We start from the raw sequence: 57,671 nt of genomic DNA, 5'->3' as shown, positions 1-57,671 counted from the left end.
CGCCAGCTCTGAGTTGAGGGCGAATATAGTCCAGAAGCTCTCCAGCCACTTTGGGAAAGTCTAATTGTGGAACTGGAGCTGGTGTGGCAGCTACCGGCGCAGTTGGCAGTGTCTGGGCTAGAGGCTGAAAATGCTGACTGCCAGCCTGATCAAGCAGGTTGTTGAGCACCGGTATGTATTGATCGTGATTGGCAACATCCAGATTTAACTCAAATTCTATTTTTTGCCTGAGTTGTATCAGAATCTGATGGGCCTGGGCAGGTTGCGTCTGAAGATACGCTGAAAGTTCCTGATGCCATTCCTTCTGAGTTTCTGGCGCCAGGGCAGGAGAAAGAGCCTTAGACAGTTTTTGGTAGAAACCGGATACAAACTGTTCAGTGGCTTTTTTATCCTCTTCTGTCACTGCCTGGGCAGTGGCCGCAGTAGCTTTAGGTGTGGTGGCCTTCTCAAACCTGGCTTTCAGAGCCTGATCACAAACCTGTTGAAAGTCCCTCTGGAGGCTTGCAAAGTTGTCCCGGTGACCATATTGGTCTTCCAGTTGAAAGCCAACAACCGCTTTTGTAAGCTCAAGAGCACCGACTCTTTCTGTTTCTGGCAGAGTCGTCAGATATTGGTGCAGCATGCCATGCCATTGTTGCCCGCTATCCTGGTATTGAGTGTCAACAGCATTCAGGTCTTCAGACATTTTCTGATAGAGGCGCACGGCAAAGTCTGTAGGATCTTCCAAAGGTTTTTGAGGAACGACTGGAGGCGTGTATTGAACCGATGCTGCTGACAAACCAGGTGCAGTTGAGAGTTGAAGTTTGGGGTTGATTCCCTGCTTGAGTACATCCAGAACCAGCTTTCTTTGATCTTCAGAAACACCAGCACGACTTATGGCCATTTCTTTTTCGATATGACTGACGATTGTGTCGAGCGCTGCCTGCTGTTGATCAGCCGGTATAGTCTTCAGATATTGGTGAATAGACTGGTACCAGACAGTTTGTTCTGTCTGACCTGTCTTGTTAGCAGTAAGGTCACCACCGATCTGAGCATAAAGCTCCCTGCTGAATGCTGCATGCTCAAGTCTTGGCAGAGCAGTAAGGGATTTTGTAACGTCTTCCAGGCTAGGTAACTCTTCAGTGACAGCAGCAGGGCGTATTTTTTCTGCCTGAAAATCTTGCTGATCAAGGCGGGCAAGGAGTGTCAGAACTGGACCTGCGTAGTCCTGATACTGAGGCTGACCTCCTATTTTCTGGCGAATATCCTCCAGAACCTTATCCTTTGCCCTCTTCAGGGTGCCGGGTGAAGCACCTTTAAGAGCCCCCTGGAAATTGGTATGCCATTGTTGCTGTGATGCGGCGCCCAGGTTGGCAGTATCCATATCGTGGCGTATCTGGTTCCACAGTGGTTTAGCAATCCAGTCATAATTCTCAGGCTCAAGGGGTCTTAAGGGTGTAACTTCTTTCGGCTTCTGACCTTCTTGAGCTCGGGTTTTAGATCGTTTGGGAGGCAGAGCGGGTGGTGGAGTGGCTTCTTCCAGAGCTTGAGCGTGTTGTACCTCTTCTTCCTTTTCCTGTCTGGCCTTCTGTGTCCAGCGGTTTTTAAGGCCGGCAAGCTCCTGTACCAGTGGGTCAAAGTCACGGGTTATCCCGAATTTCTGAATACGTTTGAACTCTTCACCAAACTCAGTGTGAAGGGACTGAACCATTTGAAGCTTTACTGCCGTTGGAGCGGCACATTCCTGAAGAGCAGTGACCACGTTTTTCCTGGCTTCCTCAGCCATGGACGCCAATAATGGCCCACGCAAGGCCACTTTTTTATCACTGTAGTTATGAATCAGAATGGAGAGGGATTGTCTGGCAAACGTCAAACTCTGTTCTGGTGTTGTAGTCCCCGTTTTTCTTGGCAAAGGAATAGGGTCCGTTGCCGCATCTCCCAAGCTGTTTAATAAGCGGTTAGAGACGGTTACTGATAATGGGTTTCTGGGCTTACCTTCAAGAGTCGTTTGGCTGGCTAACTTACCCAGATCACAGTCGTTAGAAAGCTCTTTTAATGCTCTCCTGAAGGCGGGTCTGTCTTTAGCGGCTCCTGCATGACCCTGTACAGAACGCTGAATTTTAAGGCGGATACGCTCCTGGTAGTGCATGTTATCGAGGTAGTCACGATAAGCTGACCATGTTTTATATTCAGGTGATGCCTTGTTGGCGATAGTCGCTAACTTCTGATCGACTCTCTGGGTCTCAGCTTCGTATGTCTGCTTATTTTCCAGACCTCGGGTAACGGCCCCATCGGGAAGAGTAAAGCTGCCAAGCTCATCAAATTGTCTCAGCCCCGACATAAACTGAGAAACATCTCTCTTGACCTGCTGAAGCCTGCCCCAGTCACTGTCCATCAGCTTTTTGATTTCATCCATAATCGATATGGCTGACATCTTGCGTCCGGTAATAACGGTAACCGGGACTCTGGATTGTTCGTTGGCTACTCGGGCACATTGTTGCAGTAATGGCATGACCAGGGCTGCAGCATCATCAAAGGTTTTTACACTTCGGGTGTCCCAGTATCCTCCGGTCGCCCAGCTTGTGTAAGACTGAGGTTCTGCTTCGAAGGATCCTTCATCAACAGGTTTATGATTGGCATCCAGCCCGATAGCTTCATGCCCTTTTTTTGAAGTGATCTTGCTTTGAACAATATGAGCAAGCTGTTGTAGCTGGCTGAACGGGTCCTGGCCTGAAGGTAACATCTAAAGATCCCTCTTATATTAATGTGCAGTTATAGACAAACCCTAGTTGATGGATTTAAGAGACCTTGTGAGTGTGGGACAAATGGCCGACAATGGCTGCTGATCTGGATTACCTCAATGCATTAGCGACTCTATGAAAATTGCCATGATTGCCGCTGTCGCGGAAAACCATGCCATTGGCATCAATAACAAAATGCCCTGGTATCTGCCTGGAGATCTGCGTTACTTCAAGGCTGTCACCATGGGTAAGCCCATCATTATGGGGCGGAAGACGTTTGACTCTCTGCGTAAACCTTTACCGGGTCGGACGAATATCGTCATTACCCGTGACGAAAAGTGGTACCATGACGGGGTAAAGGTTGTTCACAGTCTGGAAGATGCCATTTCTTTGGCGGAAGACGTGGCGATGATCAATGGTAATGAAGAAATTATGGTGATTGGCGGTGAGCAGATTTATCGTCAGGCTCTGGACAGGGCTGACCGTCTTTATTTGACCAAAGTCTTCAAGTCTTTTGATGGCGATGCTTTCTTTCCTGAAATCAATGACAGTGACTGGGAGGTTACTGCCCGTGAAGATCAGGTGTCTGAAGACGAGCAGGCTCTGGAATTCAGTTACCAGGTTCTGGATAGAAAGCGTTCTTGATCGTTGTCTCTATAGGGTTATGACAACCGTAATGTGATACTTCCAAGCCAGCTTGTTCAAGCTGGCTTTACATATTCTGAAGAAGTTCTTTTCTTTCTTTCAATTCGATAGCTATTGGGCAGCTATATTTTAAATATTGTTGCTTTCGTATTTTTTTATTCGAATCAAATATTTAATTAATATTTTTAATCTCTTTATCGAATAAAAATGAACGCCTTGGACCAACACCTTTTTTATCTCAGGGATTGAGAGACATGCCACCAGAGGTTCGGAACCGAAGAGGTTCTTCTCTCTCAACTGTAGGGCAACAGAAAGCCTCTGCAGCTTCAGAAGATTCCAGGCTGGGTCAGATTGATTATGGTCGGTGGCAGGGCCGTATTGTCTCAGTTTTCAGCGGAATAGGCTCTTTCTTCAAGCGAATCTTTGGTAGAAATCTTTCCGCAGCGAAGGCTCTCAGGGTTTATGATGCTTTCCGACATGAGGTTCATGTTGAGCATTCCTCTCCCATTCAGCGAAGTCTCCATGATTATCACATAGCCTGTGCCATGGCCTACCACCGTGTTTGTGTTTTGAATGAGGAGAAGCAAGGACATCAAATGAAGCTGGTACTGTCAGGAGGCAGTGAAAAAATCAGTAATCGACTGCTTTCAGAAGTCAGAAAAACAGTATCCTGCTCAACCGTTGAATTGACTTACATGTATCTGTCTGAAGATCGTGATCTTCCAGTGGGTTTCTTAAGACGGGCACTCGTTCCTGATCTGATACAGGGCGTTATGCGAGACTATCGCGTTAATGCTGATATTGCAGTAACAGCTATCAATGAACTGGCTGGAAAAGTTGGGTTATCTAAAGACTCTGATATCACTTTTGAACGTATTCTGGAGATCAAGAACGAACTGCGCTGGCGATTCACCCCTGAAGCAAGCTCACCAGACCAGCCTGATGTAGGCAGCAGTAGACCTGTTGACCCTGCAAATCCAGCGGCAACACCTCCAGGGCTCGAAAAGCCTGGTGCTACTCGCTACGTTTTGGATGAGGTAGATAAAGCTCATATCCAGAATGTGGTAGACAAAGGCGGCGGTATAAAGCTTAAAAATACAGATACTCGAAATCGAATCAAACGATATTTCCTGAGAAACAAAAGGGATTTTACGTTGAACACCTTTGCCATGGTGGTCAGTGCAGTACTGACAGGATTGGTAACCGGAGGTATTGGCGCTGCAATCAGTCTGTTCAGTTACATTGCCTGGTGTGGTATCTGGAGTGGTGGTACAGAGATGATACGTATGACCCGCGCGGTCAGGGCGCTACAGAGAGCGGAGTGCTCGGCAGATTATAAGCTGGATGTGAATGATCTGGGTGTCCTTTCAGAAATAGATGACGAGAAGTTCAGAACTTTCCTTAAGAGCCTGAGGTACATCTGCAGTCATGAAACGCTGACAAGAATTTTTAATGCTTATTCTGAGCTGGAAAAGGATGCCCTGACACGACTTGAAATGAGAGAAGACGAAACACACCTTGAGGCTGTGATTCGTCTGGAAGAAGGTAAAGCGCGATATCTTTACCGAAGAGGGAACCTGAAAGAAGCTTTTAAACTCTACAAGCGCTTTTATACCGCCTCAGTCAGTGATGTCGAGAGAATGGATAAAGAGTGGGAACCCGTTCTCAATGAACTATGGAACTGTAAATTCAAAAATATGGATCCTGATGAAAGAGAACGCTTATTTAATGATGCTGCCAATGATCCAAGAGTGATTGGTAAGTCATACCATTTTAAAACCAGACAAACGGGGTGGTTGCAAAAAGTATTTCCACAAATGACTTCGGATTTTAAAGGGGAAGATTCAACCTCTTCTTCAGAAGCTGTTGAAGAACTGGAAAAAGCGCTGGAAGAAGAGATGCCTGATATTGAATTGACTGAAGAGGAAAGGTCTCGCTTCAATACCCACGCAAATAGAGTAGCCAGCGCGTTGATTCTGGCCAAGAACGGTGTAAGGAGTTATATCAAAGGTTGGTTGAAAGGTGCTGCCAAATCAACAATGGTGCATGGCTTTAAAGTTGGGTGGCATGCTGTAGAAGGTGTACCCAAGATTGAAATTTCACCCTATCTACCAAGGCCTTCAGTAGATGGATTGATTATTTTTGGTTTTTTCTTCCTGGCTGACCTGTTTGTAAATCGTTACAACCAGAGGATAAATAAGGAACGGTTTGAGCATATAGCAGGCAGGAAAGCCGGAAAAAACTTAACCTGGGACTGGTACGGACAAAGAGAAAGAACCGGTCGTGAAGAAATGAATACCATGAGAAGATTGGCAAAGGATGACTTGGAAGACTTTGTTGATCGTATTTTAAAGCTGCATGATTCTCATAAGGATATTATGGAAGAGGTCAGACTTAAGGATACATTACGAGAAATTGACCCTACATCACCTGCTTTTGCTCGTTTGGATAATAAAGAAGCCGCTGTCTTGATTCTAAGACGACAATATCATCATCAAATTATTTCTGAAATGATGATGGGTGCTATTGGTAAATACTATGATAGTGTTATCACTAAAACGGGACTCTGGGATCAGGAAATGGGAAAGATCATTCCACCACAAAGCGCTCTTTAATTAATAAAGTATTTAGAGTTTGTAGTATTTAAATAAATGTAAGTTCATCTTGAAAGCCTTTTCTATCAGTTTTTCTCTATTGGTCTATGCTTCTTTTTTCGAATCACTCATTTGCATTGGGTGATGCAGTTTGCCATTGAAAACCTTTTTAACAGAATGCAAATAATAATTCTCTTTGTCCGGCTTAATCGTCAGATTCTAAATCGTGGGCTGATCCTTTTTTTAAGCTGTTTTTTGACACAGGTCTCTTCTGCTGGACCAGGGGAAGAGGTACAGCTCTATAAGCCGGACTATAAAAATCTTGTACTTATGGATGCCGGGAGCTCTGGTAGCAGGGTTATGTCTTATCAATTCAGGCGCATGGATGGTTTAAACCAGTATGAGTTGTTAAGACAAACCCCGCTTGTAGAAAGTCAGACACCTCTGGCCCTTAAAAAATTATTTCCAAGGGCATTGCTGGAAGAAATGAAGCGTTTGTACAATCTAACAGTGGACGGTAATTTTGCCAGTACAGAGGTCTTTGTAGGCGGGACAGCGGGCCTCAGAGCTCAGGCAGATATTATAGATATCAGTGGACGTCCGACTCTTACAGCTGATCTGATTCTGATGAAGCTGGCGATTGAATTGTATAACCATGGTCTCAATGGTAACTATCCGGAGAATATCCGTTTACTGACAGGGTTGGAAGAAGCTGCTTTTACCTGGCTGGGGGTCAATGCACTGAAAGGACTACTGGATTCCGAGTCCCCACAGTATGGCATTATCGAGCTGGGTGGTGGCTCGGTACAAATGGCTTTCAAGGTGCGTAAAGGGGCCGATGCAGCCCTGTTTGTCAGGGAGGGGAAAGCTACCCCAAAGTCTGCGGTGAACATCAAAAGCTTCTGGCGGTATCCTCAACCTGGCATAGAAGTTTATGGTGAATCTCACTTGGGGTTTGGTTTAAATCAGGCCTATGACTCTATGATCAGGCTGGAAGGGCAATCACTCTCAACGATTTGTGAGAACTACGAGAAGTGCAAGAAAGTAGTCGATAAGCTGTTTGAGCGGCCAGGAGCACTTCGGAAATATCGAAACCGGCAGAGCTATCATGGCTATATGCCAAAGACCTTTTATTTGAATGGCTATTTCTACGATCGTACCGTTGCCCTGGGCTTACCGAATATGCAGACGCCAAAAATGATTAAGGCGGCGGCTCGGCATGTTTGTGATCTTTCTCCTGGACAGTTATCGACAAAGCTTCGTCAGCACTATCAAAGTGGTGTCGACTTTTTTACTCAGTTCATGTTGTCCCATAATTTATTAGCGCCTGTAACTGAAGACTTTGCCAGTAGTGGTGAGCCAAGAAAGGTTCATGCTGAAAGGTTGTGTGCTGAGCTGATTTATATGTCAGAGTTGCTTAACCGCCTTGGACTAGCTCTGGATACACGACTATTGGTGAGTAAGTCAGTGAAGTACAAGGGGCAGGACTTTGGCTTGAGCTGGCCCCTTGGTTATAGCATTGCCTGGGCAAATGAGTGGTTAAGTCAAAAAGAGTAATCAGCCCCGGTTACTCGGGGCTGAACAAGACTCTTATAGTTGCTTGACCAAAACCTTTGACTGTCTTTCTGAGTTATAGTGGCTGCGTTTTTCCTGTGGCAGAGACTTTTGCGTTGACTCAGAAAAGCCACGCTCTACAAACCAATGACTGGTTTGTGTTGTCAAAACGAAAAGAGTATCCATACCTTGCTGGGCAGCTTGCTCTTCTATGGCGCTGAGAAGCAGGTCCCCCCGATTCTTCTCCCGATAATCCGGGTGCACAACCAGGCAGGCCAGTTCAGCGGTTTTTTCACCGGCAAACAGGTGAATAGCTGCACAACCGATAATCATTCCGTCCAGGGAGATAACACGGAACAAGCGGATTTCACGTTCAAGTTCTTTTCTTGAACGTCTTCTGAGAATGCCTTCTTGCTCAAGGGGCCTGATCAGTTCCAGGATACCTCCAACATCTTCTATGCTGGCAGCTCGAATTTCTTCGTATCGATCTCGAGAAATGAGTGTACCTGAGCCGTCCCGGGTAAACAGTTCCAGCAGTAATGAGCCATCTTGTTCGTAGCTGATGAGCTGAGCTCGATCGACTCCGCCATTGCAGGCCGCAATAGCAGATGACAGCAGTCTTTTACTTTCACCCTGCAGGCTGTTAATGACTTTACCGGCTTCCTGGGGAGACAGGCGGTTAATTGGATGTCCCTGCTGATCTTGAATGCCCTGCTGCTTTGAATACAGAATCAGCTTTTCAGCTTCAAGACAGATGGCCGTGTGAGTAGCCACTTCCTCAACTTCCATGTTGAACAACTCTCCGGTAGGAGAGTGGCCTAGACACGACAGGAGAACTATATACCCGCTATCGAGCAGCTGTTGAATCGCTTCCTTGTCAATTCTGCGGATGGCTCCGGTATGGAGAAAATCCTGACCGTCAATGACTCCAAGTGGCTTGGCTGTCACAAAATTACCACTGATCACCCTGATGCTGGCACCGTGCATAGGGGAGTTGACCAGACCCAGTGATAATTTCGACTCAATGCGAGCACGAAGGTTACCCACTGCATCCATCACAGATTCCAGACACTGACGATCAGTGACTCTTTTCTCATGATGGAAGTGAGATTTCAGGCCCCGGGCTTTCAGTCGTTCTTCAATCTGTGGGCGAGCGCCATGCACCAGAACCAGCCTGACTCCAAGACTGCTTAACAGGGCAACGTCATTAATGATGTTATTCAGGTTTTCGCTCGCCAGAGCTTCACCACCCAGTGTAATGACAAACGTTTTCCCATGGTGGGCATGGATGTAAGGGGAACTCTGCCTGAAAAACTTTACGTACTTATTTAAGTTCATGACTGTTTTAGGTTCATGACTGTCTTTATTTGAGCTCATGGCTGCTGATGTGTCTCGTTCATTCTGCTGTTGTGAGAACGCCGGTTTACAGCGTTCAACTTTTTCAGGGATGGTCTACAGGCAGAATCGTCGAATCAGAGACTTCAACAGATCAATGGTTGGGTTCATTCTATCCATAGAGAGGTACTCATCGGGTTGGTGGGCCTGATCAATATCGCCAGGTCCAAGAACAACAGTATCCATGCCCATTCGGCTAAAGAAAGGGGCTTCAGTGGTAAAGGCTACCGACTTCGCAGAATAGCCGGTTAATTCTTCACAGGTTTTGACCAGAGGAGAGTCAGCTGAGCCGTCGAAAGGGTCAATGCTGTCGTTTATGGCCTCCAGTGACAGATGGACATTATCTGCCCTGGCAATCGGTATCAGACGGTTTCTCAGGTTTTCTCTGAGCTCCAGACTGTCCATGCCGGGAAGCAGCCGTACGTCAAAATCGAGGTCACAGTGGCCACAGATTCTATTGGGATTGTCGCCACCGTGGATACAGCCCAGGTTAATGGTTGGAGTGGGCACTGCAAATCCAGGGTTGTTATATTGTTGGGCCAGTTCTTCCCGGAAAGTCATAATTTCTGTAATGACTTTGTGAGCTGTCTCCATGGCATTTTTGCCCAATGCAGGATTACTGGAATGGCCAGACTGCCCCAAAATCCTGATACGCTCCATCATGATGCCTTTGTGCATATAAACGGGCTGCATGCCTGTGGGTTCTCCAACAACGGCATAGCGGCCTTTGGGCTTGCCAGCAGCAGCCAGAGCCCGTGCACCATTCATGGAGGATTCTTCATCCGCAGTGGCAAGGATGATAATGGGCGCTTTTAAAGGCGCTTTCAGATAGTCTTTGACGGCTTCCATAACCAGGCCAAAAAAACCTTTCATATCGCATATACCGAGACCGTAAAAGCGGCCATCCGACTCACTCAGTTTGAAAGGGTCGAATTGCCAGAGGCTTTCATTGAACGGCACAGTATCTGTATGACCTGCCAGCACCAGCCCACCGGGGCCTGAACCCAGAGTAGCGATCAGGTTTGCTTTCAGAGGCTCTTCAGGAATGGGCATGATCTCGCAGCAAAAGCCCATAGTTTCCAGCCATCCTGCCAGCTCATGAATGACGGGCATGTTACCCATATCCAGCTTGGGCTGGGTGGAACTGACAGAGGGAATCTCTATCAACCGGGACAGGACTGCTTTCAGATCAGGTTGCTGGATTCCAGACATTATCAGGTCCTTGGTTCTAATCGTTTCATTTGGACAGAAATAATAAACAAAAGTGCCAGACTTTTTATCGTTGATGGCAGTCTGACCATCAGGTAATGGCAACTGAAATATTCAGCCTTTTCTGCATCATAACAGCCCTTCTCCGGGATAGGTACGTCAGGAGCTTCAGGTGGGAAGTAATTGTCAGAAGGGAAGGGCCCTGAGAAGGGCCTCTCATTATCCGAAAATAAGCTTCAGGATATGGAAGAAAACGATAGCCAGAAATGCACCCGCAGGGAGGGTGATCAACCAGGACATGAAGATGGTGCCGATGACTCTAAGGTTAAGGGCTCCAATACCACGGGCAAGCCCAACGCCCAATACAGCCCCTACCAGAGTGTGAGTAGTGGAGATGGGTAACCCTGTTCCTGATGCCAGAACCACGGTTGTTGCTGCCGCCAGCTCTGCTGCAAAGCCTCTGCTGGGGGTCAGCTCAGTAATATGTGTGCCTATGGTGGCCATGACCCGGTAGCCATAAGTTGCCAAGCCAACAACGATACCTGCAGCGCCCAGCAAAAGAACCCAGCTTGGCATGGAGGCCTTACCCGCTATTTCACCACCGCTGGCAACAATACTGGCGACCGCAGCCAGTGGGCCTACTGCGTTGGCAACATCGTTGGAACCATGAGCAAATGCCATGGAGCAGGCAGTGAAAATCATCATCACACCAAACACTTTCTCAACACTGGAGAAGTGAAAAGCTTTATCGGCCTGGGCATCTTCCTTTATTTTGGAAAGCGCTATTTTGCCAGCCATCATAACCAGCAAACCAATCAAAAGAGAAAGCAGAATACTGTCTCTGAAGTCCAGAGGCATACCTATATGCTTGAGTCCTTTAATCAGGGTCACCATGGCCATCATGAACCCTACCAGAAACATATAGACAGGGACGTAGCGCTTGGCATTTCTAAAAGGGTTGTCAGTATCCAGAATCAGTTTCTGAACACTCATGAAAATCATGAAAGCAATGCAGCCGGACATGATGGGCGAAATGACCCAGCTGGCCACTATTGAGCTGACTTTGCCCCAATTAACAGCATCTACCGAAATGCTGACAGCGGCAAATCCGACGATAGCGCCAACAATGGAATGAGTGGTGGAAACTGGCCAGCCATAATGTGTAGCCACTAATAACCAGGTGCCTGCGGCCAGAAGGGCTGCCATCATGCCGTAAACCAGCAATTGAGGGTTTTCCAGCAATTCAGGCATATTGGGATCAATAATGCCTTTTCGTATCGTGTCAGTTACTGATCCACCGGCCAGGTAAGCTCCCAGAAACTCCAGACATACAGCGATGATAATGGCTTGCTTGATCGTCAGAGCTTTTGAGCCAACGGAAGTCCCCATTGCATTGGCTACGTCATTGGCTCCCACGCCCCAGGCCATAAAAAAGCCGAAGAGACAGGCCAGAATCAGCAGTATCGTTCCATACTCAGCGATAATGCTCATGGATGTTATTCCAGATAATAGAGTTAACGGGCAAGCAGCAACTGAAGGTAGCTGCCAACTCTTGAAGCGCGATCAGCCAGATCACCGACCCAATCAATAATTTTATAGAGGAACATGACGTCCACCGGAGGAAGGTCTTTTTCTAGTTTGAATAGAATTTTTCTGACTTCAATCTGGTGTTTGTCTGTGTCACTTTCAATTTGATCAAGTTCTTCTATCAGTTCTTCGACCAGATCCACTTCCCTGCCTCTGAAGCCTGTTTCAACCAGCTCATCCAGTTCGTCCATGGCTCTGACCGCCTGAGCGGAGGTAGCAATAGAACGTCTCAGGTAATCCAGAAAGGCTTCTCTCATCTCCCGGGGAATCATCATTTGCCGGCCTAGCACAATACCTGCGATATCCTTGGCACGGTTGGCTACCTTGTCTTGAACCGTAACGATCTCCAGTAGATCATTTCTGGGGACAGGCAGGAACAGACTTTTGGGCAGGGAGAGCCGAACATTCTTTTTGATGACATCGGCTTCGTGCTCAAGCTCAACAATGGTTTGCTGGATGTTTTCAACTTCCTGCCAGTCCCCATCAAAGGCAGCCTTGAAGAAAGGCTCCAGCTGTATGGCGCATTCGTGAGCCTTAGCTATGTGTTTCTGTATCGGGCCGATTGGAGAGCGGCCAAATACACTCGATAATAGGTTGCTGGTTGGCATAGTCGCAGACCTGTCGGGTTGAACGAAAAATTATAGGAGCTGACTGAAATTTGTGCACTGAAATTCCACTTACTTCAATAATGACAGAGAATTTCAGGGCTGCATTGGCCATAACAAAGCACCAGAGTTAAAGGTAAAATGGCGCTTTTAACCGTCGGTCAGCTACCCCATGAGTACTGAAACAGAGTTAAAGTTGTCTCTGCCACAAAAGCAGATACAAGCCCTTAAGACCCTCTCTTTCTGGAAAAAGTTCGCCAATTCGTCACCAGAAACCTTTCATTTGGGAAATACTTATTTTGATACCGCTTCGCGGAAGCTGAATCAGGCCAGAGTAGCGCTGAGAATCAGGGAGAAAAATGGTCAGTATTACCAGACCCTGAAAACCAAGGGGGAGAGTATTAATGGTTTAACTCGCCGTGGTGAATGGGAGTGGGAAATCAAGCGTGCAGAGTTGGATGTAGAAGGTTTGCAAAAGGTCTGGCCAGAGTCACTGGGCCCCCTCCCATCAGAAGAACTGGTGCCACTGTTTTCTACAGACTTTGATCGCACGTGCTGGTTAGTTGAATGGGATGAACCCTCGGCCAAAGTAGAAGTAGCCCTGGATTACGGTCATGTTCGCTCAGGAGAGGCCAGTTCGATTATTTGTGAGCTGGAGCTGGAGCTGGTGGAGGGTGATGAAAAAGCTCTCCAGAGTATTGCTGATCACTTATCTGTGGATATTGATTTACAGCCTGCGGACAAGAGCAAGGCTGAAAGAGGCTTTGAGCTGCTTCAGAAAGCCTGATCTGTTAAATAACTAAAAGTCTGGCGAGCAAAAGGACGGCTCCCAGACCTGTCAGAGCCTGAATCAGGGTGGCTATGGTAAACGATTTAAAGCCGGCCGCTGGACTGATTCCTGAGAACTGAGTAACGACCCAGAAATAGCTGTCATTGGCATGAGTGACCATCATTGAGCCGGTGCCTGCAGACAGTATTGCCAGTAGGCGTCCATTCTGGGAGTCGAGACCCAGACCAGGCAGCAGAGGTTCTATCATGGAGGCGGCACTGATCAGCGCCACAGTGGTAGAGCCTTGAGCAACTTTAAACGTTGCGGCAATCATAAAGGGAAGCAGCAGCCCGAGGCTGCCAGGCAGGCTTTCCGCAATCTTTGCTATATGGCCGGTTTGGGCAAGCATGCCAGCAAGAGCACCCCCGGCTGTGATAATCAAAATGATCATGGCGCAAGAGCGTATGCTTTCAGACAGCATTTGGGCGAGCCCGTTTTCGCACTTCATGATTAATGGCAAACTGGCCAGCAAGCCAAGAAAAAGTGCATTGGCAGGTTGTGAAAGAAACAGAGCCCAGGCGGGTTGCTCTCCAGCTGTTTGAAAGTTAGCGGTGGACATCAGTATCAATGGTAAAAGAATCGGGATAATGGAGTACCAGACATTCGTCTGATTGGCTGAAGGTACTGTCGATTGATTCTTAACGGGGATAGCTTGTTCATCCAGCCATCGGGTGACCCACTTGCCCCAAACAATGGCTGCGAGAGTCGACAGCAGAGCTATTACCATGGCCCACGGGATAATAAGGCTGGGAGAAATGCCCAGGATCAGGGCCGCCGCCGCGGGACCAGGAGTAGGGGGGACCAGGGCATGAGTAGCAAATAAGCCGCCACCCAGAGCAACACTCAAAGAGATCGGACTGCATGAGACTCTTTGGGCAATGGATTGTCTGATGCTGTTCAGAAGAATAAAGCCGGAGTCGCAGTACACCGGGATAGAAATGATATAACCTGCCATTCCCATGGCCAGCGCGGGATATCTTTCTCCAATCGTGAGTGTCAGCTTTTCTGCCAGCAGTACGGCGCCTCCTGACTTTTCCAGAATATGTCCCAGCAGAACGCCGAAAAGAATCAATAAGGCGACTTCACCGAATACTGACCCCATGTCCTGGGATATTCGGGGTGTGATTTCAGTGGCTGGCAAGCCTGAGATGAGACCTATGGCATAGGCACACAGCAGTAAAACCGCAAACGGTGGCCACTTGAAGCGACCAATCAACACCAGAATGGCTGCTATCAGGGAAAGAATAATCAATGAGCTTTGAAGTATTGGATGATCCACAGCAGAGTATTTTGACGGACTATTTATTAAAGAAGGGAGTATAGAGGGGGAATGACCACCCCGTAGCAGAGGTGGCTGTCCATTAAGATCTATTCACTGTCTCGAGTTGAGCGAGGCTCGTCGGAAGAGTTACCTGTTTGAGGCGTGACATTGTTCTGGGGAGTCACTGACCGAATCTTATTCTGGGCCATCCTCTCTTTTATGGACATCTTCCCAGCAGAAGGGCCACCAGTGGTCTGTTTTGTATATTCAGGTTTATTGAGGCTTTCCTGAGATTTTTCTTCGGTATCGTCCACAGGAATAGCTGGCTGGGTACCTGAACCCGGAGGTATCGGAGTGGTAGACATAAGGCCTCCTTGCCTTACTGGCGATATACTTAATTGAACTATAGCTGAAAGCCTGCATTTTCTTATAGGCATAAGCTGATGGTTTAGGGGAGAATAGCGAGAATTAGAATAAGCAGTTAATCGCCATGAGCCTGCCGATAAAGGTAGGTTGAAGGCAGAAAAAGGAATCGATCGTGACCAGTGTCCGAGAGCCGAAGTCAAACGCTAAACAATTCAAGGCCTCACTCAAGAACAGGGTGCTTCTTCTGGATCTACAGACGGCAGTGTCTGATCTGGTTCAGACCGGAATGATGAAGCAGCCTGAAGCGGATGAAATACTGGCTCGTCACCGTAATGCCGATCAGCTCAAGCTCCATCCACTGGAATATATTGCCTCACAGGATCTGAAAGATGCCCGTAACGGACAATCTCTGGATCTGGATACTTTGATGAACTGGCTGGCTGATCTGTCAGGACAGCCATACTTTCATATTGACCCACTGAAAATAGATGCTGCGGCCATTACTCCGTTAATGTCTCACGCTTATGCCATTCGTCATCAGATATTGGCGGTAGAGGTGAGTGCCGACGAAATGGTTATAGCCTCGGCACAGCCCTGGCACAGTGGCTGGGAAGATAACCTCCGGCATATCAATCGAAAGGAAATCAAACGGGTTGTTGCCAACCCGGCGGATATTCGACGCTATACCTCAGAATTCTACCGGTTAGCCCAATCCGTTTTGGGAGCTACCGAGCATAATGGCGTGCAATCCACCCAGCTGAACGGCTTTGAGCAGATGCTTGAGCTGGGTAATATGAAAGCCCCTGATGCCAATGACCAGCACATCGTTAATATTGTGGACTGGTTGTTGCAATATGCTTTTGAGCAGCGCGCCAGTGACATTCATGTAGAACCCAGACGAGAGCAAACCCATCTGCGCTTTCGAATTGATGGGGTGCTTCATCTGATCTATCAGATGCCTGCCAAGGTAGCTGCAGCAGTTACAAGCCGTCTGAAAATTCTGGGGCGTATGAATGTAGCTGAAAAGAGAAAGCCTCAGGATGGACGTCTGAAAACTCGTAATCCCGATGGCAATGAAGTTGAGCTGCGTCTATCAACGTTACCTACGGCTTTTGGTGAGAAGCTGGTCATGCGGATATTTGATCCGGATGTATTGGTCAAAGGTTTTGGGGAATTAGGATTCTCCAGAGAAGATGAAAGACGCTGGGCTCATATGACCGGTCAGCCCAATGGCATTGTGCTGGTGACCGGTCCTACCGGTTCAGGTAAAACCACGACGCTCTATTCAACACTGAAGAGTCTGGCGACCGATCAAGTAAATGTTTGTACGATCGAAGATCCCATTGAGATGGTGGAGTCCAGCTTTAACCAGATGCAAGTGCAGCATAACATTGATCTGACATTTGCCAGTGGTCTGAGGGCACTGCTGCGTCAGGATCCAGACATCATTATGGTCGGTGAAATTCGGGATCTGGAAACGGCAGAAATGGCTATTCAGGCGGCACTGACAGGACACCTCGTGTTATCCACCCTGCACACCAATGACGCACCTTCTGCCATTACCCGTCTGCTGGAACTTGGAGTTCCTCATTATCTGATTAAGGCAACGGTTCTGGGAGTTATGGCTCAGCGACTGGTCAGAACTTTATGTCCATCCTGCAAGCAGCCCGTCAAGCTGGATAAGTCGGGTTGGAAATCTCTGACACGACCCTGGTCGGCTCCTGCTCCTGCCCAGATCTTCCAGCCCGTAGGCTGCCTTGAGTGTCGTGATACAGGTTATAGAGGGAGAGCCGGTGTCTATGAGCTCATGCCTATGTCACAGCCTCTGAAAGGTATGTTGGAAGAGAATACGGATATAGAAACCCTTCGTCGTCAGTCTATCAAGGAAGGGATGTACAGCTTGCGACTCTCAGGCGCTCAAAAAGTCGCAGCAGGTTTAACAACCATTGAAGAAGTAATGAGGGTGACGCCGGATCAACAGCATTAAGGAGCCCGGAAAATTCATAAAGCTGCTTGTGCTGAACTGAGGGCTATTAAATTTCTGAAGTAGTTTTTTTTTGATACTTACTGAAATCGACACTTTATGAAATTTCCGGGCTAGCTCTCAGCTTATAAAAGAAATCATTGAAGTCTCCCACCGACTGTTCGATATTAATATCTGAAGTGACTAGGAACAGTCGGATAACAATGAAAACAATTACCCTCACATGTCTGCTTCTATTACCTTTTGCTGCTCAGGCGCAGAAAGTAATGGAACTGAAACCTACTGAGCAGCCCCAAAGCTTTGTTGAGCAGATGAAGCAAAGTTACGATCCAGCCATGGCTGATCTGGTGCTGGAGTCATACCTCAACAGTTTGCTGAAGGCTAATGCGATCAAGAATCAGCAATCATCCATTGAATATACCGTCAAGGCTAACCGTGAAGGCGAGTTGGTGGTAACACGACATCAGCAGCAGGATAAAAAGCTGGTAAGAAATAATAATACCTTGACGGTATACGGCGTTGGACATGTTCTGGAATCGGAATGTTCCAGAATGGAACAGCGTTGTTGGGTTTTTTATCCAGACAGGGATGAGCGTTGGTTAGAAATCGACTATTCACCAAAAGCCGTGAAAGAACTGGCTAAGGGAATGGGGCTTCTGATTAAAGAGTTGCAGCGGTAAGCAAGCAACTCTTTTTGATTTAGATGGACTCCAAATACTGATAGGTGGCTTGCAGTGCCGCCTCGAGTCGTTTGGTTTTAATATTATCTGTACAAACCTTGATGACTCTGGCGTCCACAGGGGAGATAAATTCGTCATCCGGAATAATCACTTCATCCCCATCAAGCCGAGCATCCGTTTTCTCATAATGCTCCAAAAAAAGGTTGCCAAGCTTTTTATCGCCCACAGATCCTCTTTTAGCCACAAACGATGTCACAGCATGAAGAAAGTCTGAGGTCATGGATCTATCAATAGGATGAGAGGTTAGATTGAGCAATGCTGGAATATTCAGCTCCGCCAAATGCTCTTGAAAAAAAATGACAATTTCGGTCAAACCATTCATCTGCTGACTGATGATATAGAGAGTATCCTCTGTGGGTTCGCATTGATGAGTTGATTGTTTAAAGCCTGTTACAAAGTTATTGGCGTACTTTCGAATAGATTGACAGAGAATATTAAACTGCCTGTTTTCAATCACCGTGCTGGATTCGGATAAGGTGAGAAACTTACCGATACAAACGGATCTGGTGTGAGAGATCTGAAGTTGTTCATGTAAATTCCACTCCAGATCATCAGATTCTTCAGTCTCAGATAAGTCCGAAAAGTCTGTTGTGGGCTCTAAATAGTCTGTATGGAAGTCTTCTTTTGTAAAATCATGGCTAATGCTAAGAATAGGGGTCAGAAGCAAGCATAAGAATAAAATCCCGTGTATCAGTTTTGTAGTACAGGAATTTGATAATTGTTTTTTTCTTAGCTTCAAAAGCTACTTCTCCTATAGCTGTATCGAAACAACCCTGTTAAATAAAGCAGCAATATTAAATTTTTCAAGAAAAGATTGTTTTTTAAGAGTAGGTCCAAAAAGATTTAGAAAAAGTAGGGGAAGAGCTTCCGAAAAGTTATATGGTTTTAAGTCTCTACGATCTATCCTGGTCGCGAATTAGATTGAAGTTACTGCTTTTGTTCAGGAGTAAAGGTCTGACAAGACCTGCAAGTCAAACATAGCATGTATCCCCAAGCTGCCGCTGTCACGCATACAGGAGGACGTTGCTGTTATACACATGCTGGTGTTTTTAAGAAGGGTAAGCCTGTAAAGGTAAGTCTCCCCAAACTGCCGCTGTCACGTAAGCCCGTTGCTGTTAAGCAACGGTGGAGGTTACTGTGATGAATCGGGCTTTCCACTACAAGGTGGACATGCGCTCCAGCATCAACGAGGAACTTCCTGGTTTGGTATTATCAGCCCGGGTCTTTAATGACTGGCAAACAGGCCAGGGAGACTTGACCGGGATTATATCGGTTCTGCCGTACAAGTCTGTAGGTTTTTTTTGCTATTGATCTTTTTGCTGATAGCTCAAATGGTTTTTTACAGTGATGGGCAGGTAGCCATTGGGGGGCAGCGGCTGCAGAAGGCTAAAAAGGCAGAAACCGTCCAGGCTGGGTTGTGGACGGTTTTCAGATTGAGAATGTATAAGGGACGATGGACTTAGCTTTCAATTGACATAAGCGCCTGGTCCAGTTTACCCAGCATCTGTTTAATCTGTTCCTGGGCATCAGAATTGTCAGTCAGGCTCTGATGTTTGCTTTGCAACAGTTCATAACTGATGTTCAGGGCTGCCATGACAGCAATGCGCTCGGCACCTATTACTTTGCCACCGGCTCTGATCTGTTTCATTTGTTCGTTCAGGTACTGAGCTGCCTGATGAAGATTTTCTTCTTCTTCTTTGGGGCAGCTGATCCGGTATTCCTTGTCCAGAATACTGACGGTAGTTGTGGATGGACTGTCCATTAGGATTCATGCTCCAGAGTACGCAGGCGGTTGATCATGGCCTCGACCTTGCCGCGTGCGACATCGTTCTTTTCCATAAGTTGAGCGCGTTCGGCCAGCCAGGATTGCTCCTTGGCACGCAGTAACCGGTTTTCTTCTTTCAGTTTCAGGCTGATGGCTACCAGGTAATCAATTTTCTGGTTCAGAGCTGCGAGTTCGTGGTCGTTCATAGGTTCCGGGACCGTGTTATTGGATCTACTATAGCGGCTGTAGGTATACAGAACAATGCCTTTGCGATTTGCCCACTCGATAAATCTGGTACACTCCAGCCACTATCGAGTATTCATAGAGCCTCGGGTACTGGGTTCCTGTCGAATTTCCAATCTTTCCTGAAAAAAGGTCGGTTGTTCAGTCTTCAACGGAGCCTCTCCGAACTGGCTTTCAAGGTAATTGCAATGACAAATAATGATGCAGCTATTGAGGCGGTAGCCTTTGATGAGCTGGCGGATCGACTGGTAGAAATGGGCGGTGGTAGTCACCCCTCCGAACTGCATGGCATTCTTTGTGGTACGTTTGCTGCGGGCAGTCAGCCAGGTGTTGAAACCTGGTTCAGACAGGTAGCGGGTTTGTTGGATGACCAGGAGCTGGACAGCCGCTTTCAGGACGTGTTGTCGAATATGTATCAGGGCACTCTTCAGCAGCTTGATCAATCCGATTTCTCCATTGCTTTGTTGCTGCCTGATGACGAAGAAGCCCTTGAACAGAGAACAGAAGCACTGGGTTACTGGTGTCAGGGATTCCTGTCCGGCTTTGGTGAAGTCATTGGCAATAAGTCATTGAGTGAAGCAGTGGAAGGCGTATTGAGCGACTTCTCTGAAATTGCCCAGATTCAGCCAGAACCGGATGACAGTGATGAATCCGAGCGCTTCTTTATGGAAGTCAGTGAGTTTGTGCGAATGGCACTGATCACGGTTTTCTCTGAGGTGACTTCTCAGGAAAAGAAAAAAGGCAGTGAGAAAAAAACCATCCATTAAGGATGGCTCTGCCAGTTAGAGTTGAAGGCATTTTTGGCTCATGGCTGTCTTTAGACTCAAGGCTGTTTTGTTCCCTTCGGTGTTAAACGGTTTTACACGTTAGTAAGGAGAGAGGGATGACCGGGAAGTACGATATCCTGATCATTGGTGGTGGACTGGTGGGTGCCAGTTTACTGTGTGCTCTGGAAAAAACGATCAGCGAGCAGAAGCTGAAAGTGGCTCTGGTTGAAACGCACTCCATTGACGAAGTCAGGGATGCACCGCCCAGTTATGACGCCAGAGCATCGGCACTCTCCTACGGAACCAGGCTGATCTATGAAGAGTTGGGTCTTTGGTCAGGGCTTGATCCTTTTGCCACGCCTATTCTGGACATTCAGGTGTCTGATCGTGGTCATTTTGGTAATACTCAGCTTAATCATCAGGAAGAAGGCGTACCGGCATTGGGATATGTGGTAGAGAACTTCCGACTGGGTGAGGTACTGCTTAAAAGGTTGAAGGATTATCGTGATCAGGGATTGGTTGAAGTACTCAGTCCGGCTCAGGTTCAATCCTTGCAACCAATGCCTGGTTCAGAAATGAAAGTGGTCATCGAAGAGTCTGGACAGTCTGTAGAGAAAGTGGCTTCCCTGGTGGTGCTGGCTGACGGCGGTCGCTCCAGTCTGATGGAAAAACTCTGTATTTCCAGAAAGCACTACGACTACGAACAGCATGCCTTGATTGCCAATGTTTCCCTGGACAGACCTCATGACGGTGTCGCTTATGAGCGCTTTGCGGGAAGAGGTCCAATGGCGTTATTGCCTCTTTCTGATGACCGGTCAGCGCTGGTCTGGACGGTTCCCTCCGATGAAATAGACGACAAAATGGCATTGGATGATGATGCCTTTTTGGAAACCTTGCAGGAAAAGTTTGGTTATCGGGCAGGGGCATTTGCCAAAGTAGGTAAGCGTGAGACTTATCCGCTATCGCTCAATGTAGCTCGCGAGCAGGTCCGACCGGGGTTGGTTGTATTGGGTAATGCCGCGCATGCCATGCATCCTGTCGCAGGTCAGGGTTATAACCTGGCAATCAGGGATACAATGGCTCTGGCGGAGAATATTATTGAATCGCTCAGGCTGGGTGATGCCCCGGGTAGCCTGACTCGTTTGCTGCAATATGTCGAAGAGCAGAAATCCGATCAGAAAATGACTCTGGACTTTTGCGACGGTCTGGTGAAACTGTTTTCCCGACAGGAGTTGCCTGTGATTCTGGCCAGGAATCTTGGACTGACCTGTCTGGATCTGAATCGTAGCTTGAAAGGGCGTCTTGCCCGCAAGGCTATGGGTCTTTGATATTGGTTTTCCGTCTTGAACTAAAGCAGTGAGCGCGAATATTTATTTAGGAGATTTCGGGTGAAATCATATGATCTGGTGATTGCTGGTGGAGGCATGGTAGGTGCTTCTCTGGCCTTATCCCTGTCGGAAACGGATCTGAAAATTGCGGTGATTGATCAACAGTCACTCACGGCTCCAGCCTTTTCTCCTGACAGTGGCTATGCTCCCCGGGTCAGTGCCCTCACGGAAGCTTCGTCCAGATTGTTTCAAAAACTGGGAGCCTGGGAGCTTATGACAGCCCAGCGCACCATGCCTTATCAACATATGTATGTCTGGGACAGCGAAGGAACAGGGGATATAGAGTTTGATGCCAAGTCTGCTGGCTTCAAAACCCTTGGGCACATTGTTGAAAATAATGTCATTCGCAATGCCCTGCTGCAAAAGCTGGCTAAAACAGACATTGATTGTTACCCGGGCCAGTCAACCATTGACTATCAGCTCGGCGAGCCACATCAGGTTCAGCTAGATGATGAGAAGATAGAAGCACGCTTGCTGGTGGCTACAGATGGGGCTGAATCCCGTTTAAGGAAACTGTCCTCAATTCCATCCAGCCAGAAAGATTATCTCCACCATGCTGTAGTTACTACCGTAGAAACAGAGCAATACCATCAGGATACCGCCTGGCAGGTCTTTCTGGATACAGGGCCATTGGCTTTTCTGCCTATGCCCAGTCGGGACGGTAAACACTACTGTTCTATTGTCTGGTCTCTGATTCCGGATCGTGCTGATGAGATATTGGCGCTGGATGACGAGGCTTTCTGCCAGGCAATTGAGAGAGCATTTGAATCCAGACTGGGATCTGTTATTTCTGCTGACCCCCGCTTTCGTTTTCCACTCAAACAGCGTCATGCTCGTCAGTACCATCGTAATAAAGTTGTACTGGCTGGCGACGCGGCCCATACGATCCATCCTCTCGCCGGGCAGGGCGTTAACCTCGGGCTGCAGGATGTAGAAGTCCTTTCTGAAGAGATTACCCGAGCCGTAGAGCGGGGTGATGATTTCTCTGGCAGCCATATCCTGAATCGGTATGAGCGCAGAAGAATGGGCAGCAATCTGCTGATGATGAAATCCATGGAAGGCCTGCAAAACCTCTTTGCCGCCGATGATATTGGTATTCGCTGGTTGAGAAATACGGGTCTGAAAGTGACCAACAGCTTACCTCTGGCAAAGGATGTGTTGATCAAACACGCCATGGGGATGTAAGGCTCCTGAATTGTTCCTCCTAATATAGATAGCGGCTCATTTCTTAGTGAAGGTCGCTTTCTTTTCCTATGCTTTGTTCTTCGCTTCTTCATTAAAGACACTTCAGTGCTTCCTGCCTGGAGGGTGAAGAAAAGATTCTGTTCAATCAGTTTTGGAACATTGCATGAGAAATTGGCTGCTGGTTTGGTGTGTTCTACTGCCTGCAATGGCGCAGGCTATGCCTGATAAAGACGATTATGTGGTCACACTGGTTCGGCATGGTGACCGAAGTCCTCGTTACCCGATGGAGACCAAACTGTGGCCAATGGGGGCAGGTGAGTTGACTGGGCAAGGCTTTCAGCAATGTTTTGAGGCAGGCAAGAAGTTTCGAGCTGCCCAGTTGCCCGCTGGCTTTCCTGAACTGTGGACTCCAGAGTTGAGTGTCCACCGCTCCCGTGGTTTGGATAGAACCATACAGTGTGCCAATACCATGCTGCAGGCCATATACCCTGGCAATAGGGCCAATGGTTCGGCATTTGCTGCGGTTCCTCCGGTTTATGCGGTACCCATGAATGAGGATTTTGTTCTGGGCTCACCCAATGCCTGTCCTGGCTACCACTACAGAATCAAACAGCTTGAGAAAACATCATCATGGCAAAAGCAAAAGGAGGCTCTGGGAGCTGAAAAAATGGCCCTATGGTCCAGGTATTCAGGTCAGCCCGCCACTCTTCACGGCATGGTTCGCTTTGCAGATACGCTGAATGCCCGAAAAATTCATGGAGTGCCTCGCCCCGAGTTTCTCTCTGCGCAAGATGAGAACAAGCTTCTTGAGGTCATGGACTGGTATTTTGAGCAGGTGAGCCACGACAAGACAGTGATCGAATTGGCTTCATACCATCTTCTGGAAACGATACAGAACCACTATAAACAGCACCGTGAATGTCTCAGAGAAGGTCGATCACAGTGTCAGTACTTTTATTTGATGTCGGTCAGTGACATCAATGTACTGGCGATGTTCAGTGTCCTGGGTCTGCCTCAAAACAAAAATGTGCCCTATGCAGGGATGCTGACCCTTCGATTCAATCAAAAATCCGGTCTTTCCGTCACGTTCAATGACCAGCTTCAGAAGCTGCCCTGTGGTGAATCGTGCAATTTGGAACAATGGAACCAGTTGGTAGCGGCCTCTCAGGTCGATAACTGGCCGGACCTATGCTGGCCTCAAGAACTGGAAGCTTCTATCAAAACGCCTGATATGCCGTCAGGGAGTAAAAAAGAAAAATAAGCGTTTTTCTGAACTATATTTATTCAGCTCCGTCCAATGACTGTATTAACGCAGAAATTCGCTGTGTCCAGTGTCATGGCGGGTTGTTCAGCCATTGAAAGTATCAGACTTCTGGCCATGTTCCAGAAGCAGCCATGCGAGACAGAAACATCTTCTTCTCCAGGGGCTGAAAGATGTTCAAGGTAACAATGAAAGTAGTATCCCTCGGGAAGGAGAGTTGAATGCGTAGGTCTTTGCTCGCAGGTGCCGTACCTGTTGTTGTAGTACTGGCAATGTTGCAGGGTTGTAGCAAGCCTCAGGATTGTCCAAAAGTAGCCCCTTCGGCGACAGAATCTGTCAGCCCGGTTGCTGAAGCAGAAAGTTATGACTGCACGTCTGTGGATTCCTCAGATGCAATGAAACAGGTTTGGTGCGAGGCTCGTGGTGCTTTTGATCAGAGCTCTGTGGCTGACGATGTTGCCAATTTTGATACTTACCTGAAAGGTTACCGTCAGGGTATTAATGATGCTCGCCGTGCAGAAACCAGCCAGGTATCCCGTGAAGTCCTTGAAGGACAAACGGAAAAACCTGACGAAGCAGGTTATCGTGCTGGTTACCAGCGAGTGGTAGAAGAACTGGGTATTCTGGAATACAACTGCAGCGACAGTGAAAAGGCCAGTGAATACAAAGATCGCTGGTGTGAAGCGGATGACGCTTATCGCATTGCCGGTGTGGGCAGCAGTGATAATCCATTCATCAGAGGTCGTTTTATTGATGGTTATATGGCCGGTGGCCGTGTAGCTCTGACCGTTCCAACTTCAATGGAAGCTTTCTTCAGCGGTGAAAACCCAGAAGGCAAGCAGCCTGCGATCTACAAGCGGGAAGGTGATGATGTTAAGCCTACTGAGCAGGCTTTCTACCGTGGTTTTGATGAAGGTTACAAGGCTATGATCGCCAGTATCAGAGAGTCTATCAACCAGGTGATGCAACAGATGCAGGTACCAAACAACATGCAGATGCCTGAGGGTCTCATGCCTCCTCAGCCTGGTCAGTAAGTTTTAACTGACATAATACGAAAAGAGCCCGGCTGTTAAGAATGACCGGGCTTTTTTTTTGCTGAAGTTAAACCATGCTGGATGAATGGATTCTAATGGCTCTCTCAAACTCCTGCCATTGCTCAGACGACATTAGAGACTTGAGCTCCCGTAGCAGTTGAATCAGCATATTTGCAGACATTGCACTTTGGATGTAGATGTGGGGTATCAGACTTCGGGAAAAGAGTGTTAATCGCAACTCCAGTTCACTAATAAAAGGTTGCAGGTGCTGATCCAACAGCTTTTGTGTGCTTCTTCTGTCATGAATTCTTGAGCTGACTGCCTGAGCCAGGCTCTGAATACGAGGCTCAGGTGCATTTGTTGCGAGTTCGGATGAAGAGGGGGAAGTCATATCCGGAGAAAAAACAGATCGAGAGGTTCTGACTAATCGCTCCAGTTGTTGAGCCAAGTCTGAAAGTTGTTCTGGGGACAGCATCACTTCAATGGTAAGAGCCATAGCGGCACTGACGCCTCCGGCAGATGTCGCCAGCACCGGTGTAAAGTACTGCTCCAGTACCCAGTTAAGTAATGCCTCGGTACTGACTGGTTGACTGGGGATGTATCGGAATTCGATGAAGTCATGGGCTTGTGTCTGGCTTCTAAAGCTTTGATGCTGAGCCTGACGTAGCTGATAGATAAATTCTTCCACGCTCTCAATGGTGGTAAAAAATTGTCTTAATACGCGCGCAAGTCGCTCTCTATGCTCTTTTATATTGTGGTTTTTAAACCATGAAAGTGCTTTTCCTACTTGGGCCCTCGTTTGTGATGCTTTATCTTTTGCGGCTTCATGCTGAATCCAGAGCATATTATTCAGTCGAGTCTGAAAATCGACCGCTGTAATCCTGATCATGCCTCGATTGGCTGCAGATTGACGCTGGTCAAACTGTTCTAACTTTAGGGTCAGCTGTTTACCCGGCTGCAACTTTTTCATAACAGCCGCTCTGGAAACAGGCCGGGCAGCTGGAGTGCTTGCTGGCTGAGTTAGGCTCTGGTGACTGCTCTGAAAATCCCGGGGGTTTGGGGTTCTATGTCGGTAGTTACGGCGTGAAGGTGGTTGATGAATACCCATCATGGATTGGTGGTGATCAGGTAGCGTATTGACGTCTCTCCTGATTCGATGATCTCTTCGCAGTGTCATGGTTCGTTCCGGGAGGGGCTCATCATCATCGGTATAGCCGCTGAAATCAGGCATTCTTCCTCTCTCAAGGCTATGCGATGGCTGAGGTGGTAATGAAGCGCCTCGAGTGTTCCAACTTTGTCCGTAAAGCCTGAGGAAGTATTGCTCAAAGCTATTCAGATTTTGTGTCTGAATGCTACTCAGTACAGCCTGTAAATGCTGCTGAATGGGAGAATTAGAAATTGAACCTTGATACTCGTTGCCCCTGGCAGTGGCCATCGGCTGCAGTCCCCTCATTCTTTGCAAAGTTGAGAGTTGCTGCTGAGACAGCTGGCTCTGATCCAGCAATAGCTTATAGTTAGCCAAAGTTAATGTTGGCATTTGCAGTTCGTGTTGCAAATGTGTGATCAATATCTCTCCAGCGTCGTATTGCCCGAGGTCCACTAAAGTCTGGATCAGATTGGTCAGTTGTTGAGCCATGAACTGAGGCGAGCTCGATTGAGAGGCCAGTCTTTGTAATATTCTGCGAAGGGTGGCCTGCACCATCTGACCGTGTTGATAAGACGCAGAGACTATGCTCATTGAAGACTGGCTAAACATGGATACCTGGCTCTCGTACCCGCTTAAGTCCTCACCAAAACCTTCTTGTGATGGAGAAAAAGTTTGGGAGGCTGTCATTGACTTGGGAGGTTTTGGCATTAGTCTGGCGTAGAGGTTTCTTTGAACATCGGTATCAGTGTTTTCCAGTATCAGCTGGATTATGTGCTCCTGGTGTTCGGTTTCTTGCAGAGCTCTGGTGAGTTCTCCCTGCTGCCGTGAATTATCACAAACCAGTACGTGACCATGAATAATCCTTATACCGAGTAATGTTGAGCCAGAAACCAGTTGTTTCAGATAGTCGAGAATGACCTGCTTTGCTGTTTCAGACTTCAGGTGCCTGAGAACTCTCTGCAGGTGACTGATGTCCCAAGTCATTCTTCTGAGTCTTTCTCTGAGAGGATTAGTCTGAGAAGGCTCTGCCAGCAATGGAGGTGTTGTCTGACTCTCAGGCATTGGCGGAGGGTCGTCTACAGTAAGAAGTCTTGGTGTACTTTCAAGAACGGGTACTTCAGCATGAGTCTCGGTTTCTGGCTCTTCCTCTTTATCGGTTGTTTCTACGGGCGGTGTATCAGAAGTTTCTGGCAGTTTTGGCTCAGGAGCTACTTCACTCATCATCCCATCAACAACTTCAGGATTTTCATGACTGATGAAATGCGCAAGGGCTAGGGCCAGAGGATCTGTCAGGCTAATCTCAATATCTGTGGGTCTGATTGTGCCAAACACGATATTGAGCTCATTATAGGTAGGCGTATCTGGGAGGTTCTTAAACGGTGGATAGAGCTGGAAAGCAGTTACAAGCAGCTTTTCCGTCTTTTTATCTGCTTTTTTAACAGCGTCATCACCCCCTGAATTCTTTTGTGCAATATTCCTTGACCATCTGGATGCAACAGGATAAATCAAGGAGAGCTTGTAACTAGGAAAATTTTTGATAACCCGCATCAGCCTCAACAGCTGGGATTTTTGAGTATCGGTCAATGCAGGCACGGTGGGCTCAGGCGTAAGAATTGTTAAATTAACATACGGCGCCGGTTTCTTATCTTTGTCTTCATGCTTCTGCTTATCTTTTTCAGTCGCTGGCTTTTTAGCCGCTTTGTCACTCGGTATTGATGAGGCATAAAATGCAGCAAAGGCATTGACTGCCGCCCCAGTTGTTGATGGGGCTGTGCTTGTGTCAGGATCTTCTTCTGTTGTTTGGACTGGCTTGGGGCTGGGTTTTTCTTTGACCACATCCTCTTTCTTCTCATCGTGTTTATGTTGAGAAAAGGTCAGCATTGATCCTACTTCTTCCGTTGTCAGCAGGCTGACAAAAACTTCCAGAGACTGAGTACGGCTTTTGCTGGCATAGAAGGAGGCTTTGGAGCCAGTGGGTGCATTGGTCCAAAACCCGGTCAGGGAGTTGGCTGAGCTGGCCTTCAGGTTCATGAGCGTCTGTAACTGCTGTAAACATTGCAGGGCTGTGGCTGGAAGATTCTCATCCAGCCAGCTTAATACCATCTCATAGTCGTCCATGCTGTGAACCCAACTTAGCAGGTGGTCCACCAGTGCATTGGCTTCAGAAGATAACTGAACTTGTGATTGGCCGACCACTCCAGGATGAGGGGGGTGACGCGACCTGCGCTTGCTGGAGAGCCTTGCCCAACTGGCGGGCCTGAATGAAAGTCTCCGTCTATGTGTATCCGCGGATGCAGCTTTTGGCAGAGGAAGAGGTTTGTAAGCAGGTAGTCGAGCCAAATGACTCTCTTCAAGAGCCAGACCATTATCCATTAACCACGTGATACCAGGTAAGTCATGATTCAGATAGGCCATGAGCTCGAGTGTTTGCTCATGATTTATGCCTTCTATCGCAGCTTCCAGCAAGTTCCTCAAAGCAGAACCCGACTGCATTCTTCTTTTGTACTCCTTTTCTTTTTTCTTGAACGCAAAAGCTTCTATTGCAGAAAGCCTTCCTTGAGTCGGGAATTTCTGTGATCTGCTGTTAATCAACGATTTTAATCGACTGGCGAAAGTACTGTGGTTTCCCAGATGGTGGTGATCAAGCCAGTTCAGAATGATCTGCAAATGTTGGTGTATAGAGCTGCTGCTGAGCAAAAAGCTAAAAAGGCTGCCAGCAAGGTCAACTTCAATATCGGTCAGAGCTGTCTCTATAGAAGGTTCGATCTGGGGTGGATCGTCTGGAGGTGTTGGGTCATCTGAGTGTTTTTTATCAGGGGCATTATCTCCGGGAGGTGGTGGAGGGTTAGGGGAGCGCTCTTGGTCATCTCTCGATTCGACTGGCTGTTCTTCTGGAGGTTTCCCTGAGTTTTCATCCTTGCTTTCAGGAACTTTGCGGATATTACCGGTTAGGTTGAAGGCCAGAAAATCCTGAAAAGGGTCTTCATCCGGGAAGGGCTGATCACAGATATGGTCTCCCCTGAAAAGCAGTTTCTGTAAGCGGATGGTTAAACCCTGACTACGGAATAAACGCTGACAAAGTGGATAATCATCTGATAGGGGCATCAATTCCAGATCAATTAAGAGATTGTGTAACTCCGAGTAATTGGCAAAATCGATCAGAACATCACCTTGAAAAGATTCCGCTGCTTTTAAAACGGGCACTTTATCCAGTTCTTCAGGAGGGATAATCGATCGCCAATCCTGCACTCTGAGTCGATAATAGGAGAAAGAGCTCTGACTGTTCAGGTTTAATCTTAAAACCGGTGTAATCCTGAAAGATGCCGGCTGTCGTGCAGGTGTTGAATCCTCCGGAACTGCAACAGATTGCCATTGGGGGTCAGTAGACAGCGTTTCGTTGGATTGAATATTCCTTAGCCGGTAGTATTCCCCTGTTCGCCTGTTTCTGAGATCAAGCCTGAGCACAGGCGTTGCATGGAATATTGAGGTATCAGAGTTGCCGTCTTCCGGGTCAGGCTCGGCATCAGGCTTTTCTTCATCAGGGTTTTGATTGCTACCGGTGATGGTGGCAGAGGGAGCGGAAGCCGATGTGAGGACGTCCCCTTCCTGGAAAGGTAATGTTTTATAAACCCAATGCACCCCCGGAAGCAGGCGATACTCACAGGGTTCTTCTTCCATTTGCATCAATTTGTTCAATGTATGTCCTGGCTTAATTAACAAGACACACTTGGGCATCATGACAGATTGGCTTGGTGGGTTAGTTTCGATGGCTGGAGTGGTTCCATCGGGAGGAGGCGAAAAGGGGTCTGGGGCGCTGAAGTCTGAATGTGGATGGCTTAAATATTTATAAAGCCAGTATAGAGGGTAGCCTCCCAGCTCAGGAAGCATCTGCTCAAGAAGTTGACCCATACCATCAGGCATTAAAAGTGCCCATTCATTGAAGACCTGTCCAAATGATTTTTGTTGCTCCCATACGTTTCTCTTTCTTTCATTTTTTTTGAAATACAGTGGGGCTGATTCAGTTGAGGAAAGACAGGCTTTTCCCATTAAACTTTCATCAAAGGCCATTAAAGAGGGGGTGAAAGTGCTGAGTATTAGTGTGGGGTAAAGAATAATAGGTAGAAAGCAACTCTGGCCCGATCCGTTCTTCATACGTCATTTAACTTACAGCCTGATTTAGGCTGTAAAGTGTAGTCGAACTTTTTTTAATGAAGTTGTGTTCAAAAATGGCAGGCTATTTAGGGTTGTCTATAGTTCTCTGGCACCAAGTTTCCTGCTGGAGAAGACTATGTCTGAGCTTGAGAAAATAAAAACAGTTGAAGAAGCCAAGCAATTGGTCAATCAACGCAAGCTGAATCATGTCAAAGTGGGTTTGTTTGATAATGATGGTGTCTTGTTGGGCAAATACATGAGCAGGGACAAATTTTTTTCTGCTCTGGATTCAGGCTTCTCATTTTGTGATGTGGTGCTGGGCTGGGACTGTCAGGATCAAATATACGACAATACTACTTTTACAGGATGGCATACCGGCTTCCCGGATAAGCAGGTACGTATTCTGCCGGAAACCGTACGCAGGTTGCCCTATGAAGATAATAAATTACTGTTTCTCGCTGAGTTCTCTGGTGAGGCCGAGCAGGTTTGTCCCAGAGGGCTTTTGCGCAGGGTGATTGAAAAAGCAGCCAGTATGGGCTTTTGGGCCAGAGCTGCCTGTGAGTATGAATTTTTTCTGTTCCAGGAAACACCGGATTCCATTCGCGAAAAAGGTTATAGGAATCTGAAACCTTTTACCCCCGATGCCTTTGGTTATTCTGTGATTCGCAACTCTGTGCACGCAGAGCTGTATCACCAGATTCTCAGTATGGCCCAGTCCATGAACTTTCCTATTGAGTCCATTCATCCTGAAACAGGCCCGGGAGTGATTGAAGCCGCGTTGGTCGTTGATGACATTCTTCAAGCGGCGGACAAGGCGGCCCTTTTTAAAACCTTTATGAAAGTGCTGGCTGAACGAAATGGCTTGATGGCAACCTTTATGGCTCGCTGGTCTTCAGAGCAGGCTGGACAAAGTGGCCATATTCATATGTCTCTGGTGGATGAGGAAGGGCAATCGGTTTTTTATGATGCCTCACAGCCGAATGGGATGAGTGCGGCACAAAGACATTTTATAGCGGGTCAGCAGCGATTGATGCCTGAATTTCTGGCTTTACTGGCGCCAACTATCAACAGTTACCGTCGTCTTTTACCGGGTTATTGGGCACCTACCCATGCTACCTGGGGGGTTGAGAACAGAACCTGTGCCCTGAGGTTGATTCCGGGTAATGAAAAATCTCAACGAGTTGAATACCGGTTAGGGGCTGCCGACGCCTGTCCCTATCTGGCTCTGGCTGCGGTGCTGGCTTCTGGTCTTTATGGTATTGAGCATAAGCTGGAGCCAACAACGCCCGTTACAGGTAATGCATATGCTCAGGAGTCTTCTGAAGAGTTGGCTTTGCCGCGATCTCTCTATGAAGCAGCTCAGGCACTGAAGGTGTCAGAAGCGGCAAAAACGTATTTTGGTGATACGTTTGTTGAGCATTACTCGGCTACCCGGGAGTGGGAAGAAATGGAATTTAGAAAACATGTGACAGATTGGGAGCTGGCACGATACTTCGAGATTATTTAGTCTTCACGATGATTGAATCTGGTCGGGTTCAGAGGTTATCAAAAGCTGACAAAAAGCTGCTGGTCATCTGTTTTAGTCACCAGATCAAGCGGAAGTCATGGCCAATAGTTTCTGACTGCCTAGGAGCATGCGGAGCTTTCCAAAGACTACTCTGTAGGTTGCTGGCTCAGCAGGAAGAGGTGGATAGCGGGCTGATGATTCAATGGATGCGTCAATTTTTAGACTCTTGAAGGGCCAGATGTATAAAGCTTCAGAGAGATGAGAGTCTCTTTGGAGAGGAAAATACTTTCAAGCTAAAATAATACAGATCTGGGATTTTGACAGTTGATCAACTTTCCAGAGCTTTTTATATTCAAGAGAGCTTGATTGAACATGAGGAATGGAGTCCGAGATGAATAAGGCCACCTTCTCTATCAGTCTGAATTCGCAACAGGTGTTGCAATATTATCAGGGCAAGAAAAACCGGGTGCAGGTGAATACCCGGGAAGGCTTCAGTATGAGCCTGCCCTATGACATCCTGCTGAAGTTCGTAACCCGTGAGGGCGTTCACGGTACTTTCGAAATCTCTTACGGGTCCGACGGGAAGCTGGGAGAGCTTCGAAGGATTGGCTGAGCCTCTTTCCTTGCGTGTATCTGAATCAGTCTCATCATGGGGCTGACTTCTGTACGCCAGCATTGTTCACCCCTATCTGAGCCCAAAGTGTTTCTCGATCCATTGTGTATGGTTTTTAGAAACGGTGTCACTTCGAACATCCAGCATTGTTCCAGCCAGACAAACTCGTCTGAGTTTTTCCAATCCTTTGTCTGACTTTCTGGACAATCGGTAGCGGTACTCGAAATGACCCTGGGACCTTGTGGTGGGCTGATATTTATCAGGGCGTCAGGGTGGCAGATAAACTTCGCTTCAGTCAGCGTGTATCTCGGGTGAGTCACTTTAATGGTGTAGGGGTCTTTACTGGGCTTAACATTTAACAGCATAACCCCTCCATCTTCTGAGGTCTTATCCAGAGATAACGACTCTAGAGGCGGGTACACCTGACGGTCACCGGAAAAAATGGCCAGTGGATCCGTGAAACGGTTATAAATGTTATTAATGTGGCTGTAGACGAGCATGTTAATCGGCAGGTCTGTTTTACAGCTAAATGGACCAAAGCTGATCATGTCAAAATAGTATTGACCTTCATGAGTGCTTGGCGTCAGTTCCACAACAGCATCTTTTAACCCATGGGGGCAATCTTTCAGTGTCTTGTCATGTGGGGTGACTGTTGTGACAACGTGACATCTCCCGGGCAAAGCTTCTGAGGTGAAGCGGTAGCGCATAGAGTGTTCCAGTAAAGCGTAAATATAAGTCGTGGGAACCTGGAAAGTTACTCGCTGGTTTTCACCCGTGTATAGTTTTACTCTCGGCTCTATATAGCCTGAGTGGATACGAGGGTAGCTGAAATAACCATCATCAACCTCTATATAAAGGGTGAAAGGTTTAAGGTCGGAGACTTCAAAAAAGAGAATACCGTTATCATCGGTTTTGCCAACGTATGAATTTTTATCATTTTTTATCTGATAGATGTCGGCATCGTTAATAGGTTTATCATATTCGAAATGACGCGCAAACACTTCAATGAGGTGCCGGTTTGGACAGGTATCTGAAGCTCCCACGAAGGAGCTTGAGAGCAGCAAGGCAAGCAGTACGTGCTTCATTATTTTTTAGTTAGTCAGTTGCTTTGCTGTACCAGCTTAGATCACTTTTCAAAAGGCGCTATCAATGGCATTGCGCTGGAAAGTGGCTATGAAACAGCAAGATAGACCAATAAATAGATCTATTCAGAGTTAGCGAACAGGCTCTTGGTACATCTAAGCGCTAAACCCCATACCGTTCGCACTGAGCCTGTCGAAGTGCATACCAGTATCCTTCGACAAGCTCAGGATGAGCGGAGTGTGTATGATCATTAACGTTTGGTTGCACTAAACAGCATCTGTCGTCAGGATTTGACTGTCCAGAGGTGCAGCGCAAACTTCCTTGAAAATATCCGCCAGAGCTTTTACAGCAGGTCCGGCATAGTCCTGGTCAGAGTAGATCAGATAGATCTGATGGCGTCGTGAACCGTGTGGCAACAAGTCCAGGGGTTTTAGCAAGCCAGATTCAAGTTCTTTTTCTATGTGGGATGTCGGTAGCCAGGCAAAACCCAGGCCCTCCGAAATCATTCTGACAGATGTGCTGATATGACTGACTGTCCACCTTTCAACAGCCTCAAGCCAACCCGCATCTTGTCGTTTAATGCCTGAATCTCTGATGACAATCTGTCGATGCTGCTTGAGGTCGTCCAGGCTCAGAGGTCTTCCTGACTGGTGTAGAGGGTGATCTTTGTGGGCCACAGCCTTAAAGGTCACTTTCATCAAGGGCTCTCCCATGAACCCTTGGGGAACCAAGCCGCTGATCACCAAATCGCCCTGACCGGTAGCCAGCATATCTGTTGTGCCTGAAAGAACGGTTTCAACCAGTTCAACATGGGTTTGCTGGCATTCGGTAGACAGTCTTTTCAGACAAGTGGAAAGCAGTTTGGGCGGGAATATAACATCCACACCGAGAGTAATACGACCTTCCCAGCCCTGGGACAGGCTGTCAGCCACCTTTTCAATAGCTTCTGATTCTTTGAGCAGGGATTGGGAGCGACGGATAAGAACCCTACCCGCTTCAGTCAGCTCGGCCTTACGGCCTTTGATGACCAGAATTTCAACATCCAGTTGCTGCTGGAGCTTGTTGACGGCATAGCTGACTGTTGACTGACTTTTGTGCAGAACTTCGGCTGCCTGTGCGAAGCCGCCATGCTCAACCACAGCATGCAGCATTCGCCACTGTTCCAGGGTAACTTTGGCCATAGGCTGATTTTAATCTAATAATTCGATAGTTATGCGGAGTATTTTGCGCTTTTTATCCATAAAAATCGATATTAAATTGAGTATTAACAAATGTTACTAACAGCCTTGAGCGAAGAAAGCTAGTTGATCCTTCAAGGGTCAGCTAGCTTCCACTGATAAATAATCCGGAGATAAGACATGAGCACTATCCTGCATATTGATTCCAGCCTGTTTGGCGCCGAAGGGCAGTCTGGACAATTATCCAGACAGTTTGTTGAAAAGTTTGTTCAAGCCCAAACCGTGGACAAAGTGATCTATCGTGATCTGGTTTCCAAGCCTATTCCTCACCTGACCGCTGAAAGTTTTCAGGGGTTTGGTCTTCCTGACGAGGAGCGAAATGAACAACAGAAAAAAATTGTACAACTGTCAGATGAGTTGATTAAAGAGCTGAATGAAGCCGACGTGTTGGTGATGGGGTTACCTCTTTATAACTTCACCATGCCATCCACACTGAAAACCTATTTTGATCACATTGCCCGTGCCGGCATAACTTTCCGTTATACCGAGCAAGGACCCAAAGGCCTTTTGCAAGGCAAAAAAGCTTACATTCTGGCGGCCAGAGGCGGTGTCTATCACGGAACTCCTATGGATACACAAACTGCTCTGATTGAACACTTTCTGGGCTTTATTGGCATTACCGACGTTGAGTTTATCTATGCAGAAGGGCTGGCTAAAGGAGGCGATACAAGAGACGTTGCGCTGGATAAAGCCGCAGAAAGAATCGATCAGCTGGTGGCGTGAAGTGACTGAAGTAAGAAGTTTACTGGAAGTAGTTTCCGCCAGGCCCGCTTCCGATGGGGCTGGCGTAAAACTTAAAAGAGTGATGGGGACGGGCTCACATCAGTTGATGGACCCATTTCTGATGCTGGATGAGATCAAGGCAGACGGTTCCGGTGATCTGGGTGCCGGATTTCCAGCTCATCCCCATCGCGGTATTGAGACTTTGTCTTATATGAAAGTCGGTGGTTTCAGACATGAGGATCATCTGGGCAATCAAAGAACCATTCAGTCAGGTGGTGTGCAGTGGATGAAATCTGGAAGAGGGATTGTTCACTCTGAAATGCCTGTTCCTGAAAACGATCAGCTGCACGGTTTTCAAATCTGGTTGAATATGCCTGCTGCACAGAAAATGAGTCCACCAGAATACAGTGATATCAAAGCATCAGATCTGCCCGTCTTTTCAGAAGCAGGATGGTCCGGAAGGTTGTTGCTGGGAGAGCTGGAAATTGATGGCGAGCAGCTATCCGCGCCACTGAAGAGAGAGATTACTGAACCCTTGCTGTTGGATTTAGTATTTGACGGCAATGGGACTATGACTCTGCCTTTGAGTCAGAAAAAACTGATGGTGTTTGTTTACCGTGGTCAGGTAAAAGTGGGCAGCAAATCGGGTCGAATAATTGGTAATTCGGAATTGGGCGTTTTTTCAGAAGGTGATGAGCTGGAGCTGAGTGCTGAAGAGAAAGCCGGGGTTCTGATATTGGCGGGTAACCCGCTGAATGAGCCGGTGGTTCAGTACGGACCTTTTGTGATGAACACCCGGGAAGAAGTGATGCAGGCGGTTCAAGAGTATCAGCGAGGAGAGTTTCTGGATTAGAAGCCTGTCTATTTCTGGACAGGCTCCAAAATAGTTGCCGTTATTATCAGGCTGCAGCCGTGATAATCAGGTATTTCTCCATTAACTCATCCTTAGACTCGACATTGTCCGGGTCTTTGGGAATGCAGTCGACAGGGCAAACCTGCTGGCACTGAGGCTCGTCATAGTGGCCCACACACTCAGTACAAAGATTAGGATCAATCTCATAGATCTCCTCACCGGGAGAAATAGCACTGTTGGGGCACTCTGGCTCGCAGACATCACAGTTGATGCAATCATCAGTAATGATCAGGGACATGATGTAATCTCCACTTCCGCCTGAGCTGTTCAGCTCAAGCCGTCACCCGTAGCTCAGGGTGCTCTATCAGCTATTGGCTTTTGGGCCAAACTTTTCCTTCAGGGCTACCTGAACACAGGGAGAAACAAACTTGTCGATATCTCCACCCAGTGAGGCGATTTCTCGTACCAGAGTAGAAGAAATATAGGAGTATTGCTCAGCAGGTGTCAGGAACAGGCTTTCTACGCTGGGAGCCAGAATCCGGTTCATGTTCGCCATCTGGAACTCATACTCAAAGTCAGAAACGGCTCTGAGTCCCCTGAGGATGACCGTGGCTTTCTGCTCTTCCAGAAAGTGGGCCAGCAGGGAGCTGAAGCCGGTCACAGAAACGTTATCAAGATGAGCTGTGACTTCCTCTGCCAGTGCAACCCGTGTCTTCAGATCAAACAGAGGTTTTTTCTTGGGGCTTTCTGCCACCGCAATGACCACGTCATCAAAAATTCTTGCAGCCCGTTCCACAAGGTCCAGATGGCCTTTGGTAATAGGGTCAAAAGTGCCGGGGTAGATTACCTTGCTCATTGAAAGTGCATTTCCTGCTGATGTCCCAGGAAGCCTTTGAGCTCGGTTGACCTGCTCCCATTGATTGCACAACGAAGGGGATGGCCTGTGTCCGAAAACTCTATGACTTCACAAATGTTTTGATGCCCGGAATGATGAGTATTCCTGAACATTAAGGGGCGAATGGTAGCGAAATCAGACATGGGTGACAAACCCAAGTACCTGACTTACTTTGTCTTGCCTGCGAGATAGCTGCCTTTTTCATGCATTTTGGTCCGTAGAAAGCTGGAATGAGGTAGTAAATGATATGGCTAAAAAAGGCAGAGTAAGCAAAAGGCGTGGTCCAGATAGTTGGAATCCGACCTCTCAAAAGGCCGGATATCCAAACTGCTTTATCAGTAACTGGCTTATGATCCTGACAGGAACTTGATCATATTCTTCTTCAGCCAGGTGTTATAGGGAGGGAAGATAAAACGGGCACTGTTGAATCGTCCCTTGCTAAAGACGGCTTTAGCCTTCGAAAGTGTCTGGAAGCCTTCATGCCCATGGTAGTGACCCATACCCGAGGGGCCGACACCACCAAATGGCATATCGTCAATGGCAACATGGAACAGGGTTTCGTTCAGACAAACACCGCCGGAGTGGGTTTGTGTCAGAACCTTATCTTGTGTCGCGCGATTTTCTCCAAAGTAATACAAAGCCAATGGACGGGCACGTTCGTTAACAAACTGAATGGCTTCATCAATGCTGTCTATTTCAATGATCGGCAGCAGAGGGCCAAAGATCTCTTCCTGCATAACACTCATGTCTTCAGTGGCATTCAGGATCAGATGGGGAGGTAGACGGCGGGAACCATCTGTTATTTCCTCGTTATTGCCCACTCTGATTTCAGCCCCTTTACTTTTGGCATCTTCCAGGTGGCTCAACAGTCTCTCATGCTGTCTTTCGTTAATAATTGCGGTGTAGTTTTTACTGTTGTTAACGGAAGGGTGCATGCTGCTGAACGCCTTGAGATAGGCTTCTACAAACTCTTCCTTGCGCTGCTTTTTCACCAGTATGTAATCCGGTGCAACGCAGGTTTGCCCGGCATTGAGAGATTTTCCGTAGCAAACACGCTCAGCCACTTCCTGTATCGGGAAGTCGTCGTCAATGATAACGGGTGATTTGCCGCCCAGTTCCAGAGTAACAGGCGTCAGGTTTTTAGCCGCAGCCGACATGACATGTCGTCCAACCTGTGTGGAGCCGGTAAAGAGAATATGGTCAAAGGGCATAGCGGTGAAAGCTGCACCTACTTCTGCTTCACCATTGATAACGGTAACCAGGTCGGATGGGAAGATGTCGGCAATGACTTCGGCAAACAGTTTTGAGGTGGCCGGAGTGAATTCTGACATTTTGATCATGGCACGGTTACCCGCAGCCAGAGCGGTTGCCAGGGGGCCTACGGCCAGAAAGAGTGGATAGTTCCAAGGTACAACAATACCCACTACGCCCAGAGGTTGATAAATCACCTTGGCCGATGCTGGTTGCAATGTAATGGATACATGTCGCTTACTGGGCTTCATCCATTTAGCCAGGTTCTTGCTGCAATAATCGATGGAGGTGAAAGAGGGCATGAACTCGGCCAGCAGAGAGTCTGTTTCGGCACGGCCTTCAAAGTCCCGGTTCATAGCGTCAACCAGAGCTTTCTGATGCTTCTTCAAACCTTCTTTCAGTTTTTTCAGCCATTCCCGACGTTCTTGAAGAGAGGGGCTGGGCTGTTTCTGAAACGCCTGTCGCTGAGCTTCCAGAGAAGATTTCATACCTGCTATCTGGCTGGTGGATATATCGTTAGTCATTTGATCCGATGACCTCGTCTCTGTAGGCTGATCAATTTCAGTAACGCTCATGATGCAGGTCTCCTTAGGCAGATCTGTTCTTATTTTATGCCTGGAGTTCGACTGAGCAGTTTATCTCGCTCAGGCCCCAGGGGGCGTTAACGAAGCAGGTGGTTGTCGAAGTACTGATTGGCTGACACCGGTTGCTTCTGGCTTTATGCTTGACTCAATCTGGTTTAGAGTAATTACTCTAAACTGGAATTTATCGATTTGTTGGCAGGATTTCAAGGGTAACTATGGCTGTTAAAACTCGGGATCGCATTTTGGACAGGGCTCTGGAGCTCTTCAACGACCAGGGTGAAAGGGCGGTTACCACCAACCATATTGCTGCAGATCTGGGGATCTCACCGGGGAACCTCTACTACCACTTCAGGAATAAAGACGAGATTATCCTGGCGCTCTTTCAGCGTTTGATTGACAGCATAGCGACCCGAATTACGGTTCCGGATGACCGTCCTATGGATTTTCAGGATAAACGAATATTCATTGAAGCCGCTCTGGCGGGTATGTGGGAGTTCCGTTTTATATACCGGGACGTACATGGTGTGATGAACCGAAGCAATGAACTCCGGGCTGTTTATCAGCAGTTTGCCCGGCTCTCCCTGCAAACTCTCGAAGGTATTGTTACCGGCCTGGTGTCGTCAGGTGTCATGAGAGTGCAGGAGCATGAAGTTGAAGCCCTTGCGTTGAATAACTTTATGGTTCTGAGCAGTTGGCAGGAGCTGGTGACCGCTGCTTTTCTGAAAGAAGGCGAAGTGCTGCCAAAGCAGCTGTTCCGAAGAGCTTTTTATCAAATCCTTTTGATGGACCGGCCTTATATCAGTGATGCTGCAGAATCAGAATTTAAAGAGTTGTTGAGTGAGTACTATGTACCTATGAGTATTCTGCGCCAGAAAATCTGACTGTCTTCAAAGGCCGTCAGGTTTATTCACAGGGTAGAATGCTCACGACAAATAACTCTCCAGAAAAGCAGGAATCCGTTCTTCCAGCCAGTAGTCCGGATTTAGAATGGAGCCTCTGATAAAGCCGACATGTCCACCCGAAGGTGTGAGTTCAAAACGTATATCCTGAGACAGCTCTCCCTTTGTGGGCAGTGCTTTATGAGTCATAAAGGGATCGTCCTCTGAGTGGATGATCAGAGTAGGCCGGGCAATGTCTTTCAGGTAGTAGCGACTGCTTGAGCGTTGATAGTAATCCATACCACTTTTGAAGCCATGGAGCGGTGCTGTGATCCGGTGATCAAACTCTTCAAATGTTTTTATTTGGGTGCCGCAAATCAGTTTTGACAATTGTTCCGCTTCTTCTCTTTTTCCCTGTTCCTGAAACATGTCAATTTTGTCGTAAGCTTGCTGATACAGATCTCTCAGAAACCGGTCCCGGTAGATGCGAGAAAGACCGATGTTCATTCTGGCCGCACAGATATCCAGCCGAAAAGGGACAGAAACCGCGACAGCACAGGTTAAGGGGCAGTTTCTAGCCTGTTCTCCCAGGTATTTGAGCAACACGTTGCCACCAAGTGAGTAACCCACAGCAGCCATTGTTCGTCCTGGAAAACGGCGGCTCATGACATTCAGGATACTTTCAAGTTCTTTGCTGTCACCGGAATGGTAGCTGCGGGGTAAACGGTTGGGTTCTCCGCTGCAGCTGCGAAAATTTACAGCAACACTCTGCCAGTTGCGCTCAAGCAACTGGTGCTGCAAGCCCAGAATGTATTTTGAGTTGGAGCTGCCCGTCAGTCCGTGGAGCAAAATAACCAACGGTGAGTCCTGATGACTTCCACACCAGTCCAGATCCAGAAAGTCCCCATCTTCCAGATTCAGTCGTTCCCGGGTTCTCTCGGGTACCTGGCTTTTGCGAACCAGTGGTGACCAGAGCGTCTGTCGGTGTGGGCCTGAAATCCAGAAGTTAGGTTGAAACAATGAAGTAGCGCTCATTTCAAAATCAGGTGCCCGGTCACGAAAGAAAAGTATTCGACAAAAGACGTTCGATTATAAGAGGATAAAAAGTAAACAAAAATACATATCTTTTTGTTTTAATACGTTTACGGGACTGTTGCGGATCATTCGATGCGTACAGCCTGAAACTGGTACTTTAGTACCAAAATAATAAAAATAAATATTGGCACTGACAAAATGAAAATTAAAACGCTCGGCTGCTGCCTGCTTCTCGCATTGGGAAGTCAGGCTGCTTCTGCACAGGACAATAAAGTCTGTTTTTACGAACATCCTGAGTATCAGGGGTCAGAATGGTGTTACGGCCAGGGTGATGTTGGCTGGATAGGCTCGTCGCCCAATGACAGGATTTCTTCTATAAGACTGTACGGCGATGCTTATGTAACCATCTATGAGCATGGTAGCTACGGTGGTAAAAAAACCGTCGTTATGGCCAATACCTACAAGATGGATGATCTTGATGACGCCATCAGTTCATTCAAGGTTCGTTCTCGTGAGAGTGGCAACTTTGCCTGTCTTTTTGAACATCCCGGGTTTCGTGGAACACCTGTCTGCCTTGAAGAGGGTCAGTCAGCCAGTGATCTCAATCACTTCGCTCTGGGAAGAAACAAGGCTTCTTCCATGATTGTGGCGGGCAAGTCCAATGTTGAGGTGTTTGAATACCCGGAATTCAATAAAGGTAAAAAGTACAAAACCCTCACCCGCAGTACTTCAAATCTGGAGAAAAGGCCCGGTGACTGGCTGGAAGATAATATTGATTCTTTCAAAGTCTCTGCAAGAAGTGCTTCCGCTGAGGAGCTGGCTCTGGATATCAATGAGTCGCTTGGTTATAGAGCTCCAGTTCGTCAAACCACGGTGCTTGCTTCTCATAATGCTTTTAACAGTACCGCCTATTTCAGTGCACAGCTGATTCCCGGGCCTAACCATAGAAGAGCCATGATTGAGCAGTTGCAGCTGGGTGTCCGGTTTTTTGAGCTTGACGTCAGGGCGGGCAGTAACTATCTGAGAGTCTGTCACTCAACGGATTGTGGCCAGAAAGAAACCACCATGAGAAGGATGTTGGCAGAGGTGGACAGCTGGCTCAAAGGGGCTGACGACAATGATGTTGTATTTTTCTTCCTGCAGGATGATATCAAAGGAGATAACAAAGGCTATCAGCAGCTGCAGAAGGACATTGAATGGATGGGAGACTCCGTTTATACCATCAGCAGTTGTCAAACCGTCCCTATGGACCTGACTTTCGAACAGGTCAGACAAAGTGGCAAGCGGGTATTCTTCTACAAAAGTGGTGGTTCCACCGGTTGCGGTACTATCCCGGGAGTGATGCTGGGCAGTGGTTTTGAAAAGAATATTGGTGTCGCTTCTATTGATGTAAATCGTGACTATACCGATGCTGATCGTTTTCTGAGATCCCAGGAGTGCCATAACCATTTTTGTCATGATGTGGTTTCGGCGGATGAAGCCAGAGTGGGTATAGAAAACGGCGTGAATGCCTTTGGTCTGGATATGCTTGAAGAAAGCGATCTGGATAAGAGTTCAGGACGACTGAATAAGCAGCTCTGGGCAGTCGGTCCTGAAGATACCTACAATGCTTTTGCTCACGGTCGAATCGCTGTTTTCAAATCGACAGGCAATCGATTTATGAAGCTTGCCTGGAATCAGGATCTGCCTTATGCCTGTCGTTTATCCAATGGAAGCTGGCAAATCTCTTCAGGCAGTGGTCAGGTTCAACAGGGAGCGTCTGTCTGTCCATCTGAGTTCCCTGGTTCTACTTTTGATGTGCCTCTCAATGCTGCTGAAGCGAAGCAGTTAAGAAAGGTTCTGGGAACCCACTCGACTACCCATATCAATTTTGCTGTTGACTCTGGCGCCTGGAAGGCGGGTCGCTGGAATGATCTGGGCAGCCGGTAGAAGTGGCTTTTCATTCGGCTATCCATACACGGATAGCCAGCATCGAAAAATAATAAGAATGGACAAATCATGATTCGCAATAAGATAGCGACATTATTGACCGCCAGGTTGAGTGGTTTTTTGCTCCTGACTTTTTCTCTGATGTTTTTTGCTACTGGCAGTCGTGCAACGACCGATAATTATCTGATCGGTATCGGCAAGTGGGATGTTACAGGCACTGCTGCAGAAATAGGGATGATGGGTTACGCCGATACGGCGCAAAAAAGTTCTGGGATACATAATCGGCAGTTCGCCCGGACTTTTATCATTGGTCAGCCCAATGGCAAGCGAGTGGTATTCGTAAATGTGGATGCTGGGATGGTGTTTCAAGCCGTCAATCAGAAGGTTTCCGAGGCACTTGAAAGTCGGTATCCGGGGTTGTATTCAGCAGAAAATATAGTGCTGTCAGCCACTCATACTCATGCTGCTGTAGGTGGTCAGTCTCACTACACACTCTACAACTTCACTATCGGTGGTTTTATTGAGCAGAACTACGATGCCATGGTTGAGGGTATTCTCAAGGCTGTAGAATTGGCCCATGAAAATCTGGCACCGGGTCGGGTTTTGTATGCCAGTGGTCAGCTTGATAATGCCAGCATGAATCGCAGTCTGATTGCTTACAACAATAACCCGCTCCAGGAGCGTGAACACTATGGCTCCAGCATTGATCCGGATATGAGAGTTCTGAGATTTATGCGAGGGGATCAACCTGTTGGCATGATCAGCTGGTTTGCTGTTCACCCGGTCTCCATGACTATGGAAAATACTCTGCTTTCTTCGGATAACAAAGGCTACGCCCAATATCTGTTTGAGAGAAAGATGGCGGCTTCCGGCCATGATCATTTTGTAGCGGCTTTTGCTCAGTCCAATAATGGGGATATGACGTCTAACCTCTGGCTCAATGGCAAAGGGCCCACTGAGGATGAGTTTGAAAACACTCGTATTATTGGTGAACGGCAGTTTGATAAAGCCTGGGATATCTTCAACGGAACCGGTGAGCAGCTATCTGGACCTATCGATTTCCGCCATGCTTTTAGGGACTACAGCAATCAGAGTGTTGATGGACGCTACTTTGCAGATGGCCAAAGCCGCAACACCTGTGTTGCAGCATTAGGCTATTCCTTCGCAGCAGGCACTGAAGATGGCAGACCCGCAGGAGATACCTGGCATGAAGGTCAGCTTCAACCTACCGTTATCTCAAGTATTCTGTCTACGGTACTGTTTTTCCCATCGGAGGCGGATAGAGAGTGCCACAAACCCAAGCCTGTACTTCTGGCAACGGGCAAAGCCTTCCCTGTTCCCTGGACGCCTGAGGTTCTTCCAGCTTCCATCCTGCGTATAGGTCAGTTCGCGATTCTGGCTGTGCCTGGAGAGTTTACAGTTATGTCCGGTCGGAGAATCAGGCAGGAGGTGACAGATGTAATGCCTGACATTCATTACTCGACCATTGCCGGGCTTTCCAATGCTTATGCCGGTTATGTAACGACACCGGAAGAGTATGCGAAGCAGCATTATGAAGGCGGCTCTACCCATTTTGGTCCCTGGACGTTGCCTGCTTATCGTCAGACATTTAACGATATGGCTACTGCTATGAAGTCTGGTGCAAACGTTGTGTCTGGACCTGAACCTCGTGATCTGAGTGGCTTCCAGGCAAACTTTACGACCGGTGTAGTTCATGACCAGACGCCGATCGGCAAATCTTTTGGTGAGCTGGTGGATGCTTCCGAAGTTTATGCATCCTACAAGGCGGGAGAGAAGGTCAAGGTCAGGTTCTGGACCGGGCACCCAAGAAACAATCTTAAAACCATGGATACGTTTGTTGAAGTACAACGCAAAGTAGGCAGTAACTGGCAGGTTGTGGCGACAGACAATGACTGGGAAACCCAGTACATCTGGAAACGGATAGACGGTTTCTGGGGAACCAGTCAGGCCCGTATCAAGTGGTTTATTCCCGAAGGGACTCCTGCAGGAACCTACAGGATTGTTCACAAGGGTGATAAAAAGACCATCTTTACCGGCAAGATCAAGCCGTTCACAGGAGTTAGCCCTGAGTTCAAGGTGAACTGACTTTTAGGGAGCAGAGCCTGAGGTTTGGCTCTGCTTTTCTATTTATAAGTCAGAAAAAGAGAGCATTAATTGATAATGTGCAAAATAAATGCATGTTATGGGTTTTAGTATTAGAATTAAGATCAATCAAGCTACTCGAGATGGCTTTACCATGAAAGATATTGAAACCCCTCAGGATGTTCATCAACTGATCAGCGAGTTCTATCAGCATATTCGTGATGATGCGGTATTAGGGCCAATCTTCGATGAAGTCGCTGAAGTTGATTGGCCAAATCACTTACCCGTTATGTTTACTTTCTGGGAATCTCTGTTGCTGCGCACTGAGCACTACAGGGGTAATGCACTGCAACCTCACCTGAATCTGTTTCAGAAGATTCCGTTTGAACCGGCTTTTATGTCGCAGTGGCTGTCAATTTTCAAAAGCACAGTGGATGAATTGTTTGCAGGAGAGGTAGCCGAAAGAGCCAAACATTTCGCCGAAGGCATTGCCCATAATCTGGATAGGCAGATAACCAGACGAGTCCCACTAATGACAGAAGGTGTGGAGTTGGAAAAAAGGACGGGTAGGGTTGAAAGACAGAGGTAAAATAACTCAGTAGTATTATCTTTCATTGTATTTGGGCCTTTCTGAGTTGTCGGATTTTGGCCGTTTACGAATGGGGCTTCTACTGCGATCACGATTGCGTTTATAAGGATTACTGGCTTGCTCTCTCCGGCTCCTTCTTTCAGCTCTTCTTCTGAGCTCATTTCTATACGATCGAAAGATAGGTCTTCCCTGTTCTTCAGAGGCGTCTTCACGATCTCCTTCACTGGGTTCCGGTAGCATCAAGAACAGTCGTAAAAGGTTCCTGAAAATACCCAGAAACATATTCATTATCGCTTCTTGAGATGAATCGTTTTGTTCTGCCGTGGACGGTATAAATATTCCTCCAGAACTACCATCCTGATACCAATAGCCCATGGCTTGTTTGTTGAAGTTTAGACAGGAACGGTTGTCTAACAGACAGTCAAGCAACCTGCCCTGGAGAATCCGTCTCTGGTTCTGAGGTAGGGGAGTGCTAGCTGTTTCTGGGATTACATAGCTATTAAAATTGCTCTCATCAGGCTGGTGGTTCGGATCTGAAACCAACTCAATACAGTCCTGATTTGTTTCCTGTAGAAAACGGGAGAGGTTTTTGACAAATTCTTTCTCATCTGGAAAGCGGATCGTCAGTGTTTCCAGGCAGATGGTTGTTTCAGGTTCTTCATCAGGCACTTCCAAGTGAGCACTATTTTCGTCTGACTCGTCTTCCTGTTTCTCTTTTTGATCTCCCAGAATCGTTGAAGAATGCAGGCCGAGCAGAAAAGACACAATAAGTAACAACAGTCGTGCGCATGAAAGCATCCTGAGATCGCCGGATGGTGACTAAAGCATCTAAGACTAGTAAATGAGGCGGGGGTTTGCAGAAAGATGAGAAACAGGAGCTGAGGGGATCAGCTCCTGGGAGCCTGACCGAGCTGTCTATTCTCGGTCAGGCTCCAGTCTGATCAGCAGATGCGATCAGCCTTGTAGTAGATATCAGCCTTGTCCAGGCCGTTATCGAAGGCGGTCTGGCCAGTACGGTCAGACTTTCTCAGGTTCTCGCGAGACTCTGCAGTTTCAGCTGGCAGCAGGTGATCTACAGCGGCTTTCTCGCTCAGCAGTTCTTCTTCGGTCTTCTTCATCATGCTCTGACCGTATTCGTTAATCTCCAGACCCTGAATGATCTGGTAGCTGCCGAATTCGCAGACACATGGGAAGGAGTAGTAAATGCCTTTGGCTACGCCGTAGCTGCCGTCGGAGATGATACCCATGCTGACCACTTCGCCGTTGCTGCCCAGAGCCCAGTCATGCATGTGATCCAGAGCAGCTTGAGCGGCAGAAGCAGCGGAAGACAGGCCACGCCATTCAATGATTTCAGCACCACGCTTCTGGATGCGAGGTGTGTAATCTTCCTTGTACCATCTCTCGTCAATCTGGCTGATTGCGGACTCTTCGCCCAGAACGGTAGCGTGATGTACATCAGGGTACATGGTTGGAGAGTGGTTACCCCAAACGCAAACACCGTCGATGTCGGATGGGTTAACGCCCAGCTTGTTGCCCAGGATGCCTTTGGCACGGTTGTGGTCCAGGCGGGTCATTGCACAGAACTGGGAAGGATCCAGGTCTGGAGCGTTACGGGACAGAATCAGGCAGTTGGTGTTGGCAGGGTTGCCTACTACCAGAGCTTTAACGTCGCGGTTAGCTACTTCGTTCAGGGCTTTACCTTGCTCGGCGAAGATAACAGCGTTAGCTTCCAGCAGGTCTGCACGCTCCATGCCTTTGCTACGAGGACGAGCGCCTACCAGCATGGCATAGTGAATGCCACGGAAGCCGTCGAATGGATTGTCGTGCAGGCTGATGCCGTGTACCAGCGGGAATGCGCAATCTTCGAGTTCCATGGCCACGCCACGCAGCTTGTCCATAGCTTGAGGAATCTCAACCAGTTGCAGAATAACTGGCTGATCCGCGCCCAGCATTTCACCGGCAGCAATTTTGAACAGAAGGGAGTAACTGATGTTACCTGCTGCACCTGTGACTGCGATACGGACGGGTTGTTTCATGTGACCACTCCTTAGAGTTCTCGTCTGAAAAGAGGCTGTTTTTGAATATTCTCAGCGGCGAGAAGGTTACCTAGAACGATAGGTTAAGTCCACTATCGCGTGGGGGATGTTGTTTTTTGGTGATAGGATTTGTATCGCTCGTTCAGCTATTGTTAGCGTATATCGAGTGACGAGTGTGGTGCTTTGAGCCCGGTCAGTGCTTTCATTTTCTCGGCGTTCTGGATGAATCCTGTAACTGATATTTCTCTGCAGGCCGGAATTGATTTGTATCGACAGAATCCTCCTTGTTTTCTGTTCAACCCCCCTGACATCGGCCCCTCTTCTTCTACTAAATCCCTTCAAATTCTGGGAAATGGTGCGTTTGATCCGCCCGAAAAAAAGCAGCCGACAGAATCCGTCTGTTCAGATTGTAAAAAGAAATCATTATTGAAACTGTTTATTTTAAAAGGGATTGCCATCAGTTTGGTGAACTTTCTGGCTCAGGAAGTTGAAGGCAGTAACCTGCTGGACCCTCACTCTCACCTTTACCATTTGATCCTCTTTCTATACAGCGATTTGATTAATGATACAGGCGAAGATATAGAAGCTCTGCCGATAGACGATAGCTGGTATGAGGATCTTCCCCAGCCTTTTCTTGCAGGCCTTCTGGAGCTTTATGATGAATTGCTCAATTCAACAACGGGGTATCAGCTCCTGCTCCAGTGGTATTAGGAGGAGTCTGAATTTATTGCGTCGGTTTACCAAAGAATGGATGAGCCAGCTTCTAAATCCCTGAGGCGGTGAAAGGCAGAGTGAAAACTCTGCCATGGATTCAGTAGGATAAAGCCTCTATTAAAAAGACTTAGCGTCTTTGGGTGTCTGAGCGTTTCAGGGCATTAAGCACAATTTCCTTTTGCTCGTCTTCGCTGGCACGGCTCCATCGCGCAATTTCTCCACGGCTACGATAGCAGCCTGTGCATACCTGCTCTTCGTTCAGTGCACACTGGCGGATACAAGGGGACTGTACTTCACTCATAATTCTTTATGCTTCCAGCTGCTCAACGCTTAACAGGTAATAACTCAACTGACCGGCTGTTTTTGATTTTGAAAGGGACCAGCTGGCAGGGACAGGCAGAGGAGAAAGTTCTTTCTCTACTTCAATGTAAATCAGAGTGTTTTTATTGATGTAGCCATTGCCTTCAAGAAGCTGGCAGGTTTCTTCCAGCAATCCCTGTCTGAAAGGCGGATCCAGAAAAATCAGGTCATAGGGCTGGTCTGCGGGTTGTTGCAACCACTTCAAACTGTCTGTACGAATCACTCTGGCGTTTTCGGCCTGAAGGGTATCAAGATTCTTTTTAAGGATTGAAGCAGCCTCTGGTGCGGCTTCAAGCATAACGGCTTCTTTGGCACCACGGGACAGAGACTCAAAAGACAGGGCTCCGGTACCACTGAAACAATCAAGAACCCTTGCGCCCGGCACATAAGGTGCCAGCCAGTTAAACAGGGTTTCTCTTACCCGATCCGAAGTGGGTCGCAAGCCGGGCAGGTCTGCTACGGGCAGTTTTCGACTTCGCCATTGGCCGCCAATGATTCTTAATTGTCCGCCCCCTTTGTTGGGACGTTGTTTGACGGCAGGTCGTCGTGCCATTGATCACTCCAGTTAACAGCCTTGAGCGAAAAAACCTTAAAACAGAAGATTTTCTACGGTAAAAAACTGGGGCGATTGTACATCAGTTACCCAAAGAGATAACCACAGGTTTCTGAGGAGATACCAGTATTTCCAGCAGGCTGCTAGCAGGTTCCGTTTCACCGGGTCGCTTGCAGGCCATACTGGGAGGAAATCTCTGTGAGAGCCCGTCGGAAACTTCAACCTCCAGGTCGATAAACGGGCCGTGATCAATAGGGCGAACTTTCAGTGATGCTTCTTTAGGTGCCAGACAATGACTGTTGTAGTAACAACGCTTATGTTGCGGATTATCCGGAGTCTGGTGACCGAAGTAACCCAGTGTCAGAACTGCTGCAATCACTGCCAGGCTCCAGTAGAGCATCCGTCTGCTGGAGATAGGTTGATCCTGGTCCATGATGGTGACTCTATTATTGGGTTGGCTATACCAACAGGCAACTGTTGGCAGCATACGTGCTGAATCCAATATAGCCCTTAATGTTTTAGTGCGAGGTCCTTGGACATATAAACAGACGGAAAGTTCGCAGTACCCGGTGATACTGAACAATACTTAGGCAATAAGGACTGGTGACAGGTATTTTCGTTGTATGAAAGTATCAGTACTGGAAACGACCTTTCATACTCTGGCTATGAAAGATTTTTCACGGTAAACGCTTCATTCGTTAATAGCTGTAAGATAGGATACACCACTCAATAGACCCACCTGCTTTTATACGGTGACCCTTTTAATCCATTCTGATGAAGTAGTTTATGTTCGGTTCTCGCAAAAGTGATGAGAAAACGGCTAAGCGACGTTTTTGGCCCTGGGGACGCAAAGAAGAAAAAAAGAGCGAGCCTGCCCAGGTAGTAGAAGAGAGTCCGAAAGCTGAGCTGGCAGCTCCCCAAGAGGAAGTTGTTCAAGCTGAAGTTGTAGAGCAGATTGTAGAAAAGACAGAAGAAGTGACTTCTGTCGAGCCCGTGCAGGTGGAACCTGTACAGGAACCGGAAGCAGAGGTTGTGACCTCTGAAATAGCCGAGGAAATTAAGCCTCAGGAGCAGGTCTCCCCCGTTTCTGAAGCTGCACCTGTTGAACCCTCGGCAGCCAGTGTTGAAGAGCCTGCGGAAGTTGTAGCCCAAGCTCCTGCTGTTGAAGCAGTAGAAGAAGTAGAGGCTCCTACTGAAGCTGAAGAGACTCCTGCTGAAGTTGAAGCGACTCCTGCTGTTCAGGAAACTGTTCAGCCTCAGGAAGAGAAGAAGGGCTTTTTTGCCCGCATGAAGCGTGGTCTCGGCAAAACGCGTAATGCTTTTGTTGATGGTGTGGCTGAAATCTTCGTCGGTAAAAAAGAAATTGACGAAGATCTGCTGGAAGAGCTGGAAACCCAGCTGCTGGTTTCCGATGTTGGTGTAGAAGCCACTACTGAAATCATCCAGAAGCTTACCAAAAAGGTGAAGTACCGCGAGCTGAATGATGCGGATGCCCTGATTAGTGCGCTCAAGGCAGAACTTAAGGAAATTCTTGAGCCAGCAGACAAACCGCTGGTGATTGATGAGCAAAAAACGCCTTACGTTATTCTCGTTGTGGGCGTTAACGGTGTTGGTAAAACCACAACCATCGGTAAAGTAGCTCGCAAGCTTCAGGCTGAAGGTCGCAAGGTGATGCTGGCGGCTGGTGACACTTTCCGTGCTGCAGCGGTTGAGCAGTTACAGGTTTGGGGTGAACGCAATGACATTCCGGTCATTGCCCAGCACACCGGTGCTGACAGTGCTTCCGTACTTTATGATGCCTTTGAAGCCGCCAAAGCTCGGGGTGTTGATGTATTGATTGCCGACACTGCTGGTCGTCTGCACAACAAAGACAACCTGATGGAAGAACTCCGTAAGGTTAAGCGGGTTCTGGGCAAGCTGGATGATTCTGCTCCTCATGAAGTACTGCTGGTATTGGATGCCGGGACAGGACAGAATGCTCTTAATCAGGCCAAGATTTTCCATGAATCTGTGAACCTGACCGGGATGGCTCTGACCAAACTGGACGGCACTGCAAAAGGTGGGGTGGTGTTTGCACTGTCCAAACAAATGCAGTTGCCCATCCGCTTCCTGGGTGTTGGGGAACAGATCGATGATCTGAGACCGTTCTCTGCTGATGAGTTTGTAGAAGCCCTGTTTGATCCGGTTGAGCCGTAACCTGCCTGATGATCTGTTTGTAAGGTGGGAGTTGCTTCACCTTACAGGCAGAGAGATTTCTGGATATCCGGGCTAGTTCTCATTGGGCTCTGCCCGGATAGAATAAACAGCCATGAGCAAAACCAATAAAGAAGCAGGGAAGGCCTGAATGATACGCTTTGACAATGTCACCAAGCGTTATCCCGGAGGTCATGTGGGGCTGGAGCAAACCAGCTTTCATTTGCACCGGGGTGAAATAGCTTTTCTTACCGGACACTCCGGAGCAGGTAAAAGTACCCTGCTCAAACTGATCATGCTGATGGAGCAACCTACTTCCGGAAGTATCTGGGTGGGTGGCCATGATACGGCTCAACTGAGTCGTGGACAGATTCCCTATTTTCGCCGCAATATCGGGCTGGTTTTTCAGGATCACCAGCTGCTCTTCGATCGTTCCGTTTTCGAAAACGTTGCCTTGCCCCTGATTATTGCCGGTTACACCCGACATGAATGTGCAGGAAGGGTTCGTGCTGCCCTGGATATGGTTGGCTTGCTGGATAAAGAGAAAATGAATCCGGCTCAGCTTTCTGGTGGTCAGCAGCAAAGAGTAGGTCTGGCTCGAGCCGTGGTTAATCGACCACCACTGATTCTGGCTGACGAACCTACCGGTAACCTTGATCCCAATCTTTCTGCGGAAATCATGAAGCTGTTTGAGAATTTTAACCAGGTGGGTGTTACCGTCCTGGTGGCCAGTCATGATCTGGCGTTGGTTGCCCGTATGCGCCATCGAATTTTGACCCTGGATCAGGGGCACCTGGTCAATGATCAGGAGGTGCGTTAAGCGTGTTTCCACGAAAGAGTGTCCGAAATAAGGATGGCAGCCGGAAGCAGGAGCGAGAAGCAGTTTCTCCTCGTGAGTTAGAAACAGTGGAAAGAGGGGCAGAAAGAAGAGAGGCTACAGGCTTCTCCATGGCCTATCTGAAGAGTCTCCATCGCCAGGTGGCAGGGGATTCACTGCGGCGCATTTTCAAAACACCCTTTGCTTCTTTTTTGAACTGTCTGATGATTGCGGTGGCCTTTGCCCTGCCCGCCATACTGATTTTGCTGGTGAATAATCTACAAACTCTGGGTCATGGCTGGGAGGGGCAGCCCCGGATTTCGCTGTATCTGGAAAGTGAGTTGGGGCGTGACCAGATTAACCGCCTGAGAGTGGATGCCCGGGATGATCCGGATATTGAGCAGTTTCTCTATATCAGTCCGGATGACGGTCTGAGAGACTTTCAGGAACGAGCTCAAATGAGAGGTGTTATTGATGCTCTGGGCTTTAACCCTCTACCCGGAGTGCTGGAGTTAACTCCAAGGCAAGGCCTGAATACTGCACAGTTAGATGAACTGATGAAAAAGTATCAGGTCAAACAAGGTGTCATGGAGGCTCGTCTTGATCAGGAATGGATTGAGCGGTTGCAATCCATCACCCAGCTGCTTGAGCGTTTTACCGTCATATTGTCAGGACTTCTTGGGATTATCGTGCTCCTGACGATAGGTAATACTGTACGTCTGAGTGTGGAGAGTCGTCGGGCTGAAATTAAAGTCATCAAGCTGGTAGGCGGTACTGATGGCTTTGTGACTTTACCATTCCTCTATATGGGAGTGTGGTATGGTCTGGGCGGTGCTCTGTTAGCCTTGTTGATCATTATTGCTGTTCTGATGGGCGTGATGTCCAGTGTATTGGAGTTAGCTTCGCTTTATGGAAGCAGCTTTACGCCTGAAGGGCCAGGTTTTGCTATGTTCTTCTCATTATTGGCAGCGGGTGTTTTTCTGGGAGTGGCAGGTGCAGCAGTGAGCTGCTATCGTCATATTCGGAATATTGAGGGGCAGCCAGTCTAGATGGTTTGTCTCACGGGGTTTAGCGGTTTTATCCCTGTTTTAGTAGTACTTTAATCGTAAAAGAGCGTAAAGTAGCTTGGGTCAGAAAGCCTGATTTTTGTTATTATTGAATTGAAAACCAATCAGTTGTTTTTGGAGTTTGAATTTAGTCGAGTGTCTAATGGGCACTTAACCGGAGTTAGTGATGGGTACCAGTTTACAACCAGTTGATATGTTAGTCCCGGGGCAGAATATAGATGCCTACGTAACGGGGGTCAGCGCTATAGCTGTGTTGTCTGTTGAGCAGGAAAAAGGTCTGGCAGAACGTCTGTACTATGAGAATGATCTCGAAGCTGCCCGTCAGCTGGTTATGTCTCATCTGCGTTTTGTTGTTCATATAGCCAGAAGCTACAGTGGCTATGGGCTGCCTTTGGCTGACCTGATTCAGGAAGGTAACGTAGGCCTGATGAAAGCCGTAAAACGTTTCAACCCTGAAGTGGGTGTGCGTCTGGTCTCTTTTGCTGTTCACTGGGTGAAGGCTGAAATTCATGAGTTCATCCTGAAGAACTGGCGTATTGTGAAGGTGGCCACCACCAAAGCACAGCGTAAGTTGTTCTTTAACCTTCGCAGCTCCAAAAAACATCTCTCCTGGCTCAGCAATGATGAAGTTAAGGCTGTAGCTAATGACCTTGGTGTAGAAGCCAAGGTTGTGCGTGAGATGGAAGGGCGTATGGCGGGTCAGGATACTGCCTTTGACGGTTATGCGGATGACAGTGATGATAACGGGGCTTATGTGGCACCTGCTCATTACCTGGAAGATCAGCGTGCTGACCCGGCTCGTCAGCTGGAAGATTCTGACTGGTCAGAGTCATCGGTTAACCTGCTAAGAAATGCTCTTGCTACGTTGGATGAGCGCAGCAGGGATATCCTTCAAAAGCGCTGGTTGAGTGAAGATAAGGCGACGCTCCATGAACTTGCTGATCATTACGGCGTTTCGGCTGAGCGAATCAGGCAGCTGGAAAAGAATGCGATGAAGAAAGTGAAAGGCTCAATGGAAGCCTGATCTACCTACTCATATGTAGTCACTTTTATAAAACACCCGCACTTTGTTGCGGGTGTTTTTGTTTGGGGGAATTAATAGAGGGTAGGGGGGTTGTTATCTATAGTTTCTTAATAAGGCTCTCGAAAAATAAATAGCACAGCTCAGGATGAAGCGATGATTGAACGGCCTGGAACGCCCCCTCCCAGTCAGGAACCCCCTGGAAGTCCTAAAAAATCCCCTCAGTCAGAGACTGTCAGGCTCTTTGGCTATGAAATAAAACTTGGCTATGTGGGTAAAAAACTGGTTGTTGTTGGCCGGGGGCTTAGAAAGGTTGGGCGCAAGCTGATCTCAGATCGGTTGATAGAAATCTTTTATGTGTCGCCCAAAGTAAAGCCGGGTCATCGGGCTTTTGTTCGGTCTGAATCACCTGTCCTCGTAACCAGACCTGAAGATTTACAGACAAATCCAGAGGTTCTGCAGGCCAAAAGAAGCGAGCTGCAATTAAAAAACGGGGCTCAGTCAATTGAAGCAATGAATTCCCTGGTCATGGCTATTGAGGCTGAGGATGTGGCTGCTGCAGTTCACTCTTTATATGACTTGAGGCAGAGCCTGGCTTTAAAAACAACGCTTGAAGGTAGGGAGTCATTTGATGTGACAGATCTGATGGAGCATGCAAGGTCTGCTTTGGATTCAGTCGCTCTTGATGCCAGAGGGCAGGAACGTTTGAGTCAAAAGGGGACATTTCTTGCTGAACTGATGGCTCTGTTAAGAGTTATGGATGCAGGTACGCATCAAGGGGAATTGATTAGCTCAGTCATATCCAAAAGTGCCTCAGGCTGTCTGATAAGACCTAATCCTCTGTTAATCATTCAAGAAAAGCTTTTTCCGGACTTCGATCTGTTGGCGGAGAGTGAAAAAGTTACTGCAGCAAATATCGACCCTGGAAAGATTAATCTCTGCTTTGCAACACTGAAAAATTGTCGTACTCGATTGGAGGAAGAGGCAGATAACCTTGTTGATTGTATGAAGGATGGGGCTGTTGAAAGGCTACCAGAGCAAGTTGATCATCTTATGGAAGCTTCTGTTGAAACGATCAGGGAGCAGGCGGAAGAAATAAGCTTTGAGAGAATCAAGGCTTATATGAAGAAGAATATCTGGAGCATGGTGATTCCAGATGGTGTCAATCAACATCTTCGGAATGTGTGCCAGCAAAAAGAAAGTAGGCTGTTGCAATATATGGCAGCTGTTCAAGAGTTGGCGTTTAAGTCTTCTGGAAATGAGTTGGCTGATTTCAGGATCAAGGCAGCAAAAGAGCTTAATGATTTGATCTGTCGACAATTGGATCTTGGTGAGGAAGATGAGCCTGAGGAGTTGGTCATGGCGCAAAAGGAGTTGTGGCAGTTGACGGAAGTAAGCGAGCTCTCGGGAGCAAAGGCGTCAAGGAAGATATTTTTAGAAGGACGTATTCAGGAGTTAATCAATGAGAAAGAATCCAGGGGGCGTTCATTGGTTCATCTGGAAAGAATGAGTGTTAAAGCCAGTCCGGAAATGGTTGAAGCATTGAGAGAGCGTTTTGAGCAACCTCTGAAGTTTGATCTGTTTAATGAAGCAGAAAATGGTTTTGAGTAGCCTTGAAATTGAATGTTGACCCGCCGACTAAGGTGCGTATAATGCGCCTCCACTGATCGGGGCATCGCTCTTAACGAGCAACGCAACGATCCATTGCAACAACGTTCAAAACGGTGATTGACAATCGGATCGAAGCGCGTAGAATGCAGCGCCGCTGAGACAGAAACGCAACGCTTACTGAGTTAAACGGATGCGGTCACAGCGAGTTGAAAAGCTTCATTTTTCACCACGAAAAATGATCGCTTGACAACGAACGGCGCCACGGTAAGATGAGCGTCTCGCTGATCGGCGCCAACCGCTGATTCAGCCGATTAAAACCTTCCGGTTCTAATCAATGTTCTTTAAAAACATATCAGACAATTCGTGTGGGCGCTTGTGTGAATGGCATCGGTCAACAAAAGCTTCGGCTTTTGAAATGATTTAAATGCTGATCAAGCAAGCGAACATACCTGTAAATTCATGTACGTTTAATTGCAAAAGATTGAGCAGCGGATTGCCCTCGGGCATGAAGCAAAACGATTTAAACTGAAGAGTTTGATCATGGCTCAGATTGAACGCTGGCGGCAGGCCTAACACATGCAAGTCGAGCGGTAACAGAACTAGCTTGCTAGTTGCTGACGAGCGGCGGACGGGTGCGTAACACGTAGGAATCTGCCCAGTAGTGGGGGATAGCCCGGAGAAATCCGGATTAATACCGCATACGCCCTAAGGGGGAAAGCAGGGGATCTTCGGACCTTGCGCTATCGGATGAGCCTGCGTCGGATTAGCTTGTTGGTGGGGTAATGGCCTACCAAGGCGACGATCCGTAGCTGATCTGAGAGGATGATCAGCCACACTGGGACTGAGACACGGCCCAGACTCCTACGGGAGGCAGCAGTGGGGAATATTGCACAATGGGCGAAAGCCTGATGCAGCCATGCCGCGTGTGTGAAGAAGGCTCTAGGGTTGTAAAGCACTTTCAGCGAGGAGGAAAGGTTGTACATTAATACTGTGCAGCTGTGACGTTACTCGCAGAAGAAGCACCGGCTAACTCCGTGCCAGCAGCCGCGGTAATACGGAGGGTGCAAGCGTTAATCGGAATTACTGGGCGTAAAGCGTGCGTAGGCGGCTGATTAAGTTGGGTGTGAAAGCCCCGGGCTCAACCTGGGAACTGCATCCAAAACTGATCAGCTAGAGTGCGGAAGAGGAGTGTGGAATTTCCTGTGTAGCGGTGAAATGCGTAGATATAGGAAGGAACACCAGTGGCGAAGGCGACACTCTGGTCTGACACTGACGCTGAGGTACGAAAGCGTGGGGAGCAAACAGGATTAGATACCCTGGTAGTCCACGCCGTAAACGATGTCTACTAGTCGTCGGGACTCTTGCAGTCTTGGTGACGAAGCTAACGCGATAAGTAGACCGCCTGGGGAGTACGGCCGCAAGGTTAAAACTCAAATGAATTGACGGGGGCCCGCACAAGCGGTGGAGCATGTGGTTTAATTCGAAGCAACGCGAAGAACCTTACCTGGCCTTGACATCCTGCGAACTTTCTAGAGATAGATTGGTGCCTTCGGGAACGCAGTGACAGGTGCTGCATGGCTGTCGTCA

Annotated in this window: 47 protein-coding genes, 1 rRNA gene and 1 other RNA gene (1 of these 49 running past the window's edge); 26 read left to right on the top strand and 23 right to left on the bottom strand. The window is 47.8% G+C overall.

Annotated elements, in window-relative coordinates:
* Nucleotides 1-2,722 carry the 5' portion of a hypothetical protein gene (locus WG89_RS11560; RefSeq protein ID WP_062265939.1) on the bottom strand. Its footprint begins 2,552 nt before the window's first position, so 2,722 of the gene's 5,274 nt are visible here — the first part of the coding sequence; its start codon is at nucleotides 2,720-2,722; its stop codon lies beyond the left edge, outside the window.
* A gap of 133 nt (nucleotides 2,723-2,855) precedes the next feature.
* Here WG89_RS11560 and WG89_RS11555 point away from each other — a divergent pair, with 133 nt between their 5' ends.
* From WG89_RS11555 to WG89_RS11545, 3 genes are all read left to right on the top strand, one after another.
* The gene (locus tag WG89_RS11555; protein ID WP_062265936.1) at nucleotides 2,856-3,365 is read left to right on the top strand and encodes a dihydrofolate reductase; all 510 of its coding nucleotides are present in this window, start codon (nucleotides 2,856-2,858) and stop codon (nucleotides 3,363-3,365) included.
* A 254-nt stretch (nucleotides 3,366-3,619) separates the two neighbouring features.
* Nucleotides 3,620-5,980 carry a hypothetical protein gene (locus tag WG89_RS11550; RefSeq protein WP_062265932.1) on the top strand — a complete coding sequence of 787 codons (2,361 nt, stop codon included), beginning with the start codon at nucleotides 3,620-3,622 and terminating at the stop codon, nucleotides 5,978-5,980.
* A gap of 123 nt (nucleotides 5,981-6,103) precedes the next feature.
* Nucleotides 6,104-7,516 carry a hypothetical protein gene (locus WG89_RS11545; RefSeq protein WP_062265929.1) on the top strand — a complete coding sequence of 471 codons (1,413 nt, stop codon included), beginning with the start codon at nucleotides 6,104-6,106 and terminating at the stop codon, nucleotides 7,514-7,516.
* 33 nt (nucleotides 7,517-7,549) lie between these two features.
* Here WG89_RS11545 and argA read toward each other — a convergent pair whose 3' ends face one another.
* The 4 genes from argA to WG89_RS11525 all read right to left on the bottom strand — a co-directional run bounded on the left by argA (nucleotide 7,550) and on the right by WG89_RS11525 (nucleotide 12,312).
* Nucleotides 7,550-8,890 carry an amino-acid N-acetyltransferase gene (gene argA / locus WG89_RS11540; RefSeq protein ID WP_245662908.1) on the bottom strand — a complete coding sequence of 447 codons (1,341 nt, stop codon included), beginning with the start codon at nucleotides 8,888-8,890 and terminating at the stop codon, nucleotides 7,550-7,552.
* Between the two features lie 75 nt (nucleotides 8,891-8,965).
* The gene (gene argE, locus WG89_RS11535; protein ID WP_062266020.1) at nucleotides 8,966-10,120 is read right to left on the bottom strand and encodes an acetylornithine deacetylase; all 1,155 of its coding nucleotides are present in this window, start codon (nucleotides 10,118-10,120) and stop codon (nucleotides 8,966-8,968) included.
* Between the two features lie 216 nt (nucleotides 10,121-10,336).
* Nucleotides 10,337-11,608 (bottom strand): inorganic phosphate transporter, encoded by a 1,272-nt coding sequence (locus WG89_RS11530; RefSeq protein ID WP_062265926.1) that lies wholly within the window; start codon nucleotides 11,606-11,608, stop codon nucleotides 10,337-10,339.
* A gap of 23 nt (nucleotides 11,609-11,631) precedes the next feature.
* Nucleotides 11,632-12,312 carry a TIGR00153 family protein gene (locus tag WG89_RS11525; protein WP_062265924.1) on the bottom strand — a complete coding sequence of 227 codons (681 nt, stop codon included), beginning with the start codon at nucleotides 12,310-12,312 and terminating at the stop codon, nucleotides 11,632-11,634.
* Nucleotides 12,313-12,481: 169 nt separating this feature from the next.
* Between WG89_RS11525 and WG89_RS11520 the strand changes: the two genes are divergently transcribed.
* Nucleotides 12,482-13,096 (top strand): CYTH domain-containing protein, encoded by a 615-nt coding sequence (locus WG89_RS11520; protein ID WP_062265921.1) that lies wholly within the window; start codon nucleotides 12,482-12,484, stop codon nucleotides 13,094-13,096.
* A gap of 4 nt (nucleotides 13,097-13,100) precedes the next feature.
* Here WG89_RS11520 and WG89_RS11515 read toward each other — a convergent pair whose 3' ends face one another.
* Nucleotides 13,101-14,417, bottom strand: coding sequence for a GntP family permease (locus tag WG89_RS11515; RefSeq protein WP_172806793.1), 1,317 nt, complete (start codon nucleotides 14,415-14,417; stop codon nucleotides 13,101-13,103).
* Between the two features lie 89 nt (nucleotides 14,418-14,506).
* A complete protein-coding gene (locus WG89_RS11510) occupies nucleotides 14,507-14,764 on the bottom strand; it encodes a hypothetical protein (protein ID WP_062265915.1) in 258 nt (85 codons plus the stop codon).
* 236 nt (nucleotides 14,765-15,000) lie between these two features.
* Between WG89_RS11510 and tfpB the strand changes: the two genes are divergently transcribed.
* Both tfpB and WG89_RS11500 read left to right on the top strand, forming a co-directional pair.
* Nucleotides 15,001-16,752 (top strand): type IV pilus assembly ATPase TfpB, encoded by a 1,752-nt coding sequence (gene tfpB, locus WG89_RS11505; protein ID WP_062266017.1) that lies wholly within the window; start codon nucleotides 15,001-15,003, stop codon nucleotides 16,750-16,752.
* A gap of 263 nt (nucleotides 16,753-17,015) precedes the next feature.
* Nucleotides 17,016-17,429, top strand: coding sequence for a hypothetical protein (locus WG89_RS11500; protein WP_153301549.1), 414 nt, complete (start codon nucleotides 17,016-17,018; stop codon nucleotides 17,427-17,429).
* A 19-nt stretch (nucleotides 17,430-17,448) separates the two neighbouring features.
* Here the strand turns inward: WG89_RS11500 and WG89_RS11495 are convergent, their stop codons facing one another.
* The 4 genes from WG89_RS11495 to WG89_RS11480 all read right to left on the bottom strand — a co-directional run bounded on the left by WG89_RS11495 (nucleotide 17,449) and on the right by WG89_RS11480 (nucleotide 19,460).
* Complete coding sequence (locus WG89_RS11495) at nucleotides 17,449-18,156, bottom strand: hypothetical protein (RefSeq protein WP_062265910.1); 708 nt, start codon at nucleotides 18,154-18,156, stop codon at nucleotides 17,449-17,451.
* A 408-nt stretch (nucleotides 18,157-18,564) separates the two neighbouring features.
* A non-coding RNA gene (gene ssrS, locus WG89_RS11490) (6S RNA) lies at nucleotides 18,565-18,743 on the bottom strand.
* Nucleotides 18,744-18,948: 205 nt separating this feature from the next.
* Nucleotides 18,949-19,251, bottom strand: a complete 303-nt coding sequence (locus WG89_RS11485) for a cell division protein ZapA (protein ID WP_062265907.1) — start codon at nucleotides 19,249-19,251, stop codon at nucleotides 18,949-18,951.
* Nucleotides 19,251-19,460: a TIGR02449 family protein gene (locus WG89_RS11480; RefSeq protein ID WP_062265904.1), complete on the bottom strand. Its 210-nt coding sequence runs from the start codon at nucleotides 19,458-19,460 to the stop codon at nucleotides 19,251-19,253. The genes WG89_RS11485 and WG89_RS11480 overlap by 1 nt, the downstream gene beginning before the upstream one ends.
* A gap of 225 nt (nucleotides 19,461-19,685) precedes the next feature.
* Between WG89_RS11480 and WG89_RS11475 the strand changes: the two genes are divergently transcribed.
* From WG89_RS11475 to WG89_RS11455, 5 genes are all read left to right on the top strand, one after another.
* Nucleotides 19,686-20,264 carry a UPF0149 family protein gene (locus WG89_RS11475; RefSeq protein ID WP_153301548.1) on the top strand — a complete coding sequence of 193 codons (579 nt, stop codon included), beginning with the start codon at nucleotides 19,686-19,688 and terminating at the stop codon, nucleotides 20,262-20,264.
* 116 nt (nucleotides 20,265-20,380) lie between these two features.
* Nucleotides 20,381-21,592, top strand: coding sequence for a 2-octaprenyl-6-methoxyphenyl hydroxylase (gene ubiH, locus WG89_RS11470; protein ID WP_062265899.1), 1,212 nt, complete (start codon nucleotides 20,381-20,383; stop codon nucleotides 21,590-21,592).
* A 60-nt stretch (nucleotides 21,593-21,652) separates the two neighbouring features.
* Nucleotides 21,653-22,837 (top strand): FAD-dependent monooxygenase, encoded by a 1,185-nt coding sequence (locus WG89_RS11465; protein WP_079253799.1) that lies wholly within the window; start codon nucleotides 21,653-21,655, stop codon nucleotides 22,835-22,837.
* A gap of 163 nt (nucleotides 22,838-23,000) precedes the next feature.
* Nucleotides 23,001-24,098 (top strand): histidine-type phosphatase, encoded by a 1,098-nt coding sequence (locus tag WG89_RS11460; RefSeq protein WP_062265896.1) that lies wholly within the window; start codon nucleotides 23,001-23,003, stop codon nucleotides 24,096-24,098.
* Between the two features lie 221 nt (nucleotides 24,099-24,319).
* Nucleotides 24,320-25,132 carry a hypothetical protein gene (locus tag WG89_RS11455; RefSeq protein WP_062265893.1) on the top strand — a complete coding sequence of 271 codons (813 nt, stop codon included), beginning with the start codon at nucleotides 24,320-24,322 and terminating at the stop codon, nucleotides 25,130-25,132.
* 67 nt (nucleotides 25,133-25,199) lie between these two features.
* On the opposite strand, the gene WG89_RS11450 is transcribed toward WG89_RS11455, so the two are convergent.
* Entirely contained in the window at nucleotides 25,200-30,200 is a 5,001-nt protein-coding gene (locus WG89_RS11450) for a hypothetical protein (protein ID WP_153301547.1), read from the bottom strand.
* 367 nt (nucleotides 30,201-30,567) lie between these two features.
* Here WG89_RS11450 and WG89_RS11445 point away from each other — a divergent pair, with 367 nt between their 5' ends.
* Entirely contained in the window at nucleotides 30,568-31,938 is a 1,371-nt protein-coding gene (locus WG89_RS11445; RefSeq protein WP_062265886.1) for a glutamine synthetase family protein, read from the top strand.
* A gap of 391 nt (nucleotides 31,939-32,329) precedes the next feature.
* A complete protein-coding gene (locus WG89_RS29355) occupies nucleotides 32,330-32,551 on the top strand; it encodes a DUF2835 family protein (RefSeq protein ID WP_172806792.1) in 222 nt (73 codons plus the stop codon).
* On the opposite strand, the gene WG89_RS11435 is transcribed toward WG89_RS29355, so the two are convergent.
* Both WG89_RS11435 and WG89_RS11430 read right to left on the bottom strand, forming a co-directional pair.
* Nucleotides 32,506-33,636 (bottom strand): hypothetical protein, encoded by a 1,131-nt coding sequence (locus WG89_RS11435; RefSeq protein WP_062265880.1) that lies wholly within the window; start codon nucleotides 33,634-33,636, stop codon nucleotides 32,506-32,508. The genes WG89_RS29355 and WG89_RS11435 overlap by 46 nt on opposite strands.
* 264 nt (nucleotides 33,637-33,900) lie before the next feature.
* The gene (locus WG89_RS11430; protein ID WP_062265877.1) at nucleotides 33,901-34,815 is read right to left on the bottom strand and encodes a LysR family transcriptional regulator; all 915 of its coding nucleotides are present in this window, start codon (nucleotides 34,813-34,815) and stop codon (nucleotides 33,901-33,903) included.
* Between the two features lie 177 nt (nucleotides 34,816-34,992).
* On the opposite strand from WG89_RS11430, the gene WG89_RS11425 reads away from it, so the two are divergent.
* Nucleotides 34,993-35,595, top strand: a complete 603-nt coding sequence (locus WG89_RS11425) for an FMN-dependent NADH-azoreductase (RefSeq protein ID WP_062265874.1) — start codon at nucleotides 34,993-34,995, stop codon at nucleotides 35,593-35,595.
* Nucleotide 35,596: 1 nt separating this feature from the next.
* Nucleotides 35,597-36,448 (top strand): pirin family protein, encoded by an 852-nt coding sequence (locus tag WG89_RS11420; RefSeq protein ID WP_062265871.1) that lies wholly within the window; start codon nucleotides 35,597-35,599, stop codon nucleotides 36,446-36,448.
* A 46-nt stretch (nucleotides 36,449-36,494) separates the two neighbouring features.
* On the opposite strand, the gene WG89_RS11415 is transcribed toward WG89_RS11420, so the two are convergent.
* From WG89_RS11415 to WG89_RS11405, 3 genes are all read right to left on the bottom strand, one after another.
* A complete protein-coding gene (locus WG89_RS11415; protein WP_062265869.1) occupies nucleotides 36,495-36,746 on the bottom strand; it encodes a YfhL family 4Fe-4S dicluster ferredoxin in 252 nt (83 codons plus the stop codon).
* A 66-nt stretch (nucleotides 36,747-36,812) separates the two neighbouring features.
* The gene (coaD, locus tag WG89_RS11410) at nucleotides 36,813-37,304 is read right to left on the bottom strand and encodes a pantetheine-phosphate adenylyltransferase (protein ID WP_062265866.1); all 492 of its coding nucleotides are present in this window, start codon (nucleotides 37,302-37,304) and stop codon (nucleotides 36,813-36,815) included.
* A 386-nt stretch (nucleotides 37,305-37,690) separates the two neighbouring features.
* Nucleotides 37,691-39,169 (bottom strand): coniferyl aldehyde dehydrogenase, encoded by a 1,479-nt coding sequence (locus WG89_RS11405; protein ID WP_245662907.1) that lies wholly within the window; start codon nucleotides 39,167-39,169, stop codon nucleotides 37,691-37,693.
* 224 nt (nucleotides 39,170-39,393) lie between these two features.
* Here WG89_RS11405 and WG89_RS11400 point away from each other — a divergent pair, with 224 nt between their 5' ends.
* Entirely contained in the window at nucleotides 39,394-40,059 is a 666-nt protein-coding gene (locus WG89_RS11400) for a TetR/AcrR family transcriptional regulator (RefSeq protein ID WP_062265863.1), read from the top strand.
* A gap of 42 nt (nucleotides 40,060-40,101) precedes the next feature.
* Here WG89_RS11400 and WG89_RS11395 read toward each other — a convergent pair whose 3' ends face one another.
* On the bottom strand, nucleotides 40,102-41,091 hold the full coding sequence (locus tag WG89_RS11395; protein ID WP_062265860.1) for a hydrolase: 990 nt from the start codon (nucleotides 41,089-41,091) through the stop codon (nucleotides 40,102-40,104).
* A 198-nt stretch (nucleotides 41,092-41,289) separates the two neighbouring features.
* Here WG89_RS11395 and WG89_RS11390 point away from each other — a divergent pair, with 198 nt between their 5' ends.
* From WG89_RS11390 to WG89_RS11380, 3 genes are all read left to right on the top strand, one after another.
* Entirely contained in the window at nucleotides 41,290-43,020 is a 1,731-nt protein-coding gene (locus tag WG89_RS11390; protein ID WP_062265857.1) for a peptidase inhibitor family I36 protein, read from the top strand.
* 69 nt (nucleotides 43,021-43,089) lie between these two features.
* A complete protein-coding gene (locus tag WG89_RS11385; RefSeq protein WP_062265853.1) occupies nucleotides 43,090-45,126 on the top strand; it encodes a neutral/alkaline ceramidase in 2,037 nt (678 codons plus the stop codon).
* 151 nt (nucleotides 45,127-45,277) lie between these two features.
* Nucleotides 45,278-45,712, top strand: coding sequence for a group III truncated hemoglobin (locus WG89_RS11380; protein WP_153301546.1), 435 nt, complete (start codon nucleotides 45,278-45,280; stop codon nucleotides 45,710-45,712).
* Between the two features lie 15 nt (nucleotides 45,713-45,727).
* Here WG89_RS11380 and WG89_RS11375 read toward each other — a convergent pair whose 3' ends face one another.
* Both WG89_RS11375 and WG89_RS11370 read right to left on the bottom strand, forming a co-directional pair.
* Nucleotides 45,728-46,477: a hypothetical protein gene (locus tag WG89_RS11375; protein WP_062265847.1), complete on the bottom strand. Its 750-nt coding sequence runs from the start codon at nucleotides 46,475-46,477 to the stop codon at nucleotides 45,728-45,730.
* A 176-nt stretch (nucleotides 46,478-46,653) separates the two neighbouring features.
* Nucleotides 46,654-47,748 carry a malate dehydrogenase gene (locus WG89_RS11370; RefSeq protein WP_062265844.1) on the bottom strand — a complete coding sequence of 365 codons (1,095 nt, stop codon included), beginning with the start codon at nucleotides 47,746-47,748 and terminating at the stop codon, nucleotides 46,654-46,656.
* A gap of 426 nt (nucleotides 47,749-48,174) precedes the next feature.
* Between WG89_RS11370 and WG89_RS31145 the strand changes: the two genes are divergently transcribed.
* On the top strand, nucleotides 48,175-48,459 hold the full coding sequence (locus WG89_RS31145; RefSeq protein ID WP_172806791.1) for a hypothetical protein: 285 nt from the start codon (nucleotides 48,175-48,177) through the stop codon (nucleotides 48,457-48,459).
* A 130-nt stretch (nucleotides 48,460-48,589) separates the two neighbouring features.
* Here the strand turns inward: WG89_RS31145 and WG89_RS29350 are convergent, their stop codons facing one another.
* The 3 genes from WG89_RS29350 to WG89_RS11355 form a co-directional block, all read right to left on the bottom strand.
* A complete protein-coding gene (locus WG89_RS29350; RefSeq protein WP_245662906.1) occupies nucleotides 48,590-48,763 on the bottom strand; it encodes a DUF1289 domain-containing protein in 174 nt (57 codons plus the stop codon).
* 6 nt (nucleotides 48,764-48,769) lie between these two features.
* Nucleotides 48,770-49,375, bottom strand: a complete 606-nt coding sequence (gene rsmD, locus WG89_RS11360; RefSeq protein ID WP_062265838.1) for a 16S rRNA (guanine(966)-N(2))-methyltransferase RsmD — start codon at nucleotides 49,373-49,375, stop codon at nucleotides 48,770-48,772.
* An 82-nt stretch (nucleotides 49,376-49,457) separates the two neighbouring features.
* Nucleotides 49,458-49,808, bottom strand: a complete 351-nt coding sequence (locus tag WG89_RS11355) for a hypothetical protein (protein WP_153301544.1) — start codon at nucleotides 49,806-49,808, stop codon at nucleotides 49,458-49,460.
* 353 nt (nucleotides 49,809-50,161) lie between these two features.
* Between WG89_RS11355 and ftsY the strand changes: the two genes are divergently transcribed.
* The 6 genes from ftsY to WG89_RS11325 all read left to right on the top strand — a co-directional run.
* Nucleotides 50,162-51,571 carry a signal recognition particle-docking protein FtsY gene (gene ftsY / locus WG89_RS11350; protein WP_062265832.1) on the top strand — a complete coding sequence of 470 codons (1,410 nt, stop codon included), beginning with the start codon at nucleotides 50,162-50,164 and terminating at the stop codon, nucleotides 51,569-51,571.
* Nucleotides 51,572-51,719: 148 nt separating this feature from the next.
* Entirely contained in the window at nucleotides 51,720-52,388 is a 669-nt protein-coding gene (gene ftsE, locus WG89_RS11345; protein ID WP_062265830.1) for a cell division ATP-binding protein FtsE, read from the top strand.
* A gap of 2 nt (nucleotides 52,389-52,390) precedes the next feature.
* Nucleotides 52,391-53,434, top strand: coding sequence for a permease-like cell division protein FtsX (ftsX, locus tag WG89_RS11340; protein ID WP_062265827.1), 1,044 nt, complete (start codon nucleotides 52,391-52,393; stop codon nucleotides 53,432-53,434).
* Between the two features lie 184 nt (nucleotides 53,435-53,618).
* Nucleotides 53,619-54,476 (top strand): RNA polymerase sigma factor RpoH, encoded by an 858-nt coding sequence (gene rpoH / locus WG89_RS11335; protein ID WP_062265824.1) that lies wholly within the window; start codon nucleotides 53,619-53,621, stop codon nucleotides 54,474-54,476.
* Between the two features lie 153 nt (nucleotides 54,477-54,629).
* Entirely contained in the window at nucleotides 54,630-56,084 is a 1,455-nt protein-coding gene (locus WG89_RS11330; RefSeq protein ID WP_062265821.1) for a hypothetical protein, read from the top strand.
* Nucleotides 56,085-56,606: 522 nt separating this feature from the next.
* Nucleotides 56,607-57,671: ribosomal RNA gene (locus WG89_RS11325) — 16S ribosomal RNA — on the top strand; the annotation flags it as partial.

This window comes from Endozoicomonas arenosclerae, assembly GCF_001562015.1.
Lineage (GTDB): Bacteria > Pseudomonadota > Gammaproteobacteria > Pseudomonadales > Endozoicomonadaceae > Endozoicomonas_A > Endozoicomonas_A arenosclerae.
Note: the sequence above shows the minus strand (reverse complement) of the source record. Positions and strands in the feature narration are given on the sequence as shown.

Excerpts from the sequence above, each read along its gene's own strand:
- WG89_RS11355 (WP_153301544.1), bottom strand. The coding sequence starts at position 49,808 with ATGGACCAGGATCAACCTATCTCCAGCAGACGGATGCTCTACTGGAGC.
- WG89_RS11435 (WP_062265880.1), bottom strand. The coding sequence starts at position 33,636 with ATGAAGCACGTACTGCTTGCCTTGCTGCTCTCAAGCTCCTTCGTGGGA.
- WG89_RS11550 (WP_062265932.1), top strand. The coding sequence starts at position 3,620 with ATGCCACCAGAGGTTCGGAACCGAAGAGGTTCTTCTCTCTCAACTGTA.
- rpoH (WP_062265824.1), top strand. The coding sequence starts at position 53,619 with ATGGGTACCAGTTTACAACCAGTTGATATGTTAGTCCCGGGGCAGAAT.
- WG89_RS11390 (WP_062265857.1), top strand. The coding sequence starts at position 41,290 with ATGAAAATTAAAACGCTCGGCTGCTGCCTGCTTCTCGCATTGGGAAGT.
- WG89_RS11400 (WP_062265863.1), top strand. The coding sequence starts at position 39,394 with ATGGCTGTTAAAACTCGGGATCGCATTTTGGACAGGGCTCTGGAGCTC.
- argE (WP_062266020.1), bottom strand. The coding sequence starts at position 10,120 with ATGTCTGGAATCCAGCAACCTGATCTGAAAGCAGTCCTGTCCCGGTTG.
- WG89_RS11415 (WP_062265869.1), bottom strand. The coding sequence starts at position 36,746 with ATGTCCCTGATCATTACTGATGATTGCATCAACTGTGATGTCTGCGAG.
- ubiH (WP_062265899.1), top strand. The coding sequence starts at position 20,381 with ATGACCGGGAAGTACGATATCCTGATCATTGGTGGTGGACTGGTGGGT.
- WG89_RS11460 (WP_062265896.1), top strand. The coding sequence starts at position 23,001 with ATGAGAAATTGGCTGCTGGTTTGGTGTGTTCTACTGCCTGCAATGGCG.
- WG89_RS11480 (WP_062265904.1), bottom strand. The coding sequence starts at position 19,460 with ATGAACGACCACGAACTCGCAGCTCTGAACCAGAAAATTGATTACCTG.
- WG89_RS11385 (WP_062265853.1), top strand. The coding sequence starts at position 43,090 with ATGATTCGCAATAAGATAGCGACATTATTGACCGCCAGGTTGAGTGGT.
- WG89_RS11445 (WP_062265886.1), top strand. The coding sequence starts at position 30,568 with ATGTCTGAGCTTGAGAAAATAAAAACAGTTGAAGAAGCCAAGCAATTG.
- WG89_RS29355 (WP_172806792.1), top strand. The coding sequence starts at position 32,330 with ATGAATAAGGCCACCTTCTCTATCAGTCTGAATTCGCAACAGGTGTTG.
- coaD (WP_062265866.1), bottom strand. The coding sequence starts at position 37,304 with ATGAGCAAGGTAATCTACCCCGGCACTTTTGACCCTATTACCAAAGGC.
- ftsY (WP_062265832.1), top strand. The coding sequence starts at position 50,162 with ATGTTCGGTTCTCGCAAAAGTGATGAGAAAACGGCTAAGCGACGTTTT.
- WG89_RS11455 (WP_062265893.1), top strand. The coding sequence starts at position 24,320 with ATGCGTAGGTCTTTGCTCGCAGGTGCCGTACCTGTTGTTGTAGTACTG.
- rsmD (WP_062265838.1), bottom strand. The coding sequence starts at position 49,375 with ATGGCACGACGACCTGCCGTCAAACAACGTCCCAACAAAGGGGGCGGA.
- WG89_RS29350 (WP_245662906.1), bottom strand. The coding sequence starts at position 48,763 with ATGAGTGAAGTACAGTCCCCTTGTATCCGCCAGTGTGCACTGAACGAA.
- WG89_RS11500 (WP_153301549.1), top strand. The coding sequence starts at position 17,016 with ATGGAACTGAAACCTACTGAGCAGCCCCAAAGCTTTGTTGAGCAGATG.
- WG89_RS11430 (WP_062265877.1), bottom strand. The coding sequence starts at position 34,815 with ATGGCCAAAGTTACCCTGGAACAGTGGCGAATGCTGCATGCTGTGGTT.
- WG89_RS11405 (WP_245662907.1), bottom strand. The coding sequence starts at position 39,169 with ATGAGCGTTACTGAAATTGATCAGCCTACAGAGACGAGGTCATCGGAT.
- argA (WP_245662908.1), bottom strand. The coding sequence starts at position 8,890 with ATGAGCTCAAATAAAGACAGTCATGAACCTAAAACAGTCATGAACTTA.
- WG89_RS11475 (WP_153301548.1), top strand. The coding sequence starts at position 19,686 with ATGACAAATAATGATGCAGCTATTGAGGCGGTAGCCTTTGATGAGCTG.
- ftsE (WP_062265830.1), top strand. The coding sequence starts at position 51,720 with ATGATACGCTTTGACAATGTCACCAAGCGTTATCCCGGAGGTCATGTG.
- WG89_RS11330 (WP_062265821.1), top strand. The coding sequence starts at position 54,630 with ATGATTGAACGGCCTGGAACGCCCCCTCCCAGTCAGGAACCCCCTGGA.
- WG89_RS11520 (WP_062265921.1), top strand. The coding sequence starts at position 12,482 with ATGAGTACTGAAACAGAGTTAAAGTTGTCTCTGCCACAAAAGCAGATA.
- WG89_RS11450 (WP_153301547.1), bottom strand. The coding sequence starts at position 30,200 with ATGCCTGATGGTATGGGTCAACTTCTTGAGCAGATGCTTCCTGAGCTG.
- WG89_RS11395 (WP_062265860.1), bottom strand. The coding sequence starts at position 41,091 with ATGAGCGCTACTTCATTGTTTCAACCTAACTTCTGGATTTCAGGCCCA.
- WG89_RS11380 (WP_153301546.1), top strand. The coding sequence starts at position 45,278 with ATGAAAGATATTGAAACCCCTCAGGATGTTCATCAACTGATCAGCGAG.
- WG89_RS11485 (WP_062265907.1), bottom strand. The coding sequence starts at position 19,251 with ATGGACAGTCCATCCACAACTACCGTCAGTATTCTGGACAAGGAATAC.
- WG89_RS11545 (WP_062265929.1), top strand. The coding sequence starts at position 6,104 with ATGCAGTTTGCCATTGAAAACCTTTTTAACAGAATGCAAATAATAATT.
- WG89_RS11555 (WP_062265936.1), top strand. The coding sequence starts at position 2,856 with ATGAAAATTGCCATGATTGCCGCTGTCGCGGAAAACCATGCCATTGGC.
- WG89_RS11530 (WP_062265926.1), bottom strand. The coding sequence starts at position 11,608 with ATGAGCATTATCGCTGAGTATGGAACGATACTGCTGATTCTGGCCTGT.
- WG89_RS11525 (WP_062265924.1), bottom strand. The coding sequence starts at position 12,312 with ATGCCAACCAGCAACCTATTATCGAGTGTATTTGGCCGCTCTCCAATC.
- WG89_RS11370 (WP_062265844.1), bottom strand. The coding sequence starts at position 47,748 with ATGAAACAACCCGTCCGTATCGCAGTCACAGGTGCAGCAGGTAACATC.
- WG89_RS11425 (WP_062265874.1), top strand. The coding sequence starts at position 34,993 with ATGAGCACTATCCTGCATATTGATTCCAGCCTGTTTGGCGCCGAAGGG.
- WG89_RS11510 (WP_062265915.1), bottom strand. The coding sequence starts at position 14,764 with ATGTCTACCACTCCGATACCTCCGGGTTCAGGTACCCAGCCAGCTATT.